This is a genomic window from Pseudomonas sp. NCHU5216, from assembly GCF_052156495.1.
Taxonomy (GTDB): domain Bacteria; phylum Pseudomonadota; class Gammaproteobacteria; order Pseudomonadales; family Pseudomonadaceae; genus Aquipseudomonas.
Map to the genome: position 1 here is coordinate 1 of NZ_JBQLIX010000014.1, position 55,847 is coordinate 55,847.

Below are 55,847 nucleotides of genomic sequence, written 5' to 3' on the forward strand. Positions count from 1 at the left end.
ACCAAACTGCCCGACTCATGCAGGCGTCTTCAAGCTATCCCATTGATCAAAATGGGATTTTTGTGGGGATTCCTCAGCCTCTGACCATAGTCACAGCCGCCACATATGGTTTACTGAATGAGATATAACGAGAAACCATTATCGAGCCGAAACGATTTTTACAATACGAATAGACGCCCAAACCAGCGCACTCTGCACCATCAAGCAAATAGGCTTCCGTCAAGTAGGAATCCCACGCAAGCCTGTTTGTATAGTCTTGAGTGATATCAAACAGTTTTTCCTGACCACACTCGATCTCGATCTGGTGCTTTATAGTCTTCATCGTCAACACTGATTAGATGGAAGGCAGTACTAATCCGATAGTAGAACGTTCCATTTAACTTCGCACCATGCCGTTACGCCTGGTACTGAAAAGCCTTCCAAATCATAGTTTTATCAGCAGCTCTCAAACGCTTTCCACCATGGCGCTCACCAAATAGGCACTCTGCACGGTTCCCGGATTGCATCCGGGCTACGCAGCTCGCTGCGGCTGAATAGCCAGGCCGTTGTAGAAGAGGCTCTTGCTACTCCGCCTTTTGAGCACCCCGCTGTATCACCGTCCGCCTACTGCTAGCACCCTCTTCCGTACCAAACAGACGGGCGTAACGCAGCGTGGCGTTGGCGTGTTCGCGCATGATGCCTTCGGCGCGGGCGCCCTGGCCGGCGAGTACGGCGTCGACTGCAGCGTGGTGTTGCAGGTGGGCGAAGTTGAAGCGGCGGTATTCGCGATCCAGGTGGGCGCGGTCCACCGCCAGGGCGCTGACCGAGGCGAATGGCAGGTGGTCGTTGCGCGCCAGGGCGGTGGCGATGGCCGGGTTGCCGCTGGCTTCCACCAGGGCCTGGTGAAAGCGCAGGTTGATGTCGTGGTAGCGGGCCAGGTCTTCTTCGCTGAGGTAGCCCTTGTCGAATAGCTGGTCGCCCTGCGCCAGGCATTCCAGCAATACCGCGCGCACAGCCTCGGAGACGCCGCGCTCGGCGGCCTGACGGGCGGCCAGGCCTTCCAGCACGCCGCGCACTTCCACCGCGCCGGCTAGTTCCTCTTCGCCCAGTTGGCGCACCGCGTAGCCGCGTGCGCCATGGCGAATCAGCAGGCCTTCCTGCTCCAGCACGCGAAACGCCATGCGTACCGGCATGCGCGATACCCCCAGGCGCTCGGCCGTGGGGATCTCGGCGATGCGCTCGCCCGCCGTCAGGCTGCCTTCGGCAATCATCTGCCGCAGCAGCGCCAGCACCCGTTGTCCCGGCCCGCTCATGACTTCTCCTTATTGGATCCAATGGCGCCAGTCTACGGCAGCCAATGACCAGGTCAATTCGGCATTTCGTGCGATTAACGCCCATTAATGGATCCATAAACCTGGCTTTAGCTGGCAATTCAACCCTCGCAGGCGGACTATTGGATCCAATAACAACAATAGCCTCGAGGAGGTTGCCATGTTCCCGAAGAATGCCTGGTACGTTGCCTGCACGCCGGACGAGATTGATAGCAAGCCATTGGGCCGCACCATCTGCGGCGAGTCGATGGTGTTTTACCGTGGCCCGGAAAACCGCGCCGTAGCGCTGGAGGACTTCTGCCCGCACCGTGGCGCGCCGCTGTCGCTGGGTTACGTCGAGGATGATTTGCTGGTCTGCGGTTACCACGGCCTGGCCATGGGCTGCGATGGCAAGACCGCCGCCATGCCCAACCAACGCGTGCAGCATTTCCCCTGTATCCGCCGCTTCGCGGTGATCGAGCGCTACGGCTTCATCTGGGTCTGGCCCGGTGACGAGGAGTTGGCCGATCCGGCGCAACTGCCGCACTTGGAGTGGGCCGAAAGCCCCGAGTGGGCCTACGGTGGCGGCCTCTATCACATCGCCTGCGACTACCGGCTGATGGTCGACAACCTGATGGATCTGACCCACGAAACTTACGTGCACGCCAGCAGCATCGGCCAGAAGGAGATCGACGAGGCGCCGGTCAACACTCGCGTCGAAGGCAGCGAGGTGATCACGAGTCGCTTCATGGAAAACATCTCCGCCCCGCCCTTCTGGCGCGCGGCGCTGCGCGCCAACGGCCTGGACGAGGACGCACCGGTGGATCGCTGGCAGATCTGCCGCTTCACCCCGCCTAGCCATGTACTGATCGAGGTGGGCGTGGCCATTGCCGGGCATGGCGGTTATGAAGCGCCCGATCAGTACAAGGCCAGCAGCATCGTGGTCGACTTCATCACCCCGGAGAACGACACCTCCATCTGGTACTTCTGGGGCATGGCGCGGCGCTTCAAGGTGGATGACGCCGAACTCACCGCGCGCATCCGCGAAGGCCAGGGCAAGATTTTCAGCGAAGACCTGGAGATGCTCGAACGCCAGCAACGCAACCTGCTGCGCCACCCGGAGCGCAACCTGCTCAAGCTCAATATCGACGCTGGGGGCGTACAGGCGCGGCGCATCATCGAGCGTCTGGTCAAGGCCGAGCAGGCTCAGGGCGACGGGCAGATCCTGGCCAGGAGCGCATCATGATCGAGGTCATCATCCGCGCCATGCGCCTGGAGGCCGAGGGCATCCTCGGCCTGGAACTGGTGGCGGCCGATGGCGTGCCGCTGCCGCCCTTCGAGGCCGGCGCGCATATCGACCTGCACCTGCCCAACGGGTTGATCCGCCAGTACTCGCTGTGCAACGACCCAGCCGAGCGCCAGCGCTACCGCATCGCAGTATTGCGTGACGCGGCCTCGCGCGGCGGCTCGCAGGCCGTGCACGAGTTGCTGCGCATCGGCCAGCGCCTGAGCATCAGTGCGCCGCGCAATCTGTTCGCCCTGGACGAGCAGGCACCGCGCAGCTTGCTGCTGGCCGGGGGCATCGGTATCACCCCGCTGCTGGCCATGGCCTGGCGTCTGTATGCCATCGGCGCGGATTTCGACCTGCACCAGTGTGTGCGCTCAGCCAAGCTCGCCGCTTTTGCCGAACGCCTGGCCAGCGCGCCCTTCGCCGCGCACACGCATCTGCACCGCGACGATGGCGACGCAGCGCAGAAGCTCGATCTGCCCGCCCTGCTCGCTGCCGAGCCGGCTGGCAGCCAGCTCTATGTGTGCGGCCCCAATGGCTTCATGGAATACGTGCTGGACACAGCCCGCGCCCAAGGCTGGGCGGAAGAACGCCTGCACCGCGAGTACTTCGCCGCGCCGGAGGCTGAGAGCGGCGGTGGCGCCTTCACCCTGCGCATCGCCAGCAGTGGTCTGGAGCTGCAGGTGCCGGAGGATCGCAGCGCGCTGGAGGTGCTGGAGGACGCCGGTTTCGACATCCCGGTATCGTGCGGCCAGGGCATCTGCGGCACTTGTCTGACTCGTGTGGTGGATGGCCAACCGGAGCACCGTGACCTGTTTCTCAGCGAGGAGGAAAAGGCTCGCAACGACCAGTTCACTCCCTGCTGCTCGCGCGCGCGCAGTGCTTGCCTGGTGCTGGATCTGTAAGGGCTGGTGCGCGCAGCGCCCCCTACGGACGCAAGGAACGGCGCCTATTTTGTTGAGGCGCTATGTAGCCTAGCCCCCTCTCCCTAACCCTCTCCCCGAGGGGAGAGGGGATGGTTTGGTGTGGCTGGAGGCTTGGGCACTCGCCTGTTTTGACTCCCCTATCACGCCTGCGGAAGCGGGTGTTCGTAGCCTGAAGCCTGCGAGCCGCCTGTAGCACTCTCCCTAACCCTCTCCCCGAGGGGAGAGGGGATGGTTTGGTGTGGCTGGAAGCTTGGTGCGCGTCTGCCTTGACGCCCCCATCACGCTTGCGGAAGCGGGTGTTCGTAGCCCGGATGCAATCCGGGGATTTGAGTCAGCCGATCCCGGATTACATCCGGGCCACGGGCGGCTTGATCGTTAGCGACTGGCAAAGGCGCCGCGCAAACCGTCTTCGATCAGTTGCCAGGCCTGTTCGGCGGACTCATCCGGCCCCAGGTGGGTGAACATGTGGTCGCAGCCGGCGAACAGGCGTTCCTGCACGGCGACGCCGGCGTCACGCAGCTTGGCGGCGTAGGCTTGGCCCTCCTCACGCAAGACGTCGTATTCGGCGGTGATCAAGGTTGCAGGAGGGAGCCCACGCAGTTGCTCGACCGAAGCCAGCGCCGGCGAGGCCAGCGGGTCGCGCGCCTGTGCCGGGTCGGCCAGATAACAGCTCACGAAGAAGTTCATCAGTCCGGGCCGCAGCAGCGGTTTGGCCAGCGGTGATGTCTTGCCTTCGGCCGGCGCGGCCAGATCCAGCGCGGCGTAGTCGATCACCTGATGCACCACGCGCAGGCGCTGATGATTGCGCGCCAAGGCGGCAACGCCAGTGGCCAGGTTGCCGCCGGCACTGTGCCCGCCGACTGCCATGCGCCAGGGGTCGATGCCCAATTCGGCGGCGTTGTCCGCCAGCCACTCCAACACCGCATAACACTGGTTCAGGCCCGCCGGAAAGGGATGCTCAGGCGCCAGTACATAGTCGAGGTTGACTACCAGACAGCCGAGGTTGTGCGCCAGGCGCCGGCAGTAGCTGTCGTCGTGCTCCGGCACGCCAGCGATGAAGCCACCGCCATGCAGGTTCAGGTACACCGGCAGCGCAACTTCGGCTTGCGTCTGCGGCCAGTACAACAAGGCCCGAGCGCGCCCTTGCGGCGTCTGGATATAACGGGTTTCGCGAGCATGCAGCGGATACTCGGAACGGGCGTAAACGAAGCTGGCTTTCATCCGCTTGGCGAACGCACGTAACAATTTGGCACCGAGGGTTTGCACTAATTTCATCGCAGAGTTCTCGTCACGGCGGGTCGGACAGAGGGGCATCGAGCAGATTGTCGAGGCTCAGCAACACATCGCCGATATAACGCTCCAGGCTGCCATCGGCCTGACCAGGAGTGGTGTCGAGCAGACGTTTGCGTGCGAAGCGGTAGGCCAGGCGCTGCTTGTGCAGCGCCTCGGCCCGTTCGGGCAGCAGCGCGGTCGCGCTGGCGAAATCCGCTTCGATCTGCTCATCCAGGGCAATAAAACCGCTCTGATCCAGATTGAGCGAGTGGCCCCCCAGCACCCGCGCGCTGCGTGCCAGCGCGTTGAGCAGCAACTCGCCAATGGTCTGATTCAGGCGCTGCAGCACCTGGCGCGGTGCGTCCGTCGGCGAGTCATGCTGCTGTAGCTGCGCCTCCAGTTGCAGGCGGGCATCGAGCAAGGCCACCAGTAGCTGCGGGTAACGCGGTGCCTGCTCGCGAGGTACGCGGGCCAGCTCTGCGTGGCGAGCCAGCAGGGTCTCGACTGCCTGGCGCAAAGGTGCAGGCCAGGGCTGCTGGTCGAGCTGGCGACGCAGCCCGTCACGAGCCTGCTGCATACGCGCCAGGTGGCGCTCGTCGGGGCGAGCACGCGGGTCGGCGTCGAAATACACCAGGGCGTTGGCCGTCAGCAGCACCGCCTGGGTGCGCAGCGACGGCTGTGCCCAACTCAGCGAGGCCGCAGCGCATAGCGCCAGGGTCAACGCCAGACGCCCCATCAACCCGCCACCTGCTTGCCACCACGCGGCAACAGCAGCCAGGCCAGCGCTGGCAGCAGGATCAGCGCGCCGAGCATGTTCACCAGGAACATGAAGGCCAGCAGGATGCCCATGTCGGCCTGGAACTTGATCGGCGAGAACACCCAGGTGGCCACGGCGATGGCCAGGGTCAGGCCGGTGAGCAGCACCACCTTACCGGTGGCCAGCAGCGCACTGTAGTAGGCCTCGACCAGGCTGTCGCCGGCCTTCATCCGCGCCAGCAACACGCTGAGCACGTACAGCGCGTAGTCGATGCCGATGCCCACGCCGAGGGCGATCACCGGCAAGGTCGCCACCTTCACGCCCATGCCCAGGGCCACCATCAGCGCCTCGGCCAGCACCGAGGTAAGCATCAGCGGCAGGATCGCCGCGAGCACCGCGCGCCAGTTGCGGAAGGTGATCCAGCACAGCAGGATCACCGCGCCGTAGACCCAGTAGAGCATCTCGTGCATGGCCTTCTCGACCACGATATTGGTGGCCGCCTCGATACCGGCGCTACCGGCGGCGAGCATGAACTTGACGTCGGGCAGCGACTGCTGGGCGATGAAGGCCTCGCTCTCGGCCACCACCCGCGACAGGGTGGCGGCCTTGTGGTCGGCCAGGTAGACGTACAGCGACAGCAGCGAGCAGCCCTGGTTGAACAGCTCACGCGGTGCGCGGGTCTGCACGGCGCCGAGCGCGCCTTCGTTGGGGATCAGCTCGTACCACTTGAGGTTGCCCTCGTTGTAGCCGGCGCTGGCCATCTTGCTCAGGCTGGCCATGGAGTTGGTCGCCTCCACCCCCGGCAATTGCTCCAGGCGCCAGGCCAGTTCGTCCACCGCGGCCAGGGTGTTGTAGCGCGTGCACTGATCCTCGGGGGTGCGCACCATGATCACGAAGATGTCCGAGCTGGCGGCATAGTGCGTGGTCATGAAGGCGGCGTCGCGGTTGTAACGCGAGTCGGCGCGCAGCTCCGGCGCACCGGGGTCGAGGTCGCCGATCTGCAACTGGCTGCCGACGAGCTTGCCGCCCAGCGCCAGCACGGCGCCGACCAACAGCGCCGCCACCGCCCGGCGCGGCGTGGCGAAGCGCGACAGGCCACTCCACAACGGATGCCGTTCGTGCCCGCCCTGCTGGTCGCGCAGGCTGCGCTGCGCCGCCTTGGCGCTGACCCCGGTGTAGCTGAGCAGCACCGGCAGCAATATCAGGTTGGTCAGCACCAGCACCGCCACGCCGATGCTGGCGGTGATGGCCAGGTCGCGGATGACCTGAATGTCGATCACCCAGAGCACGGCAAAACCCACCGCATCGCTGATCAGCGCGGTGAGCCCGGCAAGGAACAGGCGGCGGAAGGTCATGCGTGCCGCCACCAGGCGCGACAGGCCACGACCGATGTCCTGCATGATGCCGTTCATCTTCTGCGAGCCGTGGCTCATGCCGATGGCGAACACCAGGAAGGGCACCAGGATCGAATAGGGATCCAGCGCGTAGCCCAGCGACGCCAGCAAGCCCACCTGCCAGAGCACACCCACCAGCGAGCAGGCGACCACGGCGAAGGTGCTGCGCAGGCAGCGGGTGTAGGCCAACAGCATGGCCACGCTGACCAGCACGGCGATAACGAAGAACAGCGCTACCTGGCCCAGGCCTTCCAGCAGATCGCCAACGATCTTAGAGAAACCGGTGATGTGGATGCTCACGCCCTCGGCCTGGTACTTGGCGCGCAAGGCTTCCAGTTGCTGCGACAGCGCGGCGTAGTCCAGCGGCTCGCCGGTCTGCGGGTTACGGTCGAGCAGCGGCAGGAAGATCACGCTCGAATGCATGTCACTGGCCACCAGTTGGCCGATCTCGCCGGAGCGGGCGACGTTGGCGCGCACCTCGTCGAGACTGGCGGGCGAGCCGTCGTAGCCGTCGGGGATCACCGTGCCGCCGTCCAGGCCTTCTTCGGTCACCGCCGTCCAGCGCGTGGTCGGCGTCCATAGCGACTTCATGTAGGGCCGGTCGACGCCGGGCAGCAGGTACAGCTCGTCGTTGAGCCGCGCCAGGGTGTCGAGGTAGGCGGCGTTGAAGATGTCGCCCTGCTGGGTGGCCACGGCGATGCGCAGCACGTTGCCGACGCCGCTCAGCTCGCTGCGCTGGGCAAGGAAGTTGGCGATGTAAGGGTGCTGGGTGGGGATGGTTTTCTCGAAACTGGCATTGATGCCGATGCCGCGTGCCTGCCAGCCGAGCAGCAGGGTCAACACCAGGCACAGCAGGATCACCAGCAGGCGGTGATTGAAGATGGCACGCTCGACGACATTGCCCGAACGCGGATCGAAGGTATCCAGATGCGCGGCGACGGTCGGCTCGGCATCGGCAGGACTCTCGAATTTCACTACGCACTCCTCAGGCGTGGCACCCGCCACGCAGACAGGGGATCACTCAGCGCTGGGCCGACTGTTCAGGGATTTGCTCGGTGGCAACGCCACTCAGGCCGGCGCTGGCGAGGCTGCCATTGGCGGCCTGGACGACGCTGGCCAGGCCCGGAGCCAGGCGCAGCGAAAGGCTGCGCGCACTGCGACTGCCCGGCTGCGCGACCAGCAGCTCACCGCCCTGCCCGGCCAGCAGCAAGTGCCCGTCGGCCAGCTCCAGCGCGGCGGCCAGGGCCGATTCCACGCCGGTATCCAGCGCCTGCCAGGTCTCGCCGCCATCGGCCGACCACCAGGCATTGCCACGCAGGCCATAAGCCAACAGCCCCTCCCGGGCGGCAAGCAGGCCGAAGAAGCTGCCCTCATAGGGCGATGGCAAGGCGGTGAAACGCTCACCGCCATCCGTGGAACGCAACAGCAAGCCGCGCTCGCCGGCGATGTAGAGGTCGCCGCGCCAGGCGCGAATGGCATAGAGGTTGAGCCCCTGCGGGTTGTCCAGGTGCTGCATCCAGCTCTGCCAGCTCTGCCCGCCGTCCTCGGTGCGCAGAATCAGGTTGTAGGCGCCGACCAGATAGCCGACCCGATCATTCTGGAAGTGCAGGTCGAGAAAGGGTTTGTCCGGGCCGTCGTCGACCATCGCCTGGGCCTGCGCGATGGCGGTTTCATCGCCGGACGCCTGGGCGTCCTGCAGGATCTGCCTGGCGGCCTGGATGCCGTCGAGCTGCTTGTGCCAGGTTTCACCGCCATCGCTGCTGTGCAGCACCACGCCGAGATGGCCGACCGCCCAGCCCTGCTGGGCATCGACGAACTGCACGGCGGTGAGGTTGACGCTGACCGGCACCGCTACCTGGCGCCAGTGCGCGCCATCGTCATCGGACAGCAGGATGATGCCGCGCTCGCCCACGGCCACCAGGCGCTGCCCGGCACGGGCCAGGCCGAGCATCACGCTGCGCTCGGCCTTGGCGCTTTGCAGCGCCGGGCGCTCCAGCACGGCGGGGGCCGCTTGCACGGCCAGGGCGAAAACACCGGCCAGCAGCAGGACGAGCCCGCCGAGCCCTTTCGCTAAGACTTTCATCGAAACCTCCTCGAAGGCCGGGGCAGCAGCGCCGCCCCGGTCGCTCGACTCAACGGATACTGGAGTTGGCCATGGCATCGGGGGTGAAGAAGGAGGCAGAAGGCCGAGGGATCTTCTGGTACTGCACCTTCAGGTCGTTGCTCGATGAGTTGAGGAAGTAGGCACCGGTGTCGAGGTTGTAGCTACCCCACATCACCTGCGCGGTGAGGGCCGGCATGTCCGGTGCCAGCAGGGTCAGGCTGTACATCTGCCGACCCAGGCGGCCCTGAGCGTCGTAGCCGTCCACCAGCAGCACCTGCCAGGAATCCTCATCCACGTAGTAGGTACGGCGTGGCACCACGTGGCGCTTGCCAGCCTTGAGCGTGGCTTCCACCACCCACACGCGGTGTTTCTCCCAGCGCACCAGATCCGGGTTGAGGAAGCGCGGCTGCACCAGTTCGTCACTGCTGGCCAGTGCGGCGCGGTTGTTGTTGTAGGGCACCAGCAGCTCCTTCTTGCCCACCAGTTTGAGGTCGTAACGATCGGTCGGGCCGAAGATCATGAAAGCTTCGTCGAACAGACCGACGCCGGAGGTGACGAAATCAGGCGTGTCGTAGGCGATGTTCGGCGCACGGCGCACCCGGCGCTGGCCCACCAGATACTGCCAGGCCGCGCGCACCGAAGGGTCGACGTCCCAGTGGGTCATCAGCCCTTCACCGGCCTTGGAGGACGGCAGCTCGGTGTACAGCTTGCCCCACAGGTACTTGCCGCCGAAGCTCTCCAGGTTGCCCTCCTCGAAGTAGTAGGGGAACTGGTAGGAATACTGCGCGCGGGTGGCCTGCACCTTCTTGCCGCCAGCAGTCATCAGCCAGGTGTCGAAGGGCGAGCTGATGGTGTCGCCGCCCTGCCAGGACAGGCGATAGTTCCACAGCACCTCGGCGCCGTTCTGCGGAATCGGGAACGGGATGCCGCCATAGGCGTTGCTGACCTTCTCGGTGGCCACGTCGAGCTGGGCGCGGGTGGCGTTGGCGAAGGTGTTGTCATACACCCACTGCGGCGCGGCGGCACTGCGATGGGTCGGGTAGACGTCGAGGCGGTAGTCCGGGTACTTGCCCATCAGCAGCTTGGTGCCTTCGGCCAGCAGCTCGCTATATTGGTTCATGTTGGCGGCGTTGATGCTGTACAGCGGCTTCTCCCCGGCAAAGGGATCAGCGCGCTTGTCGCCGCTCTTGTAGCCGGCCGGCACCTGGGTATAACCGCCGTCCCAGGCCGGGATGCTGCCGTCGGCATTGCCGGCGCGCTCTGCGCCCATGGGGGTGAGATCGGTCTTCAGATGCGCGGCCTGCTCGGGGGAAACGGCAGCCTGCGCCAGGCCGCCAGTGAGCAGGGCCAGGCTGCAGAGGGTGGAAATCAGTGTCTTGTTAGGCATGGTCATTACACCTGTTGTTGTTCTTAGAAAGTGGTCTTCACGTACAGCGAGACGAAGTCGCGGTCGGCCAGCGATTGCGCGTAGCTGAAGTTGCCGTCTTCGCGCAGGCCGGCTTCCGGCGCGCCGAAGAAGTTCACGTAGTTCAGGCCCATCTCCCAGCGCTGCAGGTAGGTGGCCTTGAGGCCCACGCTCCAGTCGCCGGCATGGGTGTTGCCGAAGCCGGACTTGCTCACCGCCGAGGAGCGGCCATCGAGCACCACGCCGACGCCGATCGGCACGCTCAGATCAAGGCCATCGGCGATCTGGAAGTACGCAGGTTCGGCCAGCACGCGCAGGGCCGTGGCATCGCGGGTGGTGTTGCTGTCCAGCGCGGCGCGGTTGTCGGTGACGCTCAAGGTGCGGTTCCACGCCAGCTCGGCGAGGATCGAGCCACCATCCCAGAGCGCCGACGGCGACAGCAGGTAGATGGTCGACAGGTTGACGTGCGCGGTGCGGCCCTTGGCGTAACGCGCCTCGCCGTTGTTGTCTGCCGCCTGGCCGGGCGCGATCACCTGCAGGTTGCTGACCAGCGGCGCGTTCCAGCGCAGCGAGGCCTCACCGGCGAAGTTGAAGTCGCCATGGGCGGTGGAGAAGCTGGCGCCGACGGTCTTGATGTCCTCGGCGAACACCTGGCGATAGGACGCAAGCACGGGCGACGGCCCGGCGGTGTTGACGTAGCCATACAGACCGCTGGGTGCCTTGTCGTGGTACTGGGCTGCGTAAAGGCCCAGCTCCAGCTCGGTGCCCTCGGGTTTGAAGCGCAGTTGCACGCCGCCCTGGCCGCTGTTCTTGGCCTCGATGTCGCTGGCGTGCAGGGTGCGCCCTCCGGTGGCGTCGGTCAGTGCACCAGAACCGTCACCAATGCCGTCGAGGTCGCTCAGGTAGCTGCCGGCGCCCGGCAGGTTGGAGCGCTCCCACTCGAACTGGTAGTAGGCGCCCACCGAGAGCTGCGGGTTGATCTGCAACTGCCCGGAAATCTGGTTGACCGGGCGCAGGATCTCCTTGAACTGGCTGCCCGGCACGCTGAGCAGCTTGACCACATCGGTCGGCCCCTGTGCGGCGCCGATGCCGTTGCCACCGTAGAACAGGCTTTCGCCGTAGACCAGGCTGTGCCGGCCCAGGCGCAACACGCCCTGGGAGGTGTCGCCCAGCTCACCGCGCAGGTAGACAAAGGCGTCCAGCAGCTCGGCGTCACGCCCGTGCAGGTCGCGGGTCTTGGACAGGAAATGCGGCTGCTCGCTGCTGTCGGTGTCGTCGTTGTAGACGAAGTCATACCAGGCCGCGCCGCTGACGCGCAGGCCGTAGTTGCGATGACTCAGATCCATCTCCGAGAGGATGTCGAGGCGATTGGAAACCAGCCCACGGCTGAAATTCTTGTCGCCCTGGCTCTGGATCGAGGGGAACAGGCCACCCGCCGTGGGCGCATTGGTGAGCCGGTCATCGGCACGGTTCAGGCGCCAGGCCTGGCTGTACTTGAGGGTATTGTCCCAGCGCATTTTCCAGTCGCTGTCGCCCAGATCGATCTGCGCCGCCATGGCCGGCACGCTGCTGGCAAGGCTGACGGCCAGGGCCAGCGAGCGAACGCTGGTATTCGCTTGTATGTGCTTCATGTCGTTCCTCATTGTTTTTGTTGTGCAGAGGCAACGGCTGCCGGCACAGGCAGCCGCATTACAGGGGTGCTACGACCTCGTGGGTTCAGAGATAGGTGGAGGCCAGGCCGCCATCGACCGGCAGGTTGATGCCGTTGATCCAGCGCGACTCGTCGGCGCAGAGGAAGGCGATCACCGCCGCCACCTCGTCGGCATAGGCCGGGCGCTTCATGCGGTGGGCGTCGGCCTCGGTGCGCTGGCTACCGAGCATGGCCACGAAGTCACCGAGGATCGGCGTGAACACCGGCCCCGGTGCCACGCTGTTCATGCGCACCGAATGGGCCATGAACCAGGGTTGCGCCTGAGTGATGCTCCAGACGATCAGCGCCTCCTTGAAGTACTGGTAGCAGGTCTGCGGCGGCACCGGGTTGGCCGCCAGCCAGGCCTCGCCAGCAGCGAAGCCTGAGGTGGCCGCCAGTGCCTTGTGCTGCTCCAGGCGCTCGGGCCACTGCGCGCCGAGAATCGACGCAACGTTGACGATGCTGCCGCCGGCTTTGATGCGCGGCAGCACGGCCTCGGTCAGGTGACGCAGGCCGAGGTAGTTGACCCGCGCCAGCAGGTGCGGGTTGGCCGTGCCGGGCACACCGGCGATGTTGCACAGCCCGTCGATTTGCGCCGGCAGCTGGGCCACGGCCTGGTCGATGCTGGCCGGGTGCTCCAGGTCGATCTCGACGAAGCCGTCGAGGCTCATGTGCGGTTCGCTGCGATCCAGGCCGATCACCCGCGCGCCGTGAAAGCGCAGCAGGCGTGCGGTCTCGGCGCCAATACCGGAGGCGACGCCGGTCACCGCCAGGGTCTTGCCTTGCAGATTCATGTTTTGCGTCCTCTTGTTCTTGTTGTGTTCGCTAAAAGCTCGGTCAGAAGGGATAGCGCGGCGGCGTATCCTTGATGGTCACCCACTGCCACTGGGTGTATTCGTCCCAGTCCGCCGGGCCGCCGACGCTGCCGCCGTTGCCGGAATTGCCGCGCCCGCCGAAGGGGTTGATGCACTCGTCGGCCACGGTCTGGTCGTTGATGTGCAGCAGGCCGCAGTGCAGGCGCTCGCCGATGGCCATGGCACGCCCGACCGAGGGCGAGATCACCGCAGCGGACAGGCCATACTCGGTAGCGTTGGCCAGCTCGACCGCCTCGTCGTCGTCATCGAAGGGCACCACACAGGCCACCGGGCCGAAGATTTCCTCGTCGAAAGCCGGCATACCGAGGCGCACGCCAGAAAGCACGCTGGGCTTGTAGAACAGGCCGTCAGCAGGCCCACCCTCCTCCAGGCGCGCACCCGCGGCGACGCTGGCCTCGACGATCTGGCAGACCCGCGCGTGCTGGCGCTCGTTGATCAACGGGCCGATATGCGCCTCGCCGCGGGCGGCATTGCCCACCGTCAGGGCGCGGGCCTTGGCCACCAGCAGACGGGTCAGCTCCTCGGCAATCGAGGCGTGGGCGAGGATGCGCCCGGTGGCCATGCAGATCTGCCCCTGGTGCAGCCAGGCACCCCAGGCGGCGTTGCTGGCGGCCAACTCCAGGTCGGCGTCCTCCAGCACGATCAGCGAATTCTTGCCGCCCAGCTCCAGCGCCACCTTCTTCAACGTGCGCCCGGCCGTCTCGGCCACCTTGCGCCCGGCAGCGGTGGAGCCGGTGAAGGCGATCATCTTCACCTGCGGGTTCTCGCACAGCGCCACACCGGCCTCGGCATGGCCCGGCAGCACCTGCAGTAGCCCCTGGGGCAGCCCGGCAGCCTCGAACAGGCGGGCGATAAGAAAACCACCACTGACCGGCGTTTGCGGATCGGGCTTGAGCACCACCGCGTTGCCAGCGGCCAGCGCCGGCGCCACTGAACGCAGCGACAGCACCAGCGGGAAATTGAACGGCGAGATCACCCCAACCACACCGTGCGGCACGCGCCGCGCATAGGACAGGCGGCCGGCCTCGCTCGGCAGTACCAGGCCATGGCCCTGGGACAGCAGCCCGGCCGCCTGGTGCAGCAGGACGATGGTCTCACGCACTTCATGGCTGCCCTTGAGGATGCTGCCGCCGGTTTCCCTCGCCACGAACAGCGCCAGCTCGGCAAAATGCGCCTCGGCATAGCCAGCGGCGCGGCGGAAGATCAGCGCCTTTTCCCTTGGCCCCAACGCATGCCAGGCCGGTTGCACCTGGCTGGCGGCACGGCAGGCCTGCTCCACGTCGGCGGCGTTGGCCAGACCGGTCATGGTCAGCGGGGTATTGGTCGCAGGTTCGCGCACGGTGTTCACCCCACCCAGCGGGGTGACCCAGGCGCCGTTGAAAATCTTCTCGCGCCACTGCTCTTCGCGCAGGAAACCAGCCTCTTTGACTGCGGACATATCGCACTCCGATGTTCTTGTACTTGTGAGGGCACCGCTCGCGGTATCGGTCGCGAGCCAGGCCTTGCAAGCACTAGAGCAAGCGCTGTGCCCACTCGCCGAGAAAACTCATGCGGAGGCTCTAATCCGGCACTTTCGTCCAGCTTTCGAGCAGTCGACGGGCTTTTCTTGCCAAACTGAAATTACGCAAATGATCAAAGTTATGCTAATTAACTATCTACCCATTGATGATTTGATGAAGCGAGTCGACACCCATGGAGACGCCCAAACACCTGTTCAGCGACTTCGCCCAAGGCAAGGATCCCAGCCCGCTACGCGGCGACAGCTCGCAGTTGCAGCAGGATCAGTCGCCGACCACGGCGGAACTGGCCGAATGCCTGTTCTTCTCCCCCAGTGACGGGCGCATCTGGCTCAACGACCAGCGCATGCTGCTGATGCATGGCTCCTCGTTCGGCGCCCTGCGCCGCGAGTTCATCGACAACCTTGGCCTGGAACGCGCGCGTGGGCTGTTCACCCGTACCGGCTACCAGTCCGGCGCGCGCGACGCACACCTGATCCGCACACGCTGGCCACAGGCCGACCGCACCGCCGTGTTCTTCGCCGGCACGCGCCTGCACACCCTCGAAGGCATGACCAAGGTGGAGCCGCTGCACTTCAAGTTCGATGCCGACACCGGCCTCTACGAAGGCGAATTCCTCTGGCACCACTCCTGCGAGGCGGACGAACACATCGCCGCCTATGGCGTCGGCCAAGACTCGGCCTGCTGGACCGAGATCGGCTACGCCACCGGCTACGTCAGCGGCCTGTTCGGGCGCCTGGTGATCTTCCGCGAGGTGGAGTGCCGGGCCATGGGCCACAAGGTGTGCCGGGTGATCGGCAAGACCGCCGAACAATGGGGCGATGTCAGCGCCGACCTCGCCCTGCTCTACGCCAACGCTTCCCCGGCGCCGGCAACCAGCCAGGCCACGGCGCCCCTGCGCAGCAGCGCGAGCGAGCCGGGCGAACTGATCCCGATTGGCGCCAGCGCCGCGTTCACAGCCGCCCGCCACGCCCTGCAGCGCGTCGCGCCAACCCCGGCAACGGTGCTGATCGGCGGCGAATCCGGCGCTGGCAAGGAGCTGTTCGCCCGCGAGTTGCACCGCCTCAGCCCAAGGCGCGAGCAACCCTTCGTCGCCCTCAACTGCGCCGCCATCCCGGAGAACCTGATCGAGGCCGAGCTGTTCGGCGTCGAGCGTGGCGCCTTCACCGGCGCCAGCCATTCACGCCCCGGGCGCTTCGAGCGCGCCCATGGCGGCACCCTGTTCCTCGACGAAATCGCCTGCCTCAGCCTGCCCGGCCAGGGCAAGCTGCTGCGCGCCCTGCAGGAGCGCGAAGTGGAGCGTGTCGGCGGTGGCCAGCCGATCAAGGTGGACGTACGCGTGGTTGCCGCCACCAACGTCGACCTGCGCCAGGAAGTGCAGACCGGGCGCTTTCGCGAAGACCTGTTCTACCGCCTCAATGTCTACCCCATCAGCCTGCCGCCACTGCGCGAACGGCGCGACGACATCCCCCTGCTGGTGGATGCCTTCCTCAGCCGCTATTGCCGCGAATACCAGCGCACGCCTGCCGGGCTGACCATGCGCGCGCTCAAGGCGCTGCTGCTGTACGACTTCCCCGGTAACGTGCGCGAATTGCAGAACCTGATCGAGCGCGGTCTGATCGCCAGCGACGAAGGCCGGCCCATCGACATCCTGCACCTGTTCCACAACGAGCCCCTGCCACCGCAGCTCTACTCACTGAGCCAGAGCGGCACTCTCTCCAGCAGCACGCAAAGCCCGGAAAGCGGCCCGGACAACCTGCTCGAACGCTTGCAGCAATTGCACATCGAGCCAGACATCGAACGTCTGGAACAGCGCCTGCTCGACGACGCCCTGAGCAAGGCCGAAGGCAACCTGGCAGCCGCCGCCCGCCTGCTCGGCCTGACCCGCGCGCAGTTCGCCTACCGCCTGAAGAAGCACGCCAGCCAGGACACCAGCGGCAATTAATGCTGGCATCATGGCAGCCCAGCCAGCAGAATGATTAACTTGCTTAACTGGAAAATTCATCAACGCAGACACTATGGCCAGAACACCCGACCTGAGCGAAAAGATCCCCGACCCCGCCATTCTCGACCAGGCGCTCGAACGCTACCTCGGCTACGTGCTGCGCCGCGCGCAGATGAAAGTCTTCCAGCACCTCTCCACCCGCCTGGAAGCCTTCGACCTGCGTCCCGCGCAGTTCACCGCCCTGATGATCATCGAACAGCACCCCGGTTTGATGCAGGCCGAACTCGCCCGAGCCCTGGCCATCGAGCCACCACAGGCCGTGGTGCTGGTCAACAAACTGGAGAAGCTCGGCCTGGCCATGCGCCTGCGCTGCAAGCCGGACAAACGCTCCTACGGCATCTTCCTGAGCAAGGCCGGGGAAACCCAGTTGAAGGAACTCAAACAGATCGCCGCACAAAGCGACCAGGACTCCACCAGCGCTCTGGATGGTGAAGAACGCGAACAACTGCTGCACCTGCTGCGCAAGCTTTACCGGGGCTGATGCCTCGACAGCAGAGTCGAGAGCGCCATATCGATGCTCGTCAGGCAGCCCCTTGACCTCGATCAAGATGGGTCGAGACCTGCGCCCTTAGCCTGACGTCACGACCTGCCGCAAGGTGGCGCCATGAGCAAGAAATTCCCTCTCCAGCCGAAACACCCCGAACGCATCGAGGGTCTGTTCCCGTTTCGTTCGCGAGCCGCGTTGTAGCGCCAAATGGCGCCAAGCAAGGCGCGGGACGCAGGTAATGGTCATTCCCTTGCCAAGTCCCGCAACGCGGCATGGCGCCATTTGCCGCACAACCCGAAGGGCCGGGCCAGTTTTTGCGCGATGCTGCGTTACTCGTCGTTTATTTGGAATGACCAAACTTCGCTCCTCGCGCCTTGCCTCGCGCAAAAACTGGCTCCGGCGCGGCCACGCACGAAACGGGAACAGACCCTTGGGCTCGACCGCTACTGCCCGGCCACTGACCTGGCCTGCGGCAACGGCGCGGATCGCACCATGCACCCGGCGGAAATGCTCGGTGAAGACTGGTACCTGCACGGCGACTGGGGCTTCGCTACGCCGGAAAATCCCAACGACGTGCAAACGGGCGAAACATCCCCTCCCCCTATAGGGCACCTTTAAAAACTACCTGCGTTGCCATCGCTGCGTTAAAAACAGCCTCAAAATGCTCATTTACAACACGTAAACTGCGCTTTTTCGGCCGTTTTTGCCTTGCGCTGGCTACCTCGCCTACGTTTTTAGAAGTGCCCTATAACCCGCCACGACGCCTGACGAACGCCATCATCGGCAGGCACTATCATCCAAGCCGATAATCCAAATGCACGCTATGCATTCAAATTTCGGGCGCAATCCAGATAGCCTTGGCTGCAACTGCACCCGTCACACTTCGACAAGCGAGGCATCGATGACCCAATCCACCTACGTACCGCCGAAGGTCTGGCAACACCTGGCAGCATCCGGTGGCCAGTTCTCCAAGATCAACCGCCCGGTCGCAGGGGCGACTCACGAGAAGGAACTGCCGGTCGGCCAACACCCGCTGCAGCTCTACTCCCTGGCCACCCCCAACGGCGTGAAGGTGACCATCCTGCTGGAAGAACTGCTTGCCCAGGGCCACGCCGGCGCCGAATACGACGCCTGGCTCATTCGCATCGGCGAGGGCGACCAGTTTTCCAGCGGTTTCGTCGGCGTCAACCCGAACTCGAAGATCCCCGCCCTGCTCGACCGCAGCACCACGCCCCCGATCCGCGTGTTCGAGTCCGGCTCGATCCTGCTCTACCTGGCAGAAAAATTCGGCGCCTTCCTGCCCAAGGATCCGGCAGGCCGTACCGAAACCCTCAATTGGCTGTTCTGGCAGATGGGCTCGGCGCCCTACCTGGGCGGCGGCTTCGGCCACTTCTACGTCTACGCCCCGGAAAAGTACGAGTACGCCATCAACCGCTTCACCATGGAAACCAAGCGCCAACTGGACGTGCTCAACCAACGCCTCGCCGACAACCGCTACCTGGCCGGCGACACCTACACCATCGCCGATATCGCCGTCTGGCCCTGGTATGGCGAATTGGTGCGCAACAACGTCTACTCGGCCGCCGAATTCCTCTCCGTTCACGAATATCCGCACGTACTGCGCTGGGCCGAAGAAATCGCCAAACGCGAAGCCGTACAACGCGGCCGCCGCGTCAACCGCACCTGGGGCGACGAATCGGAGCAAGTACCCGAACGGCACCACGCCTCCGATCTGGACAAGGTCTGAAGCGAGAAGGCTCCTGGCGAAAGCCGGGACTTTCCGGGAAAGCAGAAAAACCAAGCCCCGACCTGCAATGCAGTTCGGGGCTTTTCTGTATGGCGGGAAGAAGGGAGATTGAACCCGTTTTGACGGGTGCCCGTTGTTGCCCAAAGCCAGAAAAATCGGGCCTGTCGCGTTATGCCGTATGCTCACTGCGCCCCTTTGTCGCTCGTTGATTTCCACACGGCCTCTCGCGTGCCTGCACGCTGCCAGTAGCTTTGTGTATACCGATCCGGTAGTCATGAAAGTGTGGAATGTGGAGGTCAAGCGAATAGGCCTTGGTCTATGTTGCGTTTTCTAAGCTATTGAAAGACGGCGATTTTTTGATTTTGAGACTGCCTTTTCCCGGAGTTATACCGCCTTCCTCGCGAATGGATTAGCACGGAAGACTACCTAATCCCGGTTATGTGCTCTTGCGTCGCTGGGCTATGGTTATAACTCCACTGAGAGGAGTTTATTTATGTCATATGTCGATGGTTTTGTAGCCGCTGTCCCAACAGCGAATAAAGAGCAGTACATTACACACATCAAAATAGCAGCCGAAATGTTCAAAGATTTTGGTGCGTTAAACGTTGTGGAAACGTGGGGAAGTGAAGTACCAGATGGTGAAGTAACTTCATTTCCAATGGCTGTTAAAGCTCAAGACAATGAAACAGTAGTGTTCTCATGGGTTGTTTGGCCCTCAAAAGAAATCCGAGATTCTGCTTGGCAGCGAATAATGGATGACCCTCGAATGAATCCTGAAAATAACCCAATGCCATTTGATGGTAAGCGCATTATTTATGGCGGTTTTGACGTTATTTTGGATAAGTAATAAGTGCGCACATCACAAGGCGCTTAAGGCGGACTGCAAACCTGTGGCGATCTTGATTCAAACCGACTAGTGTGTTTACGGTAGTTATTTTGAGTTTAGTGGTGGTTTGCAGCCACTTAGCTTATCGTTAGGTGTCATAGGAACCTAGCATGTTTAATCTGTTTATGAAAAAGAAGATCATCCTAAGAGAGGAGCGGAATGCTGAAGGCTATAGATTTCTCGGCGCTGAAAATCAAAGAGAATGGGAATCTAGTTTTTGAGGGGCAAGACTTGGGTGACGGTGTTGAAGGTGCCTTTGGTTGTTCGGAATATGAGTGGTATTGGACAATAAAAAAACAAGATATTCCAAGATTTAAAGAGGCAATTGGAGGTAACGGAAATATCCTCAACCTTCTTGGAGAAAAATTCAGTAATGATAAGGCGGCCAACCTATATGAGTTCATGCAAAACCATAATATACCGTTTGAGTCATGGAGCCGCATCGGTGACTAAAATACTAAACAAACCAATCAATAGAAAACCAAACCTTCACTTCGTTTCGCACATGGGCTGCGCCCATTTTTCGCGCTACACTGCGTTCTCGGTTCGGCTCCTGTTATTGGCGCATTATAGCTGATAAAGAGTAGGTACCATGGATCTGGCAATTACATTTACCTCGCCGGGCAACGGAGGCAGGAAGCATCTGCCAGACTTGAGGAATGGACTGTATCGACCTCATATTGTTGTTGATGGTCGCCCCAGGGATGAGTACCTGGGTGTGCAGTTCATGGGGTGCAGTGTTGCGCCGGAGTTTGGCGTGGAGGTTCTCGTTACAGTCCGCTTGCCTTATGAGCAAGTCGATTATTCTCCACTTAAAGTAGGAGCGAGCTTTGTTATTAAAGAAGGCGGAAGGGAAGTTGGTAGCGGCCGCGTCGTAAAGCTATAACAATCGGATCCACCTACGAAAAGGCGACAGTTTTTCTAGCCGGAAGAAGTTCAAAAAAGACAATAGATAATCTACCCCCATTTCTTTCACACTCAGAACTTAACGTGCCTCCCTTTTTTCGACCGACACCGTACCCGCAATGCAAAAGTCACGGCAAGGAATAGCATGCACAAGAACATTGCCGCGCCTTGATAAAGATTTTGCATGAAAGGCTCCGCCATCACCACTGAAAACACAATAGCGACAAGCCAGTCAAACCAATATAAATTCTTCAAACCAAGAAATAGGCTATTTTCCGGAGAAAATAGCCAACTCATACTAAAAGCCCAAAATACCGCCACACTCAAAACTTCAGAGCCGGTTATTTTCAGTGCCGAGAGCATACAATAACAGAGAAACGATAAAAATAGCGAAACAGGACAAACCACCAAAAAGAATCTTATAAGTTTCTTCTTCATTTCACCTACTTGCCCGCAGTTACATTTATTTAAAATCAAATATTTCTTTCAATGCAAAGTAGAGCACATACAACAACAAGAACAAGCAACTAACAAATGCCACTGTAAAAGAGATTGCAAATAAAATCGTCCCTCCACTTCTAACACAGTCTATCTCTAGCCAAATCCCCAGCCAGATGATTGGAAAGAAAACCACCCCACTTACAATTGAAACAACTGAAGTCTTGATTGTTCGATAATAAACGGTATTAAACTTCAATTTATCAATTATGCTCATGCCCACCCACCTACCATGTTGGAATTGTTATCACTGTCAACATAATACACGTGGCATAAAAAACATCACTTGATCCCTGGGCAGGGGTCTACCTCATTTTCAAGGAGGGCCTCAAGGTGTGCGATCATGATGGTCGCGGCATAGACGCAGACTGAATTGCCAAGGCCCCCTCTGACCCCGGTATTTTGGCTTTTCTGCGCCAGCATATCGGGCAGGATGAATGCTAAGCAGCTAGCTACCGACAACAATCGTGCCCCAGAAACCTAGGAAGCTGCTAGCTCCTCTCGGAGCACACGTCGGTTGATCTTGCCAATTAGCGTCTTCGGTAGCGCTGAGACGAAGATGACCTTCTGAGGCTTCTTGTAGGAGGCCACTTGGGCGGCGACAAAGTTGATCAACTCAGACTCCGTGCTCACTTGACCCGGTTTGAGCACCACTACAGCCGTTACGACTTCAACCCATTTGGGATCCTTTAGCCCTACCACAGCACATTCCGCCACAGCAGGGTGAGCGAGAAGGACGTCCTCGACCTCTCGCGGATACACGTTGTAGCCACCGGAGATGATCATGTCCGAGGTGCGGTCTTTAAGATGCAGAAAGCCTCGCTCATCGAAGATGCCCACGTCTCGAGTACGCAGCCAACCATCATCGAAGAACATCTCCTGGTTAAGAGCGGGCGCATTGAAGTAACCGGCCATCATCGAGGGGCCACGCACGGCAATTTCCCCCTCTTTGCCGTCAGGAACATCATTCCCGGCCTCATCGACCAAACGAATTTCAACATCTATCGAGGGTCGACCACATGCACCAAGCAGCTCGGGTACATGATCCTCAGGTCGTAAGGCAGCAATCGCCAGGGGAAACTCGGTCTGTCCGAAGTATTGCCAGAACCGGTGCTGCCCAAGCAGCGAAATGGCCTTCTCTATGACTGGTCGAGGCATCGGAGAGGCGCCGTAGATGATGTGACGCAGCGACGATAGATCCGTGCCGTGGAAAGACGGGTGATCCAGTAGCATCTGCAGCATGGTCGGCACCATGTTCACCGACGTGATTTTTTCCTTCTGAATGAGCTGCAAGTATGCCTGCGGGTCGAAGCCAGGCATGATCACAGTACGAGCGCCACGCAGCCAGAACGGCAGGACAAATACTCCGCTCGCATGAATCAGTGAGGCTGCATGTAGCATTGAGTCATCAGGGGCAATGTCGATGAAATTCTGAAAGATATTCTGGCAAACTGCCGCATAGGATGCCTGGGTGTGCTGAGCGGCTTTTAGAGTTCCCGTGGTACCGGAAGTAAAAAGGGTCACTGCATAGTCCGTTGGCTGAACGCCAACTTTTGGGCATTTTTTGCTATGCCGACTTGCCTCATCAAGAAGGTCAACGCCGCCCTCCACAGAAACACCCAGACCATGAGCGACGAGTCCAGGAATCTGCTCGTGCAGAGCGGTGGCGCGCTCAATCAGATCAGGAGCGAATACCAGGGTTTGGCAGTGTGTGTCCGTCAGCATTCGGACATGCTCGGAAAGTGACAGCCGGGAGTTGATCGGAACCCTGTTGATACCGCCCTTCACGCACGCAAAATCCATCGGCACGCTGTAAAGCCCATTGTTCATGAGCAGTGCGACAGTGGAACCTCTGTTGGCTCCCAGCGAGGCCAATGCATGTGCGAGCTGGCTGCTCAGCTCGTCCACCTCAGTGAAGGTCAACCTAGCATCACCAAACACAATCGCCGTTCTGTCTCGATGGTGCTGTGCACCGCGATTGATCAAATCAAGGTAACTTGTTGTCATTGTTGTTCCCTCCGATTCAGTTCGATGAGGCATTTCAGTTCTTGAAGCTACCGTGGCGCCCTGCTCCTTCAGAGAAGCGACCTGCGCCTTGAATGGCTTCTTTGAAAACGATTGGGTAGCCGCCTGCCCCCTCTTCGCGAAGCGCGTCGGTCAGCGGAATATCCCATTGGCGATGTGCAGACTGGCGATCCGCAACCAGGCACTGCTGGGGGAACGCTGCGATCTCTTTTGCCAGGGCCTCGGCCGCCTCACGCGCTTGGCCGTCCGCGACGACTCGATTGGCTAGACCAATCGCCAGCGCTTCCTGGGCGTCCACCGGGCGCCCCGTAAGAATGAGATCCATGGCTCGTCCGTGCCCAATGAGACGAGGTAAACGAACAGTGCCGCCGTCGATTAAAGGGACACCCCAACGGCGACAGAAGACGCCGAAGATTGCCGATTCCTCTATGACTCGCATGTCACACCAGGCAGCGAGCTCTAGCCCCCCAGCAACTGCATAGCCTGATACAGCCGCGATCACCGGCTTGCTCAGATGCATACGCGTTGGCCCCATTGGCCCTGGGCCTGCACCGACCTCATCAACCTCATTGCGAGTATCAGGAGAGCTCATGGCTTTCAGATCGGCACCGGCACAAAAATTCCCCCCCGCGCCGTAAAGCACCGCTACCCGCAAATTGGCATCAGCCTCGAAATGCTCAAAGGCCTCTCGCAGCGCATCCGCCGTTTTCCGATCCACAGCATTCCGCCGCTCTGGGCGGTTGAGGATAATGGTGCACACGTTCTCATGAGTTTCGGTGATCACGAGCTGATCGCTCATACAGGCCTCCAGGCAAGGTATGTTTCACAAGGACAAACAGTACACCCATACCTGTAATATTACATTGAAATACAAATAGCGCATGAGAGAGCAATATTTTGAGTGATAGCATTACGGCTAACGAGCTCGTCCTCGATCTTTTGTCCTCACACGAAGCACATGAGCTTCCTGTAGCGGCGCTGTGCCGAGCTGGCAGCTTTGTGGGGATCGGAGAGCAGACTCTGCGCGTGGCTCTCACGCGTTTGGTTCAACAAGGCAAAGTCACCGCCCCATCCAGAGGTTGCTATGCCTGGAACCCGGCAGGGCACAGCCTGTTTCAGGATGTCCGCAACTGGCTCCACAAGGAGCGGCAAATGGCGCCCTGGAGAGGTGATTGGGTAGGCGTGCTTGATTCGGACTTATCGCGTACCGACCGCGCTGCGCTGAGGCGCCATGCCAAAGCACTGGAGCTACGCGGTTTCAAGTCACTGCCTAATGGCCTGAGTGTGCGGCCCGACAATATCCAGGGCGGCGTCCAGCAGGTTAGGCAGGAGCTGATGCTGCTGGGCCTTGCGCCAACCGCCACCGTTCTAGGAGTGACTGGCCTTGCGCAGGAAGATGAGCGAGCTGCATGGGCGCTCTGGGATACTCAGGCATTGGATCAATCCTACGACGATTGCCTGAAGCGTCTTGAAGCCAGTGAACGGCAACTGCTCTCGATGAGCTTGGAGCAGGCGGCTGCGCATACGCTGATTGAAGGGCGTCGAGTGATCCGCATGATCATCCTGGATCCATTGCTGCCAGATGAGATGTTCAACAGCGCAAAGCGGCAGCAGCTCATTGAGCGAATGACTGCCTACCAGGTGAATGCCCGTGAGATCTGGATGAAGGCCCTGGCACTGGACTAAAGGGCACCTCTAAAGCGAGGGAACGGCGAGCCCCGAAGGGCTCAGCCTCTGCTTACAGCGATTTGGCGATTACTTCCTTCATCACTTCGTTGGCCCCGCCATAGATTTTCTGCGCACGAGAATCGGCATAGAACCTGGCTATCGGCTGTTCATGCATGAAGCCGTAGCCACCGAAGAACTGCAAACACTCATCCAGCACTTTGCATTGCTGCTCGGTGCACCACCATTTGGCCATACAGGCCGCTTCTACGCTGAGTTTGCCGTCGACCAGTTGCTGGGTGCAGTCGTTCATGTAACTGCGCATGACCTGAGCCAACGTATCGCACTCAGCCAGTTTCATCCGTAGGATTCCTCAGGGACAGACCACGATTAACTTCTCCAAAAATCTTGATCTGCCCCTGAAGAACCCGCCGAAGAACCATGAATTGACTGATAAGCATGCGCCATGACCAAAGAAACAGCTTTCAACTCGAAGCTTGAGCCTGAATGCAAGACAACCGCTCAGTCTACGCACAGGCCGCCCTCCCCGGTAATGCGAGGCCTTATGCGCGAGCAGCAGCAAGCCAAACAGCATGATGAATTCGTGCAAGGCAAGGTAGCCACTGCCAGGGCATCGGTATAGGCCGGTCATGGCCGGCACAATGCCGAGGTAGAAGCTGAGTTCGCCGCTCGCCGTCTCAAGGTTTTGGATCACCGGTGCATTGCCCGGCACGCCGCCAACAATGCGCCCTGAAAAGCAAAAGCCCCGAACTGCAACGCAGTTCGGGGCTTTTCTGTATGGCGGGAAGATAGGGATTTGAACCCGTTTTTGCTGGTGCCCGTTGCTGCCCTTCCCTGCCCAACGCTAGCAAAATCAAGGCTTTCGCCTCATACCTTCTGCCCATTGCGGCACTCTGTCGCCCGTTGATTTCGACACTTTTTCGACACTTTTCCTCGCGTGCCTTGCACCGTCCTTGTGCCTTTGTGTATACCTATCCAGTAGTAATGAAATCGTGGAATGTGGCGATTAAGCGAATACGCTTTGATCTGTGCTTCGTTTTTTAACCGCTGAAATACAGCGATTTTTTCTAATTTTGGCGCTGCATTTTCCCGGAGTTATATCGCCTTTCTAGCCAATTCATTAGTAAGGAAGGCTATCTAATCACTTTTAGGAGATTTTATGGGCAACGAAGAAAACGTTTGCATCAACCCATCATCTCTGGAGATGAACTACGACCCGAATTCCAGAGAACTACACCTGAAGCATGTTGAACCCGTATCCGGCCGTCTTTTTTGTATTCAATTTGATGCGCAGGCGACGAGGGCAATTTACGACTGCTTGCTCGAAGTCGCAAAATTAACAGGAGAACCATTGGGAGCAAAAGAAATAATCCCAAAATCAAAACATTAGTCATCATCCAGCTCCTAACAGCTTTCAAGCTCACTCACTTCGTTCGTTGGGACGTTGCATGCGCCCCTTAACCAAACATTAGGAAAAAAGGAGTTTCGGTGAAATTATCAAATTCAGTTGCGGGTTATGTAGAACATGCAGAGGAAATAAATAGCCTTGCTAGACATTCTCTTAGGTTGGAAACTCAAGATTCTAATTTTCTTTCCAGAAAAATTTCTCTTGGCCTATCTTTTCAAGCAATCGAACTAGCAAGTAAGGGCATTTTAATTTCCCTTGGGGAAAAACCGGAATCTATTCGTAAAAGACATAGCAAGCACGAAATAACCCCACTATTAAAACACGTTGAAGAAGCCATTCATTTGCGCACAGAAGTAGAGTTCAGAAAATACTACGATTTCTTGTCTTGGTCTCCTGAAATTCAAGGACTTCAGCTAAAAACAACAATAATCGATTATTTACACAAACACTTTCAAAAAGGAAAAACTGCAAAACCAAGAAATTACTTCTACCCTGATGAAGCATTGTTCGCCGCACCGAAGCCAATACAATGTTTATATCTATTTGCTGAATACCTCATACAAATGGCAAAAGAAATTTCTGTTTTGGCAATAAAAATATAAGACCCAACAAGGAAACCATCTTTTATCGCAGTGTTAGTCTCTGTAATTAAGCCCAACGCGCGACCTGCAATTTCGCCGTTCAATACTGCCCTCTTTACCCCAGCAGGCCCAATCCTTCAGTTTCTGTTCTTCCTTTATAACCGTCACCCGCACCTTCCCAGCTGGTTTTTCCGGTTCGACTGGCTGGTAGCTTCCCCCTAGGCTGAGCACATTGTCAGCCCCTCTCGGTGTGTAGTTCTGATCGTTGAATACGGTCTGTTTGACTGCAGGGCTATCTGAGCCGGTGGGCTGCTCAGGTTGCTGCTGAGACATTGCGTCTCGCCTTACCTGCTCCTCAACTATCCGTTGCCAGTCCTTGCTAGGTGCTGGCTCTGCTCGTGTTATCTCGGCGACTGGCTTGGGCTTGGGTTGCTGCCTGTTTTCGGCCAGGTTCTTTACGGTGGTCTGCAGTAAGGCTTGGCCGGCCACATTGAGTGCGCCAAGGGTTACTACGGTGCCAAGCACTCCTGCGAGTATCACACCAGCATTGCCGCGTTTACGTGGTCGGCTGGTTAGCCATTCCGGGGCATCGCTTCTGTCTGCTTTCATCCTTGAGCTCCTTCCTTACCAGTCTCTTTCCCGCATGCCCATGATGCATTCTTGGACGTCTTCGTCGATGACGTTGCCGGGCTTGATGCACTCTTTCATGGTCTTGCGCGTACCGCGATTGGCTTCCCTCTCGGCCTTGGCCTGACGTTCGAGGTTATCGCGTGCAGCTCGGCCCATCGGGGTGTCATTGCCCGACAGGCTCTGCATGATGCTTTTGCTGACGTACTCACCCGCTGCTTCTGTGGCGGGTTTCATTGCGTCGATGGCTTTGGACAGAGCTGTTTGATCGTCTGCGTTGGCTTCAAGGCTAACGATGGCCAGTGCCAAAATGACTGTTCTCTTCATTCTTTACCCACCTCCCTTCGGGCGTACCAGCGCCTAGCTACTTCCTCGGTAATCGCTATCCCGCGTTCTGATCGGTCAAGTTTCGGTTTGCCTCGTCGTACTCGGGGCTGGTCTGGCCGCTCTCGGGTGCCACGTTGCCGCTAGCCAGCCATAAGGCATACGAAGGATAGAGACGTGTAAGCGCCTCCACCTCCTGAGTGCTAATCCTCGTCCGCTTGTCGTAGCGGACAGTCCTCCACCGCGTCCCGCTGATTTCGGTCTTTTTCACCAGTTCGTCGAGTCCTGCCTTATCGACAAGTGCTCTAACGCGGTCGTCTATTGATTCCATAATGATCTAGCAATCTACAAATGTAATATACAAATAGCGCCCACTGTCGTTGTATATTACGACTGTAGGTTACGTCAGGCGTCCGCTGCATGGTGACCAAGACGTAGCGCAACAAAGACCAACATAGTGCAACAAAGGCCACTCCGATGGAAGGAATCCCCCTGACGCTGAAAGACCTTGTGAACCCGCCGCCGATGATGCCGTGGCGTGAGTTCGCAAACTGGATTCGCATGAGTGAAGACCACGACACCGTTCGCGGCTGGATGCGTAACGGCTACCTGCCCCACCTCAAGGTGGGCCGCCACGTAATGGTCAACGTCGCCCTGCTGACCAAGAAGCTTATGGAAGAGGAGTGGGTTGAATGATCCGCCAAGCCTCCGGCCTCCCTGGTGAGGGCATGACTTATGAATCCCAACCAGTACCTGCTATCGCACCCGAAGGATTGCGGCTGCCAGGGCTGCTTTGCCCGCAATCCGCAGGGCAAGACGTTCGCCTTTCGCCGTCACCCGCACGCCGAGAACTGCGACTGCTCTGTGTGCTGGTCAAAACGAAACTGGGTACCGCCCAAGCCGGTTGCCTGCCCGTCCACACCCTGCACCGACTGCCGCCCCGCGCAATGGTCACGGGTAAATGGTCGAATCCACGTTACGCCGGCTTATACCTGCGCGAAACACACGCCACCGAGCCGACCGCCGAAGTTCTGGAGCGTTGTCTACGACAGCGGCAAGCCCACCCCTTTCGTGCCCCTGCGCGAACCGTTCGAGCTGGTGGGGTGATCGCATGATTACTGAATGGATCAACTCGGCTGAGGCTGTTCTAGAAGGGCTGGTAATCCTGCTTCTGCAGGTTATGTACCTCGTTGTTCTGGCCGCCTGCTCCGTAGGTATCGTGGCTGTGCTCTGCCTTCCGCTGATCATCGCGTACTGCAAGTATCTGGATCGCAAAAAGGCCAACGCCAAAAACCGCCCCCCAGGTGATCCGCGCTTAGTTCAGAGCCAGGCGGAAACACTCGGCTTCTTAAAAGGCCTGACCGCCGCGCTCGTAGCTATGTCGGTCAAGGGCCGCGCCCCCGGCTTGTCCGAACACGCTCCACCGTTCGGACAAACGGAGGCACGGGCAGAGCGAACCCTTGAACGCCCTCCCCCGTAAAAGCCTCGGCTGGGGAGTGTGGGGCAGCTTCACCGCCCCGCGCTCCCGAGCCCTCGGCGGCAAGAGTGGGATGACAAGGGCAAAGCCCTTGGTGTTGAACAACTAAACCGCTGCACCTGCGGCATTAACTGAAACCTCGGCAAGTCGAGAAAACCACTTGGGCAAAAACGCGAAGTTTGCCCGTGTGGGCTCACTCGGCCTGCTGAAAGGCAAACCCGCGCACTACCGCGCAACTAGCGAGGAAACACACATGGCACGCACTACCACTCAACTGGCATTCATCAGCGCTGAGCGCGTGAAGTTCGACAACGTGGATCTGGTCAAGCTGTACCTGGGCGACGAGCCGGACGGTGAGAAAGACCTGGGTATCTCCCTGCTCTCGATGCAGGTGGCCGACGACGTTCGCGAAGAAGTGTGGAACGCCTGCAAAGGCCTCGACGTGCTCGAAACCGTCAACGTAACCGTGGAAATTGAGCGCGGCTCCAAGAACGCAGGCAAGTTCATCGTCCTGCACGTCGAGTCCGCCAAGCCTGCCCGCGCTGCCGGTACCGACTCCCGCAAGCAGCCTGAACAGCAACAGCCCAAGCCGACCGGCAGCCAGCCGGACGCGGCCAAGGCCTAACCCGAGGGCGCCGCCGTGCTGATCGTTGATCGCGTGAAGTGTGACTGCTGCGGGCAGCCCATGGGCCAGCTCTACAACCAGCCAGCACCCCAACCCGACCTGCTGCCCGATCTGCGCCAGGCGCCCCACCTAACCCTGTGCCCCGACTGCCTCGACCTAGCCGAGGTCGTCCGCGACCCGAGCTTGGCTGAGTAACAGGGGGCCACATGAATTTCATTGTGTGCGACGGCGTGTGGGAAAGCTCGGGGCAGACCCCGGTTTGCAACGGCACCCTCTCAACCATCGCATTCAGTGAGATAAGCCCGTCCGGGCTAACTGCCGAGGATCACGCACAAATCCGGGAACACGCCCTGGTGCTGTTCGCCATCGTCTTCGGCGCTCTCGTGCTGAAAAAGGCACTCAACCTGTAGGAGATACAACCATGCAACATCTCAAAACCCTGCGCCGTTCCCTCGGTGCTTCCGCCGCTGTTGGCCTGCTGGCCATGCAGCAAGCTCACGCCGAACTGCCGACTGGCGTGACCGACGCCCTGGATAGCGCCAAGACCGATGGTGTTCAGGTCGCGGGCATCGTCCTCGGCGTGATCATCGCCATCGCCGCCTTCAAGTTCATCCGCCGCGCGCTGTAAGGCGCTGCACCACAAACAGCCCGGTAACGCGTTATCGGGCTTTTTCACATCAGGACTTCAACCATGAACCTAGACGCCAACATGCTGACCACCATCATCATCGTTATGGCGTTCTGGGCTCTGTTCTTTGGGCGGGTTTGAGATGCGCTTGATCAAAAGTTTGCAGCTTCTGCTTGCTCTTTTTTTTGTAGGCTTCGGGCCGTTTGTTTTCGCGGCCCAATATAAGTTTTTTACGGGTGGCCAATCTCGCACTGAGGCATCATCCGCTGCTGAGTCCTGCCGACTTTATGCCTCTTACAATGAGTCTGAGTATGTTTCAAACACAGCAGGTGGCTGCACTTATCGTCATTGGCAATATGGTCAAGCATGGACGCAAATATCCCGCTCTGGCGATTCATGTTCTAATCCAGATGATATTTACGATGATCAACGCGGGGATTGTTCGCCACCGCCCCCGGAATGCCCTGTAGGCGATATGTTCCCCGCCAAGGGTTCGGACAGCCCTGTTGTTAACTCCGGCGGTCGTAATTATGTCGTTGACGGTGGCCCGCCATCTGTTTGCTATAACCAATGCACATACAATGGCGGCGATTACACTCCTGCCACTAGCTGCTATTTTGTTTCTGGCTCTACAACTACCGGCTTTTGCAATTATGTACTCAAGTCCACGGGTGGTAGTTGCGGCGCTGATAGCTATGAACTCTCTAGGTCTGGCGATTCGCTGAACCCTCCTGACACGCCCGATGTACCTCCGTCTGACCCTGATGATCCTGGTTGCGGTGACGTGCCCGGCTATGTCTGGTCGGGCACAACTTGCGTTAAAGACCCCGGGAATTCTGATGGCCCTGGAGATGGTAGCGATGGTGATGGCTCCGGTGACGGTAATGGCAACGGAGACGGAGACGGCAACTCAGATGGCGGCGGCTCTGGTAATGGCGATGGCAGCGGCGACGGTAATGGCGATGGCGATGGCTCCGACGGAGACGGTAACGGCAGTGGTGAAGGCAATGGCGAAGGTGAAGGCCAATGCGACCCTGCCACCGATCCGAACAAATGCGGCCAGCCGAGTGTCGGCGGTGAGTCCTGCGATGCAGAGTTGAAGTGCGAGGGCGACGTTATTCAGTGCGCCATCTTGCGCAAGAACAAAGAACAGCTCTGCCAATGGACGTATGACGCCAACGTCAAAAAGCAGATAGCCGATGAAATGGCCGGAGAGGCCTACCAGCTCAAAGAAGAGTCCATCCCCGTTGCCGGCTTGTTCAGCGAAGCCGTCAACAAGGGGCGCTGGCTGCCTCAGTCCTGCCCACCACCTGAGAACTTTACCGTCATGGGTCGCAGCTACTCGTTTAGCTGGGAACCCGCCTGCCGTTTCGCCCAAGCCATCGGGCCGCTGATTGTGGCTCTGGCTTCCATCTTCTTTGCAGTCTCCATCGGACGCGGAATCAAGGGGTCTTGATATGCCACTACTACCACTGCTCGCCACCTTCCTCGGCTCCATCGTTTCTGGCCTCGTTTTTCGAGCGCTGGCGTCTCTCGGCTTCGCCTACGTCGCCTATGTCGGCATCGGCCAATTGATCGACACCGTAGACGGCTACGTCAAAGGTCTGTTCGGAGCCGTTCCACCATCAGTCGCGGCCATCCTTGGTATGGCCAAGGTCGATGTGGCCATCAACATCATCATCGCCGCCGTGATTGCTCGCCTCATGCTGGCCGGCATGGATCGCATTAGCGGCACCATCACCGGCCTGGCCCTGCTTAACAAGGCAGGTGGCTGATGTTCGTCCTGCGCACAGGTCTGCAGGGCAACGGCAAGACCCTCAACACCATCAAGGAAGTAGACGCCAAAGCCGCGAAAGAAGGTCGCCCGGTCTACTACCACAATATCCGTGGCTTCGACCCAAACGCGGAAGTGCTCGAAGCTGTCTGGACGGAGTTCGACACGCCCCAGGAATGGTTCAAGCTCGAACAGAACGCCCTCATCGTCATCGATGAGGCACAGAGCTTCTTCCGTCTTCGTCCGGCAGGATCTGCGGTGCCCGAGTACGCCAGCGCCCTGGAAACCATGCGCCACCGAGGCCACGAACTGCACTGCATAACGCAGAATCCCGGCCTGATCGATACCCACTTCCGCAAGCTCTGCAACTCCCACGTCCACTACGTTCGCGGCCACAAAGGCAAGGTGATCAAGCGCTGGGAATTCGAGCGCGTGAACATGGACGTGGAGAAAAAGAACGACTTCACCGACGGCCAGGCCACGCGAATCCTGCTCGATAAGAAGTACTTCGGTGTCTATCAGTCCGTGGCTGAAGGCTCCGAACATCATATGAAGTTCAAGCCGCCCCGCGCCCTCTTCGTGCTGATCATCTGCGTCCTTGGTATTGGCTACTTCGGCTATGGCGTTTATGAGCGGCGAATCGCTCCATCCAAGCCAGAAGCTGACGCCGTCGAACAGGCGCGCACCACCTCACCAACCGGCGAACCTGTACCGCAACAGCAAGCACAGGCCAACGCCGCGCCCCTGTCACCGCAAGAGTACGTTGCACTCAGAGTGCCCCGCCTGCCAGACGTGCCCAGCTCGGCGCCGATCTATGACGAAGTCACTCGCCCTGTGACCTACCCCAAGCTCTCCTGCGTTTACTCGTCCGACCCTGACATGATTACCCGCAACCACAAGCGCCTAGTCCTGGGCTATCGAGAGGGCAAGGTCTACGGCTGCCGCTGCAACACGCAGCAAGGCACCCGAGCAGTGGTTTCCTTCGAGGCCTGCATGGCCTACGTCGAAGAAGGTGCTTTTGACCCGGCCAAGCCTGATCAGCCCGGCAACCTACCGCCAAATGATCAGGTCGTTCAGGGGCCACCACCTGCCCCAAGCGCTCCCCCTGATCTTGCACAGCAACCCCAACAAACACCCATCACCGTCGTGCCTTACGAGAAAGGGCGCTTCCTGTGGTGAGCGTCGTTCAGTGCCTGCAGCAACGGAAAGCCCCGCGCGGCGGCGTAGTTGCGCGTGAGGCACGAGCGCGCGTGTGCGCCGCCGCGCGGGCGCTGACGTCCCTGTAGCACGTCAGATAAACGAATAACGAAGTGGCAAGTAATGGCCAGTAAGGAAACCCAAGCATGAAGATCAAAGATTTTGCCCGTCTTGACCTCAACGGAGAGCACAACCCGCTAGGCCGAATTTTCGTTGACCCTGGTACTGCTGAAATTGTCGATCTGTCGAAAGCCAAAATCCTGGCCTGCAGCGTCGATACCGTCCGCCAGCTCTACCGTGGCCTGATCCGCCCCGAGGTCATGTGCCTGTTCGACAAGCCCGGCACCATCGTGGAGTTCGCTGGCCAGCGTTGGCACTCCGGTCGCGTCAGCAAGGATTCCGGCTACCAGTACAAGCTGCAGAACGCCGACCTCGGTTTCATCCTGCTGATCAAGAACTTCAACGCCAAAATCGAGAACATCGGGCCACACCTGAAAATCGAAGTGTCACCCCATGCCATCGACACCTTTTCGCCCGAGCGCCTGCAAGAGCGCCTGGACTACTACGCCAGCCACGTCCTGACCAACGTGGAGCGCAACCAGTGCGCCGTTCACCTGGCGCTAGACCTGCAGGGCTGGCAACCGCCTGCCGACCTCGTAGCCCGCATGCACTGCCGCGCCCGCGCAGCCCGTGACATTTCCGGTATCAAGGAAATTCAGTGGACGCTGGAGTCCGCCACCTACGGCAAAGGTCAGTCCTACCTGTTCGGCTCTGCCGGTGGCGTTCAGCTCGGTATCTACAACAAGACCGAGCAAGCCAGGGCTATCGACAAGCTCGACTATTGGGAAGGCGTTTGGCGTCGCCGTGACAGCTTCGATGAAGCCGACCCGGATAACTACAACCCCGACCAAGACGTGTGGCGCGTCGAGCTGCGTTACCACCATTCCATCGTCCAACAGTTCGCCTCGGGCTCCGTTGATCTGCACAGCGGTAGCGCCATCGAAACCGACAGCTATGCCGCCTTTGCACCGCACCTCGACGGTCTGTGGCGCTATGGCCTGCGTCAATTCAAGCTACTTGCCCGCCCTGGTTACTTTGACCCCATCTGGACGCTGATCCGCGATGACGTGCGCGTCGATCTGCCGGTGGATTCCCTGGTTGACGAAACCGAGTACAAGCGTCAATACAAGACCTCGCGGGGCTTCTCGGGCAAGAACGTGGAGCTATTCCTGGGAAACTTCGTCAGCCTGCTGGCACGGGAGCGAGTGGGCGCTAGAAAGGCTTTCTACCGGCTCAAGGACTGGGAATGCTGGCCGGTTATTCGTGACCATTACGCCGCCAAGGGCATGGATGAAGACGGCCTGTACAAGCACATCAAAGGCATTCTGGAAGAACGGCATATTCGCTGGGGGCGTGCCGTTTAATGGCTATCGAGCAACTGCCAGACGGACGCTGGAAAGTCGACATTGAACCCATCAAGGGCCGTCGCTTCCGTAAGACCTTCAAGACCAAGGGTGAAGCCCAGCGCTTTGAAGCCACCTGCAGGGCCAAGGTTATCAATGCACCTGAGTGGTCACCCAAGCCAAAGGATCGTCGCAAGCTCTCTGAGCTGATCGACCGTTGGGCAACACTGCATGTCCACACCCTGAGCGATGGTGAGGCAAGGCGTCGTCTGCTGGATACATTGGCTGAAGAGCTCGGCAATCCAGTGGCCATCAAGATGACCGGTAACGAGTACGCCGAGTATCGAACTCAGGCCATCAAAGCCGGTGCCAACCCCAAGACCTTGAACAACCGCCTGGGCTACCTGCGCTCAGTATTCAACGTGCTGCACCAGCTCGGCGAAATTGACTACGCCAATCCGCTTGCTCGCGTCCGACCGCTGCGTCTGCAGGAGAAAGAGTTGGCCTATCTGACCGATGATCAGATAGAGACGTTGTTCAGCACCATTCACCGCTATTGCAGGACGCCCCATGTCGCCATGGTCGCCGCCATCTGCCTCGCCACGGGTGCCCGTTGGGGTGAGGCTCAAGCGCTGACGCCTGACAAGGTACGCAACCAGCTTGTTACGTTCGTGAATACCAAGGGCAAGCGCGTCCGTTCTATCCCCATCGCTCTGGAGCTTGAACAGCAGATACACCAGCACTTCAAGCAACACGGCTTGTTCAGCAACTGCCTGAACAGCTTTGACAAAGCCTTGGCTGAGTCGCGCTTACCAGTGCCCGATGGCCAGTCGTCGCATGTGCTGCGACACACTTTCGCCAGTCGCTTCGTCATGAATGGCGGAAACATCCTGACCCTGCAGAAGATCCTGGGCCACACCACTTTGGCTATGACCATGCGCTATACGCACCTTGCGCCGGATCACCTGCATGACGCAGTTAAGCTCGGCCCCGTATCTGACTTTCGACAGTTTTTCGACACTTGGCCTACCCCATAAAGCAAAAGCCCCCGAAACTCTAGGAATTTCAGGGGCTTAGGCTTGAGATATGGCGGGAAGATAGGGATTTGAACCCTAGGTGCCATTGCTGACACAACGGATTTCGAATCCGTCCCGTTCGACCACTCCGGCATCTTCCCAAGCGGCGCGCATGATAACAGTTCGATGACGTTTGGCGAAGCTTATTTTGAAAAAATTTCGTGTGCTATCAGGCGCTTGTGAAAGCCCAGGCCGAGGCTGGCTCGGCCTGGCTGGCTGATCAGGCGGTGAGACGGGTCAGGGCTTCGCGGTACTTGTCGGCGGTCTTCTGCGCCACCTCTGCCGGTACGGCCGGGGCCGGCGGCTGTTTGTTCCAGCCGGTGGATTCCAGCCAGTCGCGCACGAACTGTTTGTCGAAGCTCGGCGGGTTGCTGCCTTCGGCGTAGCTGTCGGCCGGCCAGAAGCGGCTGGAGTCCGGGGTCAGCACTTCGTCCATCAGGGTCAGGGTGCCGTCTTCATCGAGGCCGAACTCGAACTTGGTGTCGGCGATGATGATGCCGCGCGTGGCGGCGTATTCGACGGCGGTGCTGTAGAGCTTGATCGCCGTATCGCGCACCTGGGCGGCCAGTTCGGCGCCGATGATGGCTTCGCACTGCTCGAAGCTGATGTTCTCGTCATGGTCGCCCACGGCGGCCTTGGTGGAGGGGGTGAAGATCGGTTGCGGCAGCTTGGCCGCTTCCTTCAGCCCCGCCGGCAGGGCGATGCCGCAGACGGTGCCGCTCTTCTGGTATTCCTTCCAGCCGGAGCCGACGATATAGCCACGCACGATGGCTTCCACGGCAACCGGCTTGAGGCGCTTGGCCACCACGGCGCGGCCTTCGACCAAGGGCAGTTCGGCAGCCGGCACCACGTCTTCGACCTTATCGCCGGTGAAGTGGTTGGGCACCACGCCGGCCAGTTTGTCGAACCAGAAGTTGGAGATGGCGGTAAGGATCTTGCCCTTCTCCGGGATGGGTTGTTCGAGGATGACGTCGAATGCCGAGAGACGATCGGTCGCCACCATCAGCATGCGCTTGTCATCGATTTCGTAGAGGTCGCGAACCTTGCCCGAGTAGATTTTCTTCAGGCTCAGGGTGGTGGGTGTGCTCATATCGGCATTTCCGTCTCTGGCAAACGAAACAGGCGAAACCCTGTGCGGGTTTCGCCTATCGGTGATCGGCTGGGCTTGCGGGCCGTTTAGCCGAGATTGTCCTGGATCAGCCCCAGCACACGGCGCGCCACATCGTCCGGCGCGATGGTGTTGAGGTCTTTTTCCACGGTGACCTGAACGCCTTCACCGACGGTGGTCAGGCGTACCTGGTAACGCTCGGCGCGGGCTTCGATCTCTTCCTTGCTCGGCTCGCTGCCGAACAGGCGGCGAAAGAAGCCCGGCTTTTCGTCACGCCTCTGCGCGCCCTCGGCCAGGTTGATGTAGTACACGCCAAGGCTGCGGTTGAGGTCGTCGACGCGAATGTCGGCCAGCTCCAGGGAGCGGCCTACCCCCGACCAGGCACGGTCGAAGTCAGCGCTCAGGTTGAGTACCGGATTGCCGTTGCCGTCTTCGCTGAGGCTGGCACGGCTCGGCGCGTCGAAGTCGCGGGCGGCCAGCAGGGAAACCGAACCGCCCTGCTCGACGCTGCGCGCCATGCTGACCATCATCTCGTCGAGCAAGGCGCCTTCGAGGCTGGCGTTGCCGCTGGCGGCGAAGGCCACATCGGCGGTGCTGCCAGCCGGGCGCTGGACGCTGGTGACGAAGACTTCGCTGGTGTTGCGCTGCACGCCTGGCTCGATGCGCACGCGCACGCGGGTTTCGGCATCGGCGGCGACGCCGGATACGCGACTGCTCAGACGGCGCGCCATGTTGGCGGAGAGTTCGTCGAAACGCTGCCAGGCGGTGGTGAACTCACCCACCTGCGGGCGCTCGTCGGCGATGCGAAAGCCGTTGTCCTCGAAGAACTGGCGAGCCAGCGGCCAGACTTCGGCCGGCACGCGCTGGGCCACGATCCAGCGCGAATCACCGCTGCGCTGCAGGCTGAAGTCGCGCTCGTCGCTACGCACCTGCATGGCCTGCGGGCGCGGCACCTCGAATTCACCGGAGGTCTGGGTGTCGTTGGGTACCTGAGCGGGAACCGGCAGCAGCGGGTCGAGACGCTTGGCATCGACGTCGGCAGGCAGCTTCATGGGCGCGGTCTGGCGCGCTTCCAGGTAGTCGCTGCCGCGATCACGGAAATAACCGTTTTCACCCCAGAGCCAGCCACAACCACTGGTGCTGGAGATGATCAGAGCAAGGGCGGAGAGTCCGGCCAGTCGCTTCATGCGTAGAATCCTTAGGGTTAAGCCAATACACCGCACTGGCGCATGGCCTGGCGCAGCGGTTCATGACAACGCGGGCTGAGCCAGGTCAGCGGCAGGCGGATGCCGTCACCCATCATGCCCATTTCATGCAGAGCCCACTTCACCGGAATCGGATTGGATTCGATGAACAGCGCCTTGTGCAGGGGCATCAGGCGGTCGTTGATGGCGCGGGCGATGGCAGCTTCGCCACGCATGGCGGCGGCGCACAGGTCGCTCATGGCGCGCGGCGCGACGTTGGCGGTCACGGAGATGTTGCCCTTGCCACCGAGCAGCATCAGTTCCACGGCGGTGGCGTCGTCACCGGAATAGACGAGGAAGTCCTTGCTCACGCGGTCGATGACGTCCTGAGCGCGCTGCAGGTCGCCAGTGGCTTCCTTGATGCCGATGATGTTGTCGATCTTGGCCAGCCGCTCGACGGTTTCCGGCAGCATGTCGCACACGGTGCGGCCCGGCACGTTGTAGAGGATCTGCGGGATGGCCACGGCTTCGGCAATGTGGCGGAAGTGCTGGTACAGGCCTTCCTGGGTCGGCTTGTTGTAGTAGGGGGTCACCAGCAGGCAGGCATCGGCGCCAACGTCCTGAGCAGCGCGGGTCAGCTCGACGGACTCACGGGTGGAGTTGCCGCCGGTACCGGCGATCACCGGGATACGCCCGGCCACCTGCTTGACCACGCGCTGGATCACTTCGATGTGCTCGGACACTTCCAGCGTGGCGGACTCACCCGTGGTGCCGACCGCGACGATGGCGTTGGTGCCCTCCTGCAGGTGGAAATCCACCAGTTTGCTCAGGGCATCCCAATCCAGATCCCCTTGCGCATCCATGGGCGTGACCAATGCCACCATGCTGCCCGCAATCATGCAACCACTCCTGCCGGAAAAATTGAGCCGTAATGGTACTGGCGCCTAGTGTCCGGCACAAGCAAGGATCAAGGGCTCGCGCTGCCTGCAGCATTCGCGCGCGGCCCGCGCCGCCATTCCCCTCGGCGGTGCTTTTGGTTACCCTGCTGCCTTTGGCCTGTGGCCCGAGCGCCCAGGCCGTTCACCGCTTTAGGAAGGCTGCATGTCCACCCCCGTCGTTCGCGAACAATTCCTGCTCATCAGTGCGCTTGGCCGCGATGCCATGAGCCTGACCAACGTGCTCAGCCGCGCTTGCCACGAGAACCGTTGCGCGGTGATCAGCACCCGCCTGAGCCGCCATGGCGAATACAGCGCACTGGTGCTGCAGGTGTCCGGTAGCTGGGATGCCCTGGCCCGCCTGGAGTCCGGCATGCCGGCACTGGCCAAGAAGCACGATTTCTCGGTCAACCTGATTCGCAGTGGCGCGGCCGAAGCGCGTCCGCAGGCGCTGCCCTACGTGGCTTACGTCAGCGCGGTGTACCGCCCGGACATTCTCAACGAGCTGTGCCAGTTCTTCCTCGACCATCGCGTCGAGCTGGAGAGCCTGACCTGCGACACCTACCAGGCCCCACAGACCGGCGGCACCATGCTCAACGCCACGCTGACCGTGACGCTGCCGGCCGGCACCCAGATCAGTTGGCTGCGCGATCAGTTCCTCGATTTTGCCGATGCCTTGAATCTGGATGCACTGATCGAACCCTGGCGCCCACAGAATCCCTGAGTGTGTATCTCGCGAGATCGCCGATAACCGCTAGGTTCTGTACGGAAAGTGCCTGCGCTCGGTGATGCTTCGTTAAAAACAGGTTCGGAATGCTCATTTACAGCTCGTAAACTCCGCGTCCTCACCTGTTTTTGCCTCGCCTGACCTTCGCTCGACGACTTTTCGTACAGAACCTAAATGAAGGAGTTTCCATGACCGTCGAACTCGACAAACCCGTTGCCGATTTCCAGGCTGTCGCCACCAGCGGCCAGCAGGTCAAGCTCTCCGAGCTGAAAGGCCAGCAGGTGGTGCTGTACTTCTACCCCAAGGACGCCACGCCCGGCTGCACCACCGAAGGCATGGACTTCAGCGCCCGCTTCGAGCAGTTCAAGGCGGCCAATACGCTGATCTTCGGTGTCTCCATGGACAGCCTGAAGAAGCACGAGAGCTTCAAGTGCAAGCAGGCCTTCCCCTTCGAGCTGATCAGCGACGAAGAGCACCAGCTTTGTGACCTGTTCGGCGTGTATCAACTGAAGAAGAACTACGGCAAGGAATACATGGGCATCGTGCGCAGCACTTTCCTCATCGACAAGGACGGCGTGCTGCGCGAGGAGTGGCGCAACATCAAGGTCGCCGGCCATGTCGACAAGGTGCTCGCCGCCGCCGAGGCGCTGAACAAGGGTTGAGCCCGCTTCACGCATGAAAAACGCCGCGCCTCCCGGGGAGGACGCGGCGTTTTTAGTTTGTGTAGGCCCCGGCTAGGTGCTAGACGGGCTCCGGCTCGATTCTCGGCCAGGCGTTGATCACCGCCTTGAACAGGGTGGCCAGGGGAATGGCGAAGAACACGCCCCAGAAGCCCCACAGGCCGCCGAACAGCAGCACCGCGCAGATGATCGCCACCGGGTGCAGGTTGACCGCCTCGGAGAACAGCAGCGGCACCAGCACGTTGCCATCGAGCGCCTGGATGATGCCGTAGACGATCATCAGGTAGATGAACTGGTCGCTCCAGCCCCACTGGAACAGGCCGATCAGGGCCACCGGCACGGTCACCACCACCGCGCCGATGTAGGGCACCACTACCGAAAGCCCCACCAGTAACGCCAGCAGCGCGGCGTAGTTGAGCCCCAGATAGGCGAAGGCGATATAGGTGACCACGCCACAGATGATGATCTCGATGAACTTGCCACGAATGTAATTGGCGATCTGCTGGTTCATTTCCTGCGACACCTGGGTGATCAGTGCCCGCTCGCGCGGCAGGTAGCCGCGGAACCAGCTACCGATCAGCTCGCGATCCTTGAGGAAGAAGAACACCAGGATCGGCACCAGCACCAGATAGATCATCAGGCTGACCAGCATCGGCAGGCTGGAAAGGGAGAAGGACAAGGCCCACTGGCCGAACTTGCCCACCTCACCGCGCATGCTTTCGATCAGTTGCAGCACCTGGGCATCGCTGATCAGGTGGGGATAACGCTCCGGCAGCAGCAGGAGCAGCGCCTGCCATTCGACGACCATGCGCGGCAGTTCGTTGAACAGGGTACTGAGCTGCTGCCAGAGCAACGGCATCAGCACCAGCATGAACACCACCAGTGCCCCCATGAACAGGGTGAACACCAGCCAGACGGCCAAAGTCTGCGGCACCTTGAGGCGCTCCAGGCCATTGACCAGCCCCTGCATCAGGAAGGCCAGCACCAGCCCGGTCAGCACCGGCGCCAGCATGCCGCCGAGCGTCAGCACCACGGCGAAGCCGAGCACCAGCAATACCGCCAACACCACCGCCTGCTCATCGGAGAAGTAACGGTGCACCCAATCCTGCAAAACCTTGAACATCAGCAATCCTTCAAAGAAACCTTGGCTCGATACGAACCCTCGCCATCAGGCTTTGCGCAACCAGTAGCGGTAGACGCCCTCGCCCACCTCTTCATGCAGCAGCGCGTGGCCGGCCAGGCTGGCAAAGGCGCGAAAGTCGCGCTGCGATCCCGCATCGGTGGCGGTGACCTTGAGCACCGCGCCACTGCTCAGGCGGTTGAGTTCGAGCTTGGCCTTGAGCAGTGGCAGGGGGCAATTGAGCCCAGAGGCGTCAAGTTCGACATCGAACTCAGGTACATCAGTCATCGTCTACTCCAACAAAGACGGCTAGCAGGCCGTTGGAAAACGTAGACGAGGCAGGCAAGACAAGGCAAAAACGGCCGAAAAAGCGCAGTTTACGTGCTGTAAATGAGCATTTTGAGGCTGTTTTTAACGCAGTATTGCCAACGCAGGTAGTTTTCCACGGCCTGCTAGGATACCGAACGCCTTCGATCCCTGGCCAGCACGACACCCAGCCAGCTACAGTAAGCCCATTTCGCCAGCCAAGAGCTTCAGTTGCATGACTTTTCTGCGCCCTACCCTGTTGACGCTCGCCTGCCTCTTCGCCGCCCACACCGGGGCCAACGATCTGCCTTCGCTCGGCGACTCCAGCTCGGCCATCGTCTCGCCGCAGCAGGAGCACCTGCTGGGCCGCGCCTGGCTGGCTCTGCTGCGCGGCCAGGTCGCCCAGCTCGACGACCCGCTGCTCAAGGATTTCGTCGAAAGCAGCGTCTATCGCCTGGCGGAAACCAGCCAGGTGCAGGATCGACGCCTGGAGTTCATCCTGCTCGACAGTCCGCAGATCAACGCCTTCGCCGCCCCGGGCGGGATCATCGGCGTCAATGGCGGCCTGTTTCTCTACGCCCAGACCGAGGCCGAATACGCCTCGGTGATGGCGCACGAACTGGCGCACTTGTCGCAGCGCCACTTCGCCCGTGGCCTGGAGGCGCAGCAACGCATGCAGCTACCGTTGATGGCGGCGATGCTCGCCGGCATCGTCGCGGCCGCCGCCGGTGCCGGTGATGCCGGCATGGCCACCATCTTCTCCGCCCAGGCAGCGGCGATCCAGGAGCAACGGCGCTTTTCCCGGCAGAACGAGCAGGAGGCCGACCGTATCGGCCTGCTCAACCTGGAGCGCGCCGGCTACGACCCACGGGCCATGCCGAGCATGTTCGAGCGCCTGATGCGTCAGTACCGCTACGACGCCAAGCCACCGGAATTCCTGCTCACGCACCCGGTGTCGGAGTCGCGTATCGCCGACACCCGCAACCGCGCCGAGCAGTATCCGGCCAAGGGCGTGGAAGACAGCCTGCGCTATCAACTGATGCGCGCCCGCGTGCAACTGTTCTACGAGGAAACCCCAGGCGTTGCCGCCAAGCGCTTCCGCGCGATGCTCGACGAGAATCCCAAGCTCGACGCCGCGCGTTATGGCCTGGCCCTGGCACAGATGAAGAGCGGCCAGCTGAACGAGGCGCGGCAGACCCTGCAACCGCTGCTCAAGAGCGACCCGAGCGAGCTCATCTACAACCTGGCACAGATCGAGCTGGACATGGCGCAGAACAGCCTGGACGAAGCCCAGCGCCGACAAACCCGCATGTTCACCCTCTACCCCAGCAGTTATCCGCTGCAGCAGGCGCGCGTCAATCTGCTGCTCAAGCAGCGCCGCATTCAGGATGCCGAACGCGCCCTGGACGAGCTGGTGAAGGTGCGCGACAAGGATCCCGACGTCTGGTACCAGGTGGCCGAGGTGCGTGGCCTGAGCGGCAATACCATCGGCCTGCACCAAGCCCGCGCCGAGTACTTCGCCCTGGTCGGCGATTACAAGCAGGCCCTGGAGCAACTGGATTTCGCCAAGCGCCGCGCCGCCAACAACTTCCAGTTGGCCTCGCGTCTCGATGCCCGTCAGCGTGAGCTGGAGGATGAGAAGCGTATGGTCGACGAGATGCTGCGCTGATTCACTGAACCGGAAACGAAAAACCGCGGCCAAGGCCGCGGTTTTTCGTTCTGCATGCCGCCTATCAGGCCTTGGCGCGCAGCTTCTCCGGGTTGATCAGGAAACGAGCCAGTGCCGGCAGCAGCCAGATCGCCCCGATCATGTTCCACAGGAACATGAAGGTGAGCATCAGGCCCATGTCGGCCTGGAACTTGATCGCCGAGAAGATCCAGGTGGCGACGCCGATGGCCAGGCACACGCCGGTGAACAGCACTGCCTTGCCGGTGGACTTGAGCGTCTCGTAATAGGCGTCCTGCAGCGACAGGCCCTGGCGCAGGTAGGTCTCCAGGCGGCTGTAGATGTAGATGCCGTAGTCCACACCGATGCCCACGCCCAGGGCGATTACCGGCAGGGTGGCGACCTTGACGCCGATGCCCATGAAGGCCATCAGGGCGTTGCCCAGTACCGAAGTCAGCACCAGCGGCAGGATCACGCACAGCGTCGCTGCCAGCGAACGGAAGGTCAGCAGGCACATGATGCTCACCGCGGCATACACGGCGATCAGCATGGTGTCTTCCGAGGCCGCGATCACTTCATTGGTGGCCGCTTCGATACCGGCATTACCGGCCGCCAGCACCACTTGCAGGCCGTCCTTGTTGTGCTCTTTGGCGAAGGCTTCGGCGGCCGCCACGACGCGCGACAGGGTCTCGGCCTTGTGATCCTCGAGGAACACCAGCACCGGTGCCACCGAGCAGTCGGAGTTGTACAAGCCATCGGCGCGGGCGATGGAGTTGTTCAGCACGTCCTGGTTGCGCGACAGGGTTTCCCATTTCAGGTTGCCCTCGTTCATGCCCTTGATCACCTGCTTGGACACGGTGACCATGGAAATCGCCGACTGCACGCCCTCGGTGTTCTCCATCTGCCACATCAGCTCGTCCATGGCCGACAGCGCTTCGTAGGTGGAGCAGCGCTCGGTGGCGGTCTTGATCATCACCACCAGCACGTCGGAGCTGGTCGAGTAGTTGCGGATGACGAAGTCGTTGTCGAGGTTGTAGCGCGAATCCGGATGCAGCTCCGGCGCGCCCTGGTCGAGGTCACCGATTTTCAGGTTCTGCCCGTACCAGACACCACCAGCCAGCATCACCAGGGCGATCACCACGGAAATCGGCGCCACCATCGGGTGGGCGAAATTGGCAATCGCACGCCACAACGGGTGTTCGCGGTTGGCCTCCTCACGGCTGATCTTCACCGCCTTCTGGCTGATGCCGATGTAGGAGATCATCACCGGCAGCAGGATCAGGTTGGTGAGGATGATCACCGCCACGCCCATCGAGGCGCCGATGGCCAGTTCACGGATGACGCCAATGTCGATCAGCAACAGGGTGACGAAACCCACCGCATCGGACAGCAGTGCCACCAGGCCAGGAATGAACAATTGGCGGAAGGCCATGCGCGCCGCCGACAGGGCATCGGACGCCTCGCCCGAGGCCATGGCGATGCCGTTGATCTTCTGCACGCCATGGGAAATGCCGATGGCGAATACCAGGAACGGCACCAGCATCGAGTAGGGGTCGAGACCGAAGCCCAGGGTATGCAGCAGACCGAGCTGCCAGACCACCGCGATTAGCGTTGTGATCACCACCGCCATGGCGCTCTTGAAGCAGCGGGTGAACCACAGCAGGAGGACGAAGGTGATGCCGATGGCCACGGCGAAGAACAGTGCCACGCCGACCAGGCCATCGATCAGGTCACCGACCTTCTTGGCGAAGCCGATGATGTGCACCTTGACGTTGGGATTCTGCGCCTCGAACTTGTCGCGAATCTTCTCTTCCAGCTCGTGGGAGAACTTCTGGTAGTCGAGCTTGATCAGCTTGCCCTGGTCGTTCGGGTCCGGATAGGACTCCAGCAACGGCACGTCGATGATGCTCGACTTGAAGTTGTTGGCCACAAGGCGACCGACCTGCCCGGACTTGAGAATGTTGTTGCGCAGCTCTTCCAGGCTTTCTTCGGAGCCGTCGTAGGTCTGCGGAATCACCTCGCCACCGGCGAAGCCCTCTTCGGTCACTTCGGTCCAGCGCACGCTGGGGCTCCACAGCGACTTGAGGCCGGAACGGTCGACGCCAGGGATGTAGAAGACTTCGTCGTTGATCTGGCGCAGCGTTTCCATGTAGGACTTGCTGAAGATGTCGCCGTCGACGGCCTCCACCGAGATGCGCACCGTGTTGCCCAGGTTGGCCAGGTCGTTACGGTGTTCCAGCATCTTCTGGATGTAGGGGTGGCCCAGCGGGATCATCTTCTCGAAGCTGGTCTGCGGGCGAACCTGCGCGGCCTGGTAGAACAGGAACACGCTGATCAGCAGGCAGATCAGGATAACGGCGGGACGATTGTTGAAGATGAGCCGCTCGAGGAAAGAAGCGGGCTTTTGTTGATGCGTGGTCATGCCAAGGCTCCCGGCTCGTTATTGTTGGCTCAGATCAGCGCCGGTAGGCGCGGCGAGGTGCACACCGCCCTGCCCGACCAGAACCAGGTTGCCATTATTCAGTGCTGCGACCCCGGCCAGTGACAGGCGATCGGGGCGATTGACCAGCGCGAAACTCTGCCCGTGGTCAGTGCTGCGCAGTACCGTACCGCCGTGGCCGACGACCACGATATCGCCATTGGGCAGCAGGGTGGCATCCGCCAGCCCGAACTCCAAGGGGTCGTTATGCGCCGTGTTGAGCTCGATGCGCTGCCAACTGGTGCCGAAATCGGTGGAACGGAACAGGTGCCCGCGCAGACCGTAGACCAGCAGGGTGCCACTCTGACCAGTGCCCAGGGCGCCGAACAGCGAGCCCTCGTATGGCGGCTCGGCGATGCGTTCCCAGGTCTGCCCCCAGTCAGCGGAACGGAACATCTGCCCCAGTTCGCCGACGATGAACAGGCCGGAGTCCTTCACCGCCGTGATGGCGTTGAGGTGGTAGGCATCCTCGTTGTCCAGGCGGTCGCTGACGTCTTCCCAGTGCTGGCCACCGTCGGTGGTCTCCAGCAGGGCACCATAGGCGCCGACGGCAAAGCCGGTCTGGGTGTCCTTGAACCAGACATCCAGCAGCGGCGCCTCACGCTCGAGATCCTCGAACTGCTTGGTCCAGGTGGTGCCACCGTCATGGGTGACCAGAATCTGCGCATCATGCCCCACGACCCAGCCGTTGCGCTCATCGACGAAGAACAGGGAGGTCAGTAGCTGCCGGGTAGGTACCTTGGCCTGCTGCCAGCTTTGCCCCTGATCGTCGGAATAGAGAATATGGCCGCGATCACCGACGGCGACCAGGCGCTTGCCCGTGTTGACCACGTCGAGCAACAGGCTGTGTACCGCCTTGGGTGACTCGATGGCGTAGACGGCATCGGCTGCGGCCGTGGTCTCGGCCTGCGAGGGTGCGGCGGCGAAAGCCAGAATGGAAAGCACACTGCACAGCGAGAGCGCTTTAGCCAGCGGCGAATGGACACGGAGCGCCAATTTGCGCGCCTGCTTGGGCGCCAGATCGGACTGGGTGCGCCGCATGACGGGCTCACTCATATACCTTCCCCCTTTCTTGTTATAGGCGGTACTACTGATTCCGCCCATCCTAGCGAGCTTCGGAAAGCCCTGACAATTGGCGCGACGTTATGTTTTGTTAAGGCAAAACCCGCGTTATAGAAGCCTATTTGCCAAGCTGATACGAAAAGGCCGCTACTACTGTAGCGGCCTTCGCTTGAGGCTACACGACTATTATCGAGTGCCGCGACGACGCAGGGCGGCCGGCTTGAAGTAGCCATCGTCCGGGATCGGCTGGCTGAAGTCGATGGTGTTGCTCTCTTCGTTGTCCAGGTTCTGCACGTGGTAACGGCGTGCTTGCAGATCGTGGAAGACGTCCAGCGCGCTCCAGGTGGTCGGCAGATCGTAGTAGTTCTTCAGGTAAGCGACCGATACGCGCCACAGATCGCCACGGCCGTCGTACTGATCCACCACGGCTGCTTGCCAGCTATCCTCGTCGAGGTACAGGGTGCGCTTGGAGTAGATGTGACGGGCGCCCGGCTTGAGCGTGCCCTCCACCACCCAGACGCGATGCAGTTCGTTGCGGGTGTAGGCCGGGTTGAGATGGCCGACCTTGAGCAGATCCTCGTACTTAACCTCAGGGCTGGTGACCTTGTAGTTGTTGTACGGGATGTAGATTTCCTTCTTGCCCAAAAGCTTCCAGTCGTAGCGATCCGGCGCGCCGTTGAACATGTCGGTATCGTCGGCGGTACGCAGGCCGTCGGCAGCGGCGATCGGGGTGTCGTAGGCCAGGTTCGGTGCGCGGCGCACGCGGCGCTGACCGGAGTTGTAGCCCCAGGCCTGACGCGGTTCCTTGACCTGATCCAGGGTTTCATGAACCAGGGTCGCGCCACCGGCCAGGCGCGCCGGGCTGGTGGTGAACGACAGGTAATAGAACATGATGTTGTTCAGGTCGGCGAAGGAGCCATTCTTCAGGTAGTACTTGAACAGCGCTTCCTGCTGCGAGGTCACCAGCGAATAGGCGCCATTGCGCTGTACGGCCACTTCCGAGGCGCGGCGCACGATGTAGGTACCGCGGTAACGGGCGATGTGGTTCCACAGCGCCTCGACACCGCTCTGCGGAATCGGGAAGGGAATGCCGCCATAGGCATCGACGAAACCGTTGCCGCCGCCCACCAGCTTGGCGGTGGTGGCGTTCTTGACGGTGTTGTCATAGACCCACTGCGGCGCCGAACCGGAGCGACGGGTCTGATACACCGGCATCTGGTAGGTGTCCGGGTAGGCCTTGAACAGAGCGATCTGACCCGGAGTCAGGTTGGCTTCGTACTGGCTCAGGTTGGCGGCGGTGATGGTGAACAGCGGCTTGTCTTCCGGGAACGGATCGACATGGTGCTGGCCAGAACGGGTGTAACCGGCCGGCGCCTGGGTGATGCCACCGGTCCAGGCCGGGATGGTGCCAGCCGCGTTACCGGCCTTCTCGGCGCCGAACGGGGTCAGGGTGGTGCCGAGTTTCGCGGCTTCCTGCGAGGAAACGGCTGCCACTGCGCTACCGGCGGAAAACGCCAGGGCAACGGCGAGCGCCATGAGCCTGTGCTTGATCAGCATGGTATTTCTCCGTGAAGAATCTGGCCGGACGCCCGCTGGCGTCCGGCAGGTTTCGGGTTATAGGCTTAGAAGGAGTACTTGACGTTGACGCCGATATTGTCGCGGTCACGCATCACGTTGTTCTGCCCGGCGCCATAGAACTCGGTGTACTGGATTTCCGCTTCCAGGCTGTTCAGGTAACTGGCGCGCAGACCGAGGGTGTAAGCCTTGCGGCCTTCGATGAAGTTACCGGTCTGGTGCGAGTTGCCCTCGAAGTCATGCTTGAACACGGCGAAAGGCGACAGGTTGACCCCGGCGTACACGTCGTTCCAGGTACCCGACATCATCAGGGTGTAACCGTAGGCGTTCTTGTTGACCTGATCGTCGCGGTCGTAGCCAGAGATGTAAGAGCCGTTGCCGCGACCGGCGTAGTAACGGTTACCCGTCGGCGAGCTGTACTGCAGGCTGTCGCCACGCAGGTGCTCGGAAGCCAGCTCGGCGATACCGAACAGCGAGTCGAAGCTCATGGTCGGGCCGAAGTTGTAGATGGTGCCCAGCGAGGTGTTGAAGGCTTCGACGCGGGTGTAGTTGTGGATCTGGTCACCCAGTTGCACCTGCTTACCGCCGATGTTGACCACCTGACCGCTCGCCAGCTGCGGTGCCTGGGTCAACAGGTCACCCAGCAGGTCGTTGGTGGCAGCGATACCGATGGGCAGGTTGGGACGATAGGACAGCTCACCGAATACCGAGGCACTGCCGATGGTGGTATTGAAGCTCATGCCGTACATGCGGACGTCTTCGGCATATTCGCGGCGGGCGTTGACCTGGTTGGCAACGTCGATGGTGGCGATACCGCCTGTTGCGCTAGTAACAGCGCTAGTCAACGCATTTGAATATGCAGTCGCCAATGCGGGGTTAAGCGCAGGGTTCGCCAAAACGGCTTGCAATGTAGCAACCGACACACCCGCCTGAGCTGCCACGGCTTGCTGCACTTGGGGGGTCAATGCCCCCTGAACCTGCCCCGAAATCGCGGCGAGATCAAGCCCTGTATATGCGCCTAGATCGGCATAGATGGTCGGTTCCTTGGCGTGATAATTCACGAAGTAGAAACCGAACTCGGTGGAATTCAGCTCTTCGGCGATATAGCGGAAAGCCACACCGAACTGGCCATCGTTCTTGGCATTGATATCCGGGCCAATGCTGGCAACCTTGATGTTGCCATTGGCATCGACGGTACGCCCACCTTGCAGCCTGCCTACGCCGCCAGCGCTGAGCCCGGAGTACAAGCCCGCCAAGGGGGTCAATCGAGGCTGAGTGGAATAAGCCGTATTGCCTCCATCCGCAAACAGATCGGTCTCGGAGAAATAGGTGCCCACCGGGTCGATGGCCGATTCCTTCCAGTTGAACTGGTAGAAGGTTTCCATCGACAGGTTGTCGGTCAGGCCGATGTTGAAGCTCAGCGCCTCGACCGGCACCAGCACTTCCTTCACTTCCGAACCGGGCAGGCGGAACTTGGCGGCGTCCACCGGGTTGGTGGTGTTGATGCCACCGCGATAGAACAGGCCTTCACCCCAGTTGAACACCTGACGACCAAAGCGGCCGGTGACCGGCATGTCGGCCACGTCCCAGTCGCCATAGACATAGGCATCGAGGATCTGCGCGTCACGCCCGGCCTTGTGGCGGGTCTCGTAGGTGAAGCTGTTGTCGCGCGGGAAGCTCTGGCTCGGCTGGGCCGGCGAGTTGGCGTCGTAGTAGTCGTTGCGCTTGTCCATGATCTGGGTGTCATAGAACGCCGTGCCGCGGACGAACAAGCCGTAGTTCTGGTAGGACATGCCCAGATCGGAGGTGACCTTGAACACTTCGGATACCAGGCCGGTATCGAAGTTACGGTTACCGTCGTTGGTGTTGATGTCGTCGTTGGTCTTGTCGCGGCCCTGTACGCGCCACAACTGGCCGTAGGACACCGTGGTATCGATGGAACCGCTGACCTCGTTGTCGGCGAAGCTGAACTCCACCGCCTGGGCCTGGGCCGCTACCAGCAGCGGCAACACACCAGCGAAAGCAAAACCGGCCGTGGCCGGTGCGAAACGTAGAAGGGGTTTACGGGACGTGATTTCCATCGAGACATTACTCCTCGGGTAGTTCTTCTTGTTGGCCCTAGATCAGCGGGCACCTGTTCACCGCACTGCGGCGGTTTGAACGATCAAACTCATTGTTTTCGTCTGGCAGACCCGTCAGGTACTCCAGCTCATGCGCGCCTGGCGCTGCAACCATGATGCCAAATCAAACGCTTGTCCAAAACCTCATGAACCGCTCAAGCATGGTACTTGCAAGCGCAAAATCTGACTGATCATTCACTGATCAATATGCCGGTTTACAGCGCCTGGCCACCTGATCCTGTCCTACGATCCGACATCTTTCGCGCCGCGACTCACTCTTTGGCGTGATTCACGACCATGAGAAATGCACAGGGTCAAGCAAAACACCCCAACCTTAATTCGGGCAGGCACTTTCAAGACAGCGACTTATTCGATTCAGTAACAAAAAAGTGTTACCAGACCGAGTCAGGTAACACTTTCTGGTCTTGCGGCGCAGAACGAAGCCGACTCAGGCCAGGCTCTTGCTTACCACTTCGTAGACATCGCTAGACAGCTCGCCAGAAGCCAGTATGCGTTCCAGCTCGGCCTTCATCAGCGCCTGGCGGGCCGGGCCGTACTTGCGCCAGCGGGTCAACGGCGCCAGCAGGCGCGAGGCGATCTGCGGGTTGAGCGCGTTGAGGGTGATCACCTGATCGGCGAGGAAGCGGTAGCCCGAACCGTCGGCCTGATGAAAGTTGACCAGGTTCTGGTTGGCGAAGGCACCGATCAGCGCGCGCACCTTGTTCGGGTTCTTCAGGGTGAAGGCCTCGTGCTGCATCAGCGCCTGCACACGCTGCAGGCCACCGGGCAGCGGGCAGCCGGCCTGCACGCTGAACCACTGATCCATGACCAGGGCGTCATCCTTGAAGAAGTCGGCGAACATGGCCAGGGCCTTGCCCTGCTCTTCCTGGAACGGCGAGTTGACCAACACGGCCAGAGCAGACAGGCGCTCGGTCATGTTGTCGGCCTTCTCGAATTGCTCGACGCAGGCCGCCAGCACCTCGAGCTTCTCGCTGAGCATCAGATAGGACAGGGCGATGTTCTGCAGGCTGCGGCGGGCAAAGTGCGCCGCCTCGGCCACGTACGGCGTGGTTCTGGAGATTTCGCGGTTGGCCTGGTAGCGCGCCCACAGGGGAGCGAACAGCGCACTGGCCAGTTCCTGGCGGGCGAACTCGCGCGCGGCGTGGATGGCCTCGACATCGGCCACCTCGCTGATTTCGGTGAGATAGGCCTCGCCCGGCAGCGACAGCATCTCGGCAACCATGGCCTGATCCAGCGACTCGTCTTCGAGCAGGGTGCGCAACGCGGCGACCAGGCGCTGATCCAGCACCAGTGCCTCACCACGCTGATGCTGGCCGATCAGCTCCTGCAGCACCTGCACGGACAACTGCTGGCCGGCTTCCCAGCGGTTGAAGCCGTCCGAGTCGTGCTGCATGAGGAACATCAGTTGATCGCGGTCATAGGGGAAGCTCAGCTTGACCGGCGCGCTGAAGCCGCGCAGCAGCGACGGCAAGGGTTTCTCGGCGATGCCCTCGAAGGTAAAGGTCTGCTCGGCCTCGATTACCGACAGTACACGGTTGGTGCCTTGCGCGGCGCTCTCACCCTGCAGGCGCAGCGGCAGCTCATGGCCCTGGGCATCGAGCAGGCCGAGCGCCACCGGAATCACGAACGGCAGCTTGTCGTGCTGCCCTGGGGTGGCCGGGCAGCTCTGGCGGAAGGTCAGGCTGTAGGTCTGAGCAGCGGCGTCATAAGCCTCGCTGACCGCCAGGCGCGGCGTGCCAGCCTGGGTGTACCAGCGCTTGAACTGGGTCAGGTCGATGCCACTGGCATCTTCCATGGCCTTGACGAAGTCATCGCAGGTCACGGCCTGGCCGTCGTGGCGCTCGAAGTACAGATCCGAGCCCTTGCGGAACAGCTCCGGGCCGAGCAGGGTGTGGATCATGCGCAACACTTCGGCACCCTTCTCGTAGATGGTCAGGGTGTAGAAGTTGGAGATTTCCATGTACGCATCCGGGCGCACCGGGTGGGCCATGGGGCCTGCATCCTCGGCGAACTGATGGGTGCGCAGGTAGGCCACGTCCTCGATGCGCTTGACCACGCGCGAGTGGGTATCGGCGGAAAACTCGCTGTCGCGGAACACGGTGAAGCCTTCCTTGAGCGACAACTGGAACCAGTCGCGGCAGGTCACGCGGTTGCCCGACCAGTTGTGGAAGTACTCGTGCGCCACCACCGCCTCGACGCGCTGGTGGGCGGCATCGGTGGCGGTCTCGGCCTTGGCCAGCACGCAACTGGAGTTGAAGATGTTGAGGCCCTTGTTCTCCATGGCGCCCATGTTGAAATCGTTGACCGCGACGATCATGAAGATGTCCAGATCGTACTCGCGGCCATAGACCTCCTCGTCCCACTTCATCGAGCGCTTGAGGCTGTCCATGGCGTGCTGCACCTTGTCGATGTTCTCCGGCTCGACGTAGATGCGCAGCGCGACTTCACGCTGGCTCATGGTGGTGAAGCTGTCTTCCACACACCAGAGGTCGCCGGCGACCAGGGCGAAGAGGTAGGCCGGCTTCTTGAACGGATCCTCCCAGGTAGCCCAGTGCCGACCGCCCTCTTCCGAGCCACTGGCAATCGGGTTGCCGTTGGACAGCAGCACCGGGTAGGCATGCTGCTCGGCGCTGACCGTGGTGGTGAACTTGCTCATCACGTCCGGGCGGTCGAGGTAGAAGGTGATCTTGCGAAAGCCCTCGGCCTCGCACTGGGTGCAGAACATCTTGCCGGACTTGTACAGGCCTTCCAGCGCGGTGTTGCTCTCCGGGTGGATGCGCACGCTGCTGTCGACCACGAAGCGTTCCTGGGTCGGCTGCAGGGTCAGGTGGCTGTCGGTCAGGCTGTAATCACTCGCGCCCAGCTCGCGGTCGTCGAGCTTCAGTTCGAGCAGTTCCAGTTGCTGACCGTCGAGCACCAACGCGGGGAGACCAACGCCAGCTTCCGGGTTGCGCCGCATGACCAGTTGCGCGTGTACCAGACTGTGATCCTCGAACAGCTCGAAGGTCAGGTGGGTCTCGTCGATCAGGTAGTCGGGAACCTGATAGTCCTTGAGATAAATGGTCTTGGATTGTTCGGTGCGCATAAGGGGTGCCTCTTCGGGGCAGCGTCAAGCGGCAGGCTTGACGCTGCAAGTGGTGGTCAGGCGGCGATCTCGTGGATGGCCAACTGGTAGGCGGTGTACTTGCGGATATTGATCACGCCGGTATCGAACATCAGGTACTGGCCCTTGATACCGAGCAGGGTACCCTCGGCCAGGGGCTGCTTGTCCAGGTTGAAACTGCTGATCTTGGCCGGATAGGCGTCGATGGGATAGCAGATTTCCAGCACCTCGGCTGCGCTCAGCGGCTGGATGGCCTGCAGACCGAAGCGCTGCTGCAGCTCACTGATGCCCGCGCCGCAGCTGTCGAACAACTGCTCGCGAATCGCCAGCAGGTCGACTGGCGCGGCGTCGCCCTTGAGCAGTGCACGCCAGTTGGTCTTGTCCGCCACCTGGGTGCGCAGCAGATCCTCGACGAAGCCGGATTGCTGCCGGGTGGCCACGCGCAGGATCGGCAGTGCCTGAGTCGCGCCCTGGTCGATCCAGCGCGTCGGCACCTGGCTGGCGCGGGTGATGCCCACCTTCACGCCACTGGAGTTGGCCAGGTAGACGATATGATCGGTCATGCAGAACTGCTCGCCCCAGCTCGGCTCGCGGCAGGTGCCCTGGTGGTAATGGCACTTTTCCGGGCTCATGATGCATACATCGCACTGCGCCAGCTTCTGCATGCAGGGGTAGCAGTAGCCCTGGCTGAAGCTGGTCTTGGTCTTGCGCCCGCAGTGGCTGCAATGGATGGCGCCGAGGTATTCCAGGCGCAGGTGCTTGCCCACCAGCGGGTTGACCGGCACTTCTTCATCGCCCAGGCGGAAGGCGTACTGCACCGGCGCGTCCAGGTGCGCCTTCATCTTGCTCAGCGAGCCACGTCCCAGTTCCATCAGTGCAGGGTATCCGAAGAGGTGAACAGCAGGTTCGGCACCGGCTCGGATTTGGACTTGCACGCTTGCTCACCCATGTAGCCGGTGCGTTCTTCTTCCGGCAGATTCTGCATTTCCCAGGCGATCATCGCCTGCAGGCTCAGCTCCTTCTGCTCCTGGGTCAGTTTGCGACCATCGGGCCACTTGCCGATTTCCACGGCCAGCTTGAGGCTCTCGTAGATTTCCGGGGTGATGTTGTCGATGGCTTCGAGAAAGGACGACATGGAGGTCTCCAGATGAATCACAGGGCGGGCCAGGCCCGCCAGATTAGTCGGTTCAAGCGTTACGTCGGGCCAGCATACCGCCAAGCAGCCCGGTCAGGCAGCCGGTGAGCAGGCCACCGACATGCGCGGCATTGGCGATGGCGCCGAACTGCAGCAGCTCGAAAACGCCGGTCATGCAGATCGCCAGCCAGGCCAGCATCATCACCAGCACACCAGGCGGTAGGCGATAGGCCGGATTGGGCGCCAGGCGCTGGTAGATCCAGCAATGCCCGAGCAGGCCATAGAGCACGCCGGACAAACCGCCGAACAACGAGGGCCCGGCCCACCAGTACTGGGCGAAGTTCGACGCCAGGCCGAACAGCAAAGTCAGCCCGAGCAGGCCGATGGCGCCCTGGCGAAACTCGATGCGCCGCCCCAGTTCCCAGTACCACAGGCTGTTCATCGCCAGGTGCAGCCAGCCGAAGTGGATCAGCATGGGTGTGATCAAACGCCACCATTGGCCGCTGGCCAGTGTTGCGTCCAGGTAGTTGAGGTAGATGTTGCCGCCGTCGATGCGAAAGTCGACGAAGCTCAGCCAGCGAATCGCGGCGTAGTTCTCACCTGTCAGAGTCACGGCGAACACGATGAAGGTGATCAGCAGCATCAGAGCCGTCAGCGGGCTGCGCCGTAGCTGCACCAGCACAGGGGTGCGCGAAGGCGCCACGGCCTGGGGAAAGTCACCATTCACATCACCTAGAGGATGCTGTGCG

Annotated in this window: 56 protein-coding genes and 1 tRNA gene (1 of these 57 running past the window's edge); 27 read left to right on the top strand and 30 right to left on the bottom strand. The window is 60.8% G+C overall.

Going from position 1 to position 55,847, the window contains the following annotated elements:
- Window positions 1–563: 563 nt before the first annotated feature.
- Window positions 564–1,292: a GntR family transcriptional regulator gene (locus ACSVIK_RS12000; protein ID WP_442444548.1), complete on the bottom strand. Its 729-nt coding sequence runs from the start codon at window positions 1,290–1,292 to the stop codon at window positions 564–566.
- Window positions 1,293–1,470: 178 nt separating this feature from the next.
- Between ACSVIK_RS12000 and ACSVIK_RS12005 the strand changes: the two genes are divergently transcribed.
- Both ACSVIK_RS12005 and ACSVIK_RS12010 read left to right on the top strand, forming a co-directional pair.
- Window positions 1,471–2,535 carry a Rieske 2Fe-2S domain-containing protein gene (locus ACSVIK_RS12005; RefSeq protein WP_442444549.1) on the top strand — a complete coding sequence of 355 codons (1,065 nt, stop codon included), beginning with the start codon at window positions 1,471–1,473 and terminating at the stop codon, window positions 2,533–2,535.
- Complete coding sequence (locus ACSVIK_RS12010) at window positions 2,532–3,482, top strand: PDR/VanB family oxidoreductase (RefSeq protein WP_442444550.1); 951 nt, start codon at window positions 2,532–2,534, stop codon at window positions 3,480–3,482. The genes ACSVIK_RS12005 and ACSVIK_RS12010 overlap by 4 nt, the downstream gene beginning before the upstream one ends.
- 396 nt (window positions 3,483–3,878) lie before the next feature.
- On the opposite strand, the gene ACSVIK_RS12015 is transcribed toward ACSVIK_RS12010, so the two are convergent.
- From ACSVIK_RS12015 to ACSVIK_RS12050, 8 genes are all read right to left on the bottom strand, one after another.
- Window positions 3,879–4,778, bottom strand: a complete 900-nt coding sequence (locus ACSVIK_RS12015; protein WP_442444551.1) for an alpha/beta hydrolase — start codon at window positions 4,776–4,778, stop codon at window positions 3,879–3,881.
- 13 nt (window positions 4,779–4,791) lie between these two features.
- Window positions 4,792–5,511, bottom strand: coding sequence for a hypothetical protein (locus tag ACSVIK_RS12020; protein WP_442444552.1), 720 nt, complete (start codon window positions 5,509–5,511; stop codon window positions 4,792–4,794).
- Window positions 5,511–7,901 (bottom strand): efflux RND transporter permease subunit, encoded by a 2,391-nt coding sequence (locus tag ACSVIK_RS12025; RefSeq protein ID WP_442444553.1) that lies wholly within the window; start codon window positions 7,899–7,901, stop codon window positions 5,511–5,513. The genes ACSVIK_RS12020 and ACSVIK_RS12025 overlap by 1 nt, the downstream gene beginning before the upstream one ends.
- Window positions 7,902–7,947: 46 nt before the next feature.
- Complete coding sequence (locus ACSVIK_RS12030; protein WP_442444554.1) at window positions 7,948–9,009, bottom strand: WD40/YVTN/BNR-like repeat-containing protein; 1,062 nt, start codon at window positions 9,007–9,009, stop codon at window positions 7,948–7,950.
- Between the two features lie 49 nt (window positions 9,010–9,058).
- Window positions 9,059–10,423, bottom strand: coding sequence for a DUF1329 domain-containing protein (locus ACSVIK_RS12035; RefSeq protein WP_442444555.1), 1,365 nt, complete (start codon window positions 10,421–10,423; stop codon window positions 9,059–9,061).
- A gap of 17 nt (window positions 10,424–10,440) precedes the next feature.
- Window positions 10,441–12,066: a DUF1302 domain-containing protein gene (locus ACSVIK_RS12040; RefSeq protein WP_442444556.1), complete on the bottom strand. Its 1,626-nt coding sequence runs from the start codon at window positions 12,064–12,066 to the stop codon at window positions 10,441–10,443.
- A gap of 85 nt (window positions 12,067–12,151) precedes the next feature.
- Window positions 12,152–12,919, bottom strand: a complete 768-nt coding sequence (locus ACSVIK_RS12045; RefSeq protein WP_442444557.1) for a coniferyl-alcohol dehydrogenase — start codon at window positions 12,917–12,919, stop codon at window positions 12,152–12,154.
- A gap of 43 nt (window positions 12,920–12,962) precedes the next feature.
- Entirely contained in the window at window positions 12,963–14,438 is a 1,476-nt protein-coding gene (locus ACSVIK_RS12050) for a benzaldehyde dehydrogenase (protein ID WP_442444558.1), read from the bottom strand.
- A gap of 254 nt (window positions 14,439–14,692) precedes the next feature.
- Here ACSVIK_RS12050 and ACSVIK_RS12055 point away from each other — a divergent pair, with 254 nt between their 5' ends.
- The 7 genes from ACSVIK_RS12055 to ACSVIK_RS12085 all read left to right on the top strand — a co-directional run bounded on the left by ACSVIK_RS12055 (window position 14,693) and on the right by ACSVIK_RS12085 (window position 20,528).
- Window positions 14,693–16,462 (top strand): sigma 54-interacting transcriptional regulator, encoded by a 1,770-nt coding sequence (locus tag ACSVIK_RS12055; RefSeq protein ID WP_442444559.1) that lies wholly within the window; start codon window positions 14,693–14,695, stop codon window positions 16,460–16,462.
- 73 nt (window positions 16,463–16,535) lie between these two features.
- A complete protein-coding gene (locus ACSVIK_RS12060) occupies window positions 16,536–17,003 on the top strand; it encodes a MarR family winged helix-turn-helix transcriptional regulator (protein ID WP_268182654.1) in 468 nt (155 codons plus the stop codon).
- Between the two features lie 396 nt (window positions 17,004–17,399).
- The gene (locus ACSVIK_RS12065; RefSeq protein WP_442444640.1) at window positions 17,400–17,627 is read left to right on the top strand and encodes a DUF3079 domain-containing protein; all 228 of its coding nucleotides are present in this window, start codon (window positions 17,400–17,402) and stop codon (window positions 17,625–17,627) included.
- Window positions 17,628–17,910: 283 nt separating this feature from the next.
- Window positions 17,911–18,756 carry a glutathione-dependent disulfide-bond oxidoreductase gene (yghU, locus tag ACSVIK_RS12070; RefSeq protein ID WP_442444560.1) on the top strand — a complete coding sequence of 282 codons (846 nt, stop codon included), beginning with the start codon at window positions 17,911–17,913 and terminating at the stop codon, window positions 18,754–18,756.
- Window positions 18,757–19,249: 493 nt separating this feature from the next.
- Window positions 19,250–19,603 carry a DUF1428 domain-containing protein gene (locus ACSVIK_RS12075; RefSeq protein WP_442444561.1) on the top strand — a complete coding sequence of 118 codons (354 nt, stop codon included), beginning with the start codon at window positions 19,250–19,252 and terminating at the stop codon, window positions 19,601–19,603.
- Window positions 19,604–19,801: 198 nt separating this feature from the next.
- On the top strand, window positions 19,802–20,095 hold the full coding sequence (locus ACSVIK_RS12080) for a hypothetical protein (protein WP_442444562.1): 294 nt from the start codon (window positions 19,802–19,804) through the stop codon (window positions 20,093–20,095).
- Between the two features lie 139 nt (window positions 20,096–20,234).
- Entirely contained in the window at window positions 20,235–20,528 is a 294-nt protein-coding gene (locus ACSVIK_RS12085; RefSeq protein ID WP_442444563.1) for a hypothetical protein, read from the top strand.
- 92 nt (window positions 20,529–20,620) lie between these two features.
- Here the strand turns inward: ACSVIK_RS12085 and ACSVIK_RS12090 are convergent, their stop codons facing one another.
- From ACSVIK_RS12090 to ACSVIK_RS12100, 3 genes are all read right to left on the bottom strand, one after another.
- Window positions 20,621–20,986: a hypothetical protein gene (locus ACSVIK_RS12090; protein WP_442444564.1), complete on the bottom strand. Its 366-nt coding sequence runs from the start codon at window positions 20,984–20,986 to the stop codon at window positions 20,621–20,623.
- Window positions 20,987–21,526: 540 nt separating this feature from the next.
- The gene (locus tag ACSVIK_RS12095) at window positions 21,527–23,053 is read right to left on the bottom strand and encodes a class I adenylate-forming enzyme family protein (protein ID WP_442444565.1); all 1,527 of its coding nucleotides are present in this window, start codon (window positions 23,051–23,053) and stop codon (window positions 21,527–21,529) included.
- Between the two features lie 34 nt (window positions 23,054–23,087).
- Window positions 23,088–23,870 carry a crotonase/enoyl-CoA hydratase family protein gene (locus tag ACSVIK_RS12100; RefSeq protein WP_442444566.1) on the bottom strand — a complete coding sequence of 261 codons (783 nt, stop codon included), beginning with the start codon at window positions 23,868–23,870 and terminating at the stop codon, window positions 23,088–23,090.
- 98 nt (window positions 23,871–23,968) lie between these two features.
- On the opposite strand from ACSVIK_RS12100, the gene ACSVIK_RS12105 reads away from it, so the two are divergent.
- Window positions 23,969–24,757: a hypothetical protein gene (locus ACSVIK_RS12105; protein ID WP_442444567.1), complete on the top strand. Its 789-nt coding sequence runs from the start codon at window positions 23,969–23,971 to the stop codon at window positions 24,755–24,757.
- Window positions 24,758–24,809: 52 nt separating this feature from the next.
- On the opposite strand, the gene ACSVIK_RS12110 is transcribed toward ACSVIK_RS12105, so the two are convergent.
- Window positions 24,810–25,097, bottom strand: a complete 288-nt coding sequence (locus tag ACSVIK_RS12110; RefSeq protein ID WP_442444568.1) for an acyl-CoA dehydrogenase family protein — start codon at window positions 25,095–25,097, stop codon at window positions 24,810–24,812.
- Window positions 25,098–25,916: 819 nt separating this feature from the next.
- Between ACSVIK_RS12110 and ACSVIK_RS12115 the strand changes: the two genes are divergently transcribed.
- Window positions 25,917–26,147 (top strand): hypothetical protein, encoded by a 231-nt coding sequence (locus ACSVIK_RS12115; RefSeq protein ID WP_442444569.1) that lies wholly within the window; start codon window positions 25,917–25,919, stop codon window positions 26,145–26,147.
- 98 nt (window positions 26,148–26,245) lie between these two features.
- On the top strand, window positions 26,246–26,767 hold the full coding sequence (locus ACSVIK_RS12120) for a hypothetical protein (RefSeq protein WP_442444570.1): 522 nt from the start codon (window positions 26,246–26,248) through the stop codon (window positions 26,765–26,767).
- A gap of 33 nt (window positions 26,768–26,800) precedes the next feature.
- Here ACSVIK_RS12120 and ACSVIK_RS12125 read toward each other — a convergent pair whose 3' ends face one another.
- The 3 genes from ACSVIK_RS12125 to ACSVIK_RS12135 are packed head-to-tail and all read right to left on the bottom strand — an operon-like array spanning window position 26,801 to window position 28,028.
- Window positions 26,801–27,355, bottom strand: a complete 555-nt coding sequence (locus ACSVIK_RS12125) for a hypothetical protein (RefSeq protein WP_442444571.1) — start codon at window positions 27,353–27,355, stop codon at window positions 26,801–26,803.
- Window positions 27,356–27,370: 15 nt separating this feature from the next.
- Complete coding sequence (locus ACSVIK_RS12130; RefSeq protein ID WP_442444572.1) at window positions 27,371–27,700, bottom strand: hypothetical protein; 330 nt, start codon at window positions 27,698–27,700, stop codon at window positions 27,371–27,373.
- Window positions 27,701–27,755: 55 nt separating this feature from the next.
- Entirely contained in the window at window positions 27,756–28,028 is a 273-nt protein-coding gene (locus ACSVIK_RS12135) for a hypothetical protein (protein ID WP_017364005.1), read from the bottom strand.
- Window positions 28,029–28,174: 146 nt separating this feature from the next.
- Between ACSVIK_RS12135 and ACSVIK_RS12140 the strand changes: the two genes are divergently transcribed.
- The 12 genes from ACSVIK_RS12140 to ACSVIK_RS12195 all read left to right on the top strand — a co-directional run bounded on the left by ACSVIK_RS12140 (window position 28,175) and on the right by ACSVIK_RS12195 (window position 35,838).
- The gene (locus ACSVIK_RS12140; RefSeq protein ID WP_003245701.1) at window positions 28,175–28,393 is read left to right on the top strand and encodes a hypothetical protein; all 219 of its coding nucleotides are present in this window, start codon (window positions 28,175–28,177) and stop codon (window positions 28,391–28,393) included.
- 39 nt (window positions 28,394–28,432) lie between these two features.
- A complete protein-coding gene (gene pflM / locus ACSVIK_RS12145) occupies window positions 28,433–28,804 on the top strand; it encodes a lysogeny maintenance protein PflM (RefSeq protein ID WP_442444573.1) in 372 nt (123 codons plus the stop codon).
- Window positions 28,805–28,808: 4 nt separating this feature from the next.
- Window positions 28,809–29,177: a hypothetical protein gene (locus ACSVIK_RS12150; protein ID WP_442444574.1), complete on the top strand. Its 369-nt coding sequence runs from the start codon at window positions 28,809–28,811 to the stop codon at window positions 29,175–29,177.
- Between the two features lie 250 nt (window positions 29,178–29,427).
- Complete coding sequence (locus ACSVIK_RS12155; protein WP_442444575.1) at window positions 29,428–29,799, top strand: hypothetical protein; 372 nt, start codon at window positions 29,428–29,430, stop codon at window positions 29,797–29,799.
- Between the two features lie 15 nt (window positions 29,800–29,814).
- Window positions 29,815–29,994: a hypothetical protein gene (locus ACSVIK_RS12160; protein WP_268178039.1), complete on the top strand. Its 180-nt coding sequence runs from the start codon at window positions 29,815–29,817 to the stop codon at window positions 29,992–29,994.
- Window positions 29,995–30,005: 11 nt separating this feature from the next.
- Complete coding sequence (locus ACSVIK_RS12165) at window positions 30,006–30,209, top strand: hypothetical protein (RefSeq protein ID WP_442444576.1); 204 nt, start codon at window positions 30,006–30,008, stop codon at window positions 30,207–30,209.
- A gap of 11 nt (window positions 30,210–30,220) precedes the next feature.
- Window positions 30,221–30,427 (top strand): major capsid protein, encoded by a 207-nt coding sequence (locus ACSVIK_RS12170; protein ID WP_442444577.1) that lies wholly within the window; start codon window positions 30,221–30,223, stop codon window positions 30,425–30,427.
- A 142-nt stretch (window positions 30,428–30,569) separates the two neighbouring features.
- Entirely contained in the window at window positions 30,570–31,883 is a 1,314-nt protein-coding gene (locus ACSVIK_RS12175) for a virulence factor TspB C-terminal domain-related protein (protein WP_442444578.1), read from the top strand.
- A 1-nt stretch (window position 31,884) separates the two neighbouring features.
- Window positions 31,885–32,202 (top strand): DUF2523 domain-containing protein, encoded by a 318-nt coding sequence (locus tag ACSVIK_RS12180; RefSeq protein WP_442444579.1) that lies wholly within the window; start codon window positions 31,885–31,887, stop codon window positions 32,200–32,202.
- Entirely contained in the window at window positions 32,202–33,380 is a 1,179-nt protein-coding gene (locus ACSVIK_RS12185) for a zonular occludens toxin domain-containing protein (protein WP_442444580.1), read from the top strand. The genes ACSVIK_RS12180 and ACSVIK_RS12185 overlap by 1 nt, the downstream gene beginning before the upstream one ends.
- A gap of 164 nt (window positions 33,381–33,544) precedes the next feature.
- Complete coding sequence (locus tag ACSVIK_RS12190; RefSeq protein WP_442444581.1) at window positions 33,545–34,822, top strand: hypothetical protein; 1,278 nt, start codon at window positions 33,545–33,547, stop codon at window positions 34,820–34,822.
- Entirely contained in the window at window positions 34,822–35,838 is a 1,017-nt protein-coding gene (locus ACSVIK_RS12195; RefSeq protein WP_442444582.1) for a phage integrase, read from the top strand. Before ACSVIK_RS12190 ends, ACSVIK_RS12195 begins: the two co-directional genes overlap by 1 nt.
- Before the next feature lie 50 nt (window positions 35,839–35,888).
- On the opposite strand, the gene ACSVIK_RS12200 is transcribed toward ACSVIK_RS12195, so the two are convergent.
- From ACSVIK_RS12200 to dapA, 4 genes are all read right to left on the bottom strand, one after another.
- Window positions 35,889–35,978: transfer RNA gene (locus ACSVIK_RS12200), tRNA-Ser, on the bottom strand.
- Between the two features lie 119 nt (window positions 35,979–36,097).
- Window positions 36,098–36,967: a phosphoribosylaminoimidazolesuccinocarboxamide synthase gene (locus tag ACSVIK_RS12205; protein ID WP_442444583.1), complete on the bottom strand. Its 870-nt coding sequence runs from the start codon at window positions 36,965–36,967 to the stop codon at window positions 36,098–36,100.
- Window positions 36,968–37,053: 86 nt separating this feature from the next.
- Window positions 37,054–38,172: an outer membrane protein assembly factor BamC gene (gene bamC, locus ACSVIK_RS12210; RefSeq protein ID WP_277374326.1), complete on the bottom strand. Its 1,119-nt coding sequence runs from the start codon at window positions 38,170–38,172 to the stop codon at window positions 37,054–37,056.
- 17 nt (window positions 38,173–38,189) lie between these two features.
- Window positions 38,190–39,068, bottom strand: a complete 879-nt coding sequence (gene dapA / locus ACSVIK_RS12215) for a 4-hydroxy-tetrahydrodipicolinate synthase (RefSeq protein ID WP_268182618.1) — start codon at window positions 39,066–39,068, stop codon at window positions 38,190–38,192.
- A gap of 202 nt (window positions 39,069–39,270) precedes the next feature.
- Here dapA and ACSVIK_RS12220 point away from each other — a divergent pair, with 202 nt between their 5' ends.
- Window positions 39,271–39,828, top strand: coding sequence for a glycine cleavage system protein R (locus ACSVIK_RS12220; protein WP_442444584.1), 558 nt, complete (start codon window positions 39,271–39,273; stop codon window positions 39,826–39,828).
- 191 nt (window positions 39,829–40,019) lie between these two features.
- A complete protein-coding gene (locus tag ACSVIK_RS12225; RefSeq protein ID WP_442444585.1) occupies window positions 40,020–40,493 on the top strand; it encodes a peroxiredoxin in 474 nt (157 codons plus the stop codon).
- A 79-nt stretch (window positions 40,494–40,572) separates the two neighbouring features.
- On the opposite strand, the gene ACSVIK_RS12230 is transcribed toward ACSVIK_RS12225, so the two are convergent.
- Both ACSVIK_RS12230 and ACSVIK_RS12235 read right to left on the bottom strand, forming a co-directional pair.
- The gene (locus ACSVIK_RS12230) at window positions 40,573–41,634 is read right to left on the bottom strand and encodes an AI-2E family transporter (RefSeq protein WP_268182614.1); all 1,062 of its coding nucleotides are present in this window, start codon (window positions 41,632–41,634) and stop codon (window positions 40,573–40,575) included.
- A gap of 45 nt (window positions 41,635–41,679) precedes the next feature.
- Window positions 41,680–41,919 carry a sulfurtransferase TusA family protein gene (locus ACSVIK_RS12235; protein ID WP_268182612.1) on the bottom strand — a complete coding sequence of 80 codons (240 nt, stop codon included), beginning with the start codon at window positions 41,917–41,919 and terminating at the stop codon, window positions 41,680–41,682.
- A 253-nt stretch (window positions 41,920–42,172) separates the two neighbouring features.
- Between ACSVIK_RS12235 and ACSVIK_RS12240 the strand changes: the two genes are divergently transcribed.
- Complete coding sequence (locus ACSVIK_RS12240; protein ID WP_442444586.1) at window positions 42,173–43,606, top strand: M48 family metalloprotease; 1,434 nt, start codon at window positions 42,173–42,175, stop codon at window positions 43,604–43,606.
- A gap of 64 nt (window positions 43,607–43,670) precedes the next feature.
- Here ACSVIK_RS12240 and ACSVIK_RS12245 read toward each other — a convergent pair whose 3' ends face one another.
- From ACSVIK_RS12245 to ACSVIK_RS12280, 8 genes are all read right to left on the bottom strand, one after another.
- Window positions 43,671–46,025: an efflux RND transporter permease subunit gene (locus tag ACSVIK_RS12245; protein WP_442444587.1), complete on the bottom strand. Its 2,355-nt coding sequence runs from the start codon at window positions 46,023–46,025 to the stop codon at window positions 43,671–43,673.
- Window positions 46,026–46,043: 18 nt separating this feature from the next.
- Window positions 46,044–47,138, bottom strand: coding sequence for a WD40/YVTN/BNR-like repeat-containing protein (locus ACSVIK_RS12250; RefSeq protein WP_442444588.1), 1,095 nt, complete (start codon window positions 47,136–47,138; stop codon window positions 46,044–46,046).
- Between the two features lie 192 nt (window positions 47,139–47,330).
- Window positions 47,331–48,701 carry a DUF1329 domain-containing protein gene (locus ACSVIK_RS12255; protein ID WP_442444589.1) on the bottom strand — a complete coding sequence of 457 codons (1,371 nt, stop codon included), beginning with the start codon at window positions 48,699–48,701 and terminating at the stop codon, window positions 47,331–47,333.
- A 65-nt stretch (window positions 48,702–48,766) separates the two neighbouring features.
- Window positions 48,767–50,800, bottom strand: a complete 2,034-nt coding sequence (locus ACSVIK_RS12260) for a DUF1302 domain-containing protein (protein WP_442444590.1) — start codon at window positions 50,798–50,800, stop codon at window positions 48,767–48,769.
- Window positions 50,801–51,287: 487 nt separating this feature from the next.
- Window positions 51,288–53,945: an aminopeptidase N gene (pepN, locus tag ACSVIK_RS12265; RefSeq protein WP_442444591.1), complete on the bottom strand. Its 2,658-nt coding sequence runs from the start codon at window positions 53,943–53,945 to the stop codon at window positions 51,288–51,290.
- 56 nt (window positions 53,946–54,001) lie between these two features.
- The gene (locus tag ACSVIK_RS12270; RefSeq protein ID WP_442444641.1) at window positions 54,002–54,838 is read right to left on the bottom strand and encodes a DUF2797 domain-containing protein; all 837 of its coding nucleotides are present in this window, start codon (window positions 54,836–54,838) and stop codon (window positions 54,002–54,004) included.
- Entirely contained in the window at window positions 54,835–55,098 is a 264-nt protein-coding gene (locus ACSVIK_RS12275) for a YeaC family protein (RefSeq protein WP_268182601.1), read from the bottom strand. The genes ACSVIK_RS12270 and ACSVIK_RS12275 overlap by 4 nt, the downstream gene beginning before the upstream one ends.
- A gap of 52 nt (window positions 55,099–55,150) precedes the next feature.
- On the bottom strand, window positions 55,151–55,847 hold the 3' portion of the coding sequence (locus ACSVIK_RS12280) for a rhomboid family intramembrane serine protease (protein WP_442444592.1). 164 nt of this gene lie beyond the right edge of the window; 697 of the gene's 861 nt are visible here — the last part of the coding sequence; its start codon lies off the right edge, out of view; the stop codon is at window positions 55,151–55,153.

Coding starts and splice junctions, on each gene's coding strand:
- ACSVIK_RS12000 (WP_442444548.1), bottom strand. CDS start 1,292: ATGAGCGGGCCGGGACAACGGGTGCTGGCGCTGCTGCGGCAGATGATT.
- ACSVIK_RS12005 (WP_442444549.1), top strand. CDS start 1,471: ATGTTCCCGAAGAATGCCTGGTACGTTGCCTGCACGCCGGACGAGATT.
- ACSVIK_RS12010 (WP_442444550.1), top strand. CDS start 2,532: ATGATCGAGGTCATCATCCGCGCCATGCGCCTGGAGGCCGAGGGCATC.
- ACSVIK_RS12015 (WP_442444551.1), bottom strand. CDS start 4,778: ATGAAATTAGTGCAAACCCTCGGTGCCAAATTGTTACGTGCGTTCGCC.
- ACSVIK_RS12020 (WP_442444552.1), bottom strand. CDS start 5,511: ATGGGGCGTCTGGCGTTGACCCTGGCGCTATGCGCTGCGGCCTCGCTG.
- ACSVIK_RS12030 (WP_442444554.1), bottom strand. CDS start 9,009: ATGAAAGTCTTAGCGAAAGGGCTCGGCGGGCTCGTCCTGCTGCTGGCC.
- ACSVIK_RS12035 (WP_442444555.1), bottom strand. CDS start 10,423: ATGACCATGCCTAACAAGACACTGATTTCCACCCTCTGCAGCCTGGCC.
- ACSVIK_RS12040 (WP_442444556.1), bottom strand. CDS start 12,066: ATGAAGCACATACAAGCGAATACCAGCGTTCGCTCGCTGGCCCTGGCC.
- ACSVIK_RS12045 (WP_442444557.1), bottom strand. CDS start 12,919: ATGAATCTGCAAGGCAAGACCCTGGCGGTGACCGGCGTCGCCTCCGGT.
- ACSVIK_RS12050 (WP_442444558.1), bottom strand. CDS start 14,438: ATGTCCGCAGTCAAAGAGGCTGGTTTCCTGCGCGAAGAGCAGTGGCGC.
- ACSVIK_RS12055 (WP_442444559.1), top strand. CDS start 14,693: ATGGAGACGCCCAAACACCTGTTCAGCGACTTCGCCCAAGGCAAGGAT.
- ACSVIK_RS12060 (WP_268182654.1), top strand. CDS start 16,536: ATGGCCAGAACACCCGACCTGAGCGAAAAGATCCCCGACCCCGCCATT.
- yghU (WP_442444560.1), top strand. CDS start 17,911: ATGACCCAATCCACCTACGTACCGCCGAAGGTCTGGCAACACCTGGCA.
- ACSVIK_RS12075 (WP_442444561.1), top strand. CDS start 19,250: ATGTCATATGTCGATGGTTTTGTAGCCGCTGTCCCAACAGCGAATAAA.
- ACSVIK_RS12080 (WP_442444562.1), top strand. CDS start 19,802: ATGCTGAAGGCTATAGATTTCTCGGCGCTGAAAATCAAAGAGAATGGG.
- ACSVIK_RS12085 (WP_442444563.1), top strand. CDS start 20,235: ATGGATCTGGCAATTACATTTACCTCGCCGGGCAACGGAGGCAGGAAG.
- ACSVIK_RS12090 (WP_442444564.1), bottom strand. CDS start 20,986: ATGAAGAAGAAACTTATAAGATTCTTTTTGGTGGTTTGTCCTGTTTCG.
- ACSVIK_RS12095 (WP_442444565.1), bottom strand. CDS start 23,053: ATGACAACAAGTTACCTTGATTTGATCAATCGCGGTGCACAGCACCAT.
- ACSVIK_RS12100 (WP_442444566.1), bottom strand. CDS start 23,870: ATGAGCGATCAGCTCGTGATCACCGAAACTCATGAGAACGTGTGCACC.
- ACSVIK_RS12110 (WP_442444568.1), bottom strand. CDS start 25,097: ATGAAACTGGCTGAGTGCGATACGTTGGCTCAGGTCATGCGCAGTTAC.
- ACSVIK_RS12115 (WP_442444569.1), top strand. CDS start 25,917: ATGGGCAACGAAGAAAACGTTTGCATCAACCCATCATCTCTGGAGATG.
- ACSVIK_RS12125 (WP_442444571.1), bottom strand. CDS start 27,355: ATGAAAGCAGACAGAAGCGATGCCCCGGAATGGCTAACCAGCCGACCA.
- ACSVIK_RS12130 (WP_442444572.1), bottom strand. CDS start 27,700: ATGAAGAGAACAGTCATTTTGGCACTGGCCATCGTTAGCCTTGAAGCC.
- ACSVIK_RS12135 (WP_017364005.1), bottom strand. CDS start 28,028: ATGGAATCAATAGACGACCGCGTTAGAGCACTTGTCGATAAGGCAGGA.
- ACSVIK_RS12140 (WP_003245701.1), top strand. CDS start 28,175: ATGGAAGGAATCCCCCTGACGCTGAAAGACCTTGTGAACCCGCCGCCG.
- pflM (WP_442444573.1), top strand. CDS start 28,433: ATGAATCCCAACCAGTACCTGCTATCGCACCCGAAGGATTGCGGCTGC.
- ACSVIK_RS12150 (WP_442444574.1), top strand. CDS start 28,809: ATGATTACTGAATGGATCAACTCGGCTGAGGCTGTTCTAGAAGGGCTG.
- ACSVIK_RS12155 (WP_442444575.1), top strand. CDS start 29,428: ATGGCACGCACTACCACTCAACTGGCATTCATCAGCGCTGAGCGCGTG.
- ACSVIK_RS12165 (WP_442444576.1), top strand. CDS start 30,006: ATGAATTTCATTGTGTGCGACGGCGTGTGGGAAAGCTCGGGGCAGACC.
- ACSVIK_RS12170 (WP_442444577.1), top strand. CDS start 30,221: ATGCAACATCTCAAAACCCTGCGCCGTTCCCTCGGTGCTTCCGCCGCT.
- ACSVIK_RS12175 (WP_442444578.1), top strand. CDS start 30,570: ATGCGCTTGATCAAAAGTTTGCAGCTTCTGCTTGCTCTTTTTTTTGTA.
- ACSVIK_RS12180 (WP_442444579.1), top strand. CDS start 31,885: ATGCCACTACTACCACTGCTCGCCACCTTCCTCGGCTCCATCGTTTCT.
- ACSVIK_RS12185 (WP_442444580.1), top strand. CDS start 32,202: ATGTTCGTCCTGCGCACAGGTCTGCAGGGCAACGGCAAGACCCTCAAC.
- ACSVIK_RS12190 (WP_442444581.1), top strand. CDS start 33,545: ATGAAGATCAAAGATTTTGCCCGTCTTGACCTCAACGGAGAGCACAAC.
- ACSVIK_RS12195 (WP_442444582.1), top strand. CDS start 34,822: ATGGCTATCGAGCAACTGCCAGACGGACGCTGGAAAGTCGACATTGAA.
- ACSVIK_RS12205 (WP_442444583.1), bottom strand. CDS start 36,967: ATGAGCACACCCACCACCCTGAGCCTGAAGAAAATCTACTCGGGCAAG.
- bamC (WP_277374326.1), bottom strand. CDS start 38,172: ATGAAGCGACTGGCCGGACTCTCCGCCCTTGCTCTGATCATCTCCAGC.
- dapA (WP_268182618.1), bottom strand. CDS start 39,068: ATGATTGCGGGCAGCATGGTGGCATTGGTCACGCCCATGGATGCGCAA.
- ACSVIK_RS12220 (WP_442444584.1), top strand. CDS start 39,271: ATGTCCACCCCCGTCGTTCGCGAACAATTCCTGCTCATCAGTGCGCTT.
- ACSVIK_RS12225 (WP_442444585.1), top strand. CDS start 40,020: ATGACCGTCGAACTCGACAAACCCGTTGCCGATTTCCAGGCTGTCGCC.
- ACSVIK_RS12230 (WP_268182614.1), bottom strand. CDS start 41,634: ATGTTCAAGGTTTTGCAGGATTGGGTGCACCGTTACTTCTCCGATGAG.
- ACSVIK_RS12235 (WP_268182612.1), bottom strand. CDS start 41,919: ATGACTGATGTACCTGAGTTCGATGTCGAACTTGACGCCTCTGGGCTC.
- ACSVIK_RS12240 (WP_442444586.1), top strand. CDS start 42,173: ATGACTTTTCTGCGCCCTACCCTGTTGACGCTCGCCTGCCTCTTCGCC.
- ACSVIK_RS12245 (WP_442444587.1), bottom strand. CDS start 46,025: ATGACCACGCATCAACAAAAGCCCGCTTCTTTCCTCGAGCGGCTCATC.
- ACSVIK_RS12250 (WP_442444588.1), bottom strand. CDS start 47,138: ATGAGTGAGCCCGTCATGCGGCGCACCCAGTCCGATCTGGCGCCCAAG.
- ACSVIK_RS12255 (WP_442444589.1), bottom strand. CDS start 48,701: ATGCTGATCAAGCACAGGCTCATGGCGCTCGCCGTTGCCCTGGCGTTT.
- ACSVIK_RS12260 (WP_442444590.1), bottom strand. CDS start 50,800: ATGGAAATCACGTCCCGTAAACCCCTTCTACGTTTCGCACCGGCCACG.
- pepN (WP_442444591.1), bottom strand. CDS start 53,945: ATGCGCACCGAACAATCCAAGACCATTTATCTCAAGGACTATCAGGTT.
- ACSVIK_RS12275 (WP_268182601.1), bottom strand. CDS start 55,098: ATGTCGTCCTTTCTCGAAGCCATCGACAACATCACCCCGGAAATCTAC.